This window comes from Rhizobium sp. AN5 (assembly GCF_900215255.1).
Classification (GTDB): domain Bacteria; phylum Pseudomonadota; class Alphaproteobacteria; order Rhizobiales; family Rhizobiaceae; genus Agrobacterium; species Agrobacterium tumefaciens.
Genome location: NZ_OCMJ01000004.1, coordinates 2712501 through 2770171 on the forward strand (window position 1 = coordinate 2712501; position 57671 = coordinate 2770171).

Consider the following 57671-nt stretch of genomic DNA (forward strand, 5'->3'; position numbering starts at 1 on the left):
TGAAGGCGGACCCGTGAGGGCTGCTGGAGATATCGGAAGTGCGAATGTTGACATGAGTAACGATAAAGGGAGTGAGAGACTCCCTCGCCGAAAGACCAAGGGTTCCTGCTTAAAGTTAATCTGAGCAGGGTTAGCCGGCCCCTAAGACGAGGCGGACACGCGTAGTCGATGGGAACCACGTTAATATTCGTGGGCCTGGTGGTAGTGACGGATCTCGTGTGTTGTACATTCTTACTGGATTGAATGTGCGGCGAAGAGGTTCCAGGAAATAGCTCCACCGTATAGACCGTACCCGAAACCGACACAGGTGGTCAGGTAGAGTATACCAAGGCGCTTGAGAGAACTATGTTGAAGGAACTCGGCAAATTGCACGCGTAACTTCGGAAGAAGCGTGACCCCATTTTACGCAAGTATGATGGGGTGGCACAGACCAGGGGGTAGCGACTGTTTATCAAAAACACAGGGCTCTGCGAAGTAGCAATACGACGTATAGGGTCTGACGCCTGCCCGGTGCTGGAAGGTTAAAGGGAGGGGTGCAAGCTCTGAACTGAAGCCCCAGTAAACGGCGGCCGTAACTATAACGGTCCTAAGGTAGCGAAATTCCTTGTCGGGTAAGTTCCGACCTGCACGAATGGCGTAACGACTTCCCCGCTGTCTCCAACATAGACTCAGTGAAATTGAATTCCCCGTGAAGATGCGGGGTTCCTGCGGTCAGACGGAAAGACCCCGTGCACCTTTACTATAGCTTTACACTGGCATTCGCCAAGGCATGTGTAGGATAGGTGGTAGGCTTTGAAGCAGGGACGCCAGTTCTTGTGGAGCCATCCTTGAAATACCACCCTTATCTTCGTGGATGTCTAACCGCGGTCCGTTATCCGGATCCGGGACAGTGTATGGTGGGTAGTTTGACTGGGGCGGTCGCCTCCGAAAGAGTAACGGAGGCGCGCGATGGTGGGCTCAGACCGGTCGGAAATCGGTCGTCGAGTGCAATGGCATAAGCCCGCCTGACTGCGAGACTGACAAGTCGAGCAGAGACGAAAGTCGGTCATAGTGATCCGGTGGTCCCGTGTGGAAGGGCCATCGCTCAACGGATAAAAGGTACGCCGGGGATAACAGGCTGATGACCCCCAAGAGTCCATATCGACGGGGTTGTTTGGCACCTCGATGTCGACTCATCGCATCCTGGGGCTGGAGCAGGTCCCAAGGGTATGGCTGTTCGCCATTTAAAGCGGTACGTGAGTTGGGTTCAGAACGTCGTGAGACAGTTCGGTCCCTATCTGCCGTGGGTGTAGGAATATTGACAGGATCTGTCCCTAGTACGAGAGGACCGGGATGGACGTATCTCTGGTGGATCTGTTGTCCTGCCAAGGGCATAGCAGAGTAGCTATATACGGAATGGATAACCGCTGAAGGCATCTAAGCGGGAAACCAACCTGAAAACGAGTGTTCCCTATCAGAGCCGTGGAAGACGACCACGTTGATAGGACGGGTGTGGAAGCATGGCAACATGTGAAGCTTACCGTTACTAATAGCTCGATCGACTTCTTCGTTCCCATTGTTCATGCTCATCAAAGATGAGCATCATCTCTTCTGTCTTCACGCTGTCGCGGCCAAGGCCGCTTCGCTGCAGACGGCGCGCCGTCAGGGTATTTTGCCAAGGCAAAAACCCGAGGCGACGGACTAGCGTCCTGTATGGCTGCCAAACTCAACCTTGAGCAAGGCAGGCAAACGGACCAGTCAAAGAAAGACGTGTTAAATTAAATGAAGCGCAAGCTTCCCAGCTTCTCGAAACAACACTCATGTGAAAACATGAACTGTGTTGCGTTTTGCCGACCTGGTGGTTATCGCGGGGCGGCTGCACCCGTTCCCATTCCGAACACGGCCGTGAAACGCCCCAGCGCCAATGGTACTCCGTCTCAAGACGCGGGAGAGTAGGTCGCTGCCAGGTCTGCAAAACGCAACGAATATCTTCTCAACCACACTCTTCGGCCCAGCCGACACAAAGGGCCGCTATCAAAGCGGCCTTTATGCATTGCGGACCATAAAAATATAAGGAAAACGCCTTGTGCGTCCCCTAAAGGAGACAAATCGCCTTCGGCAATTTGCTCCGAAACAGATCCGTCTTCGCTAAAGCAAAGACGGAAGCGCGACATTCGGCAGAGCCGAATGCGATGGTAACGCGGGGTGGAGCAGCCCGGTAGCTCGTCAGGCTCATAACCTGAAGGCCGCAGGTTCAAATCCTGCCCCCGCAACCAATATTCCAAAAATCCCTGGCATCAGCCGCATGGGTTTCCTTTTGGAAATACCTCAAATAACCTCCAAAGCAATATAAGTCTGCATTGTCCACAATTGGCGCTCTTTTTTCTGCGACTGATTCTGCCTTTCTGCGTTGCGATAGCCCCTGATTTGGCCATGATGCGCAAACCGTCCAGCTCATAAGAAAGCCAACGTGATCACCGACCCCTTGCAGATTCTCAAGACCGTCTATGGCTACGATACGTTTCGTGGACAGCAGGCCGAAATCATCCGGCATGTGATGGCTGGCAACAATGCTTTTGTGTTGATGCCAACAGGGGGCGGGAAGTCGCTTTGTTACCAGATTCCGGCGCTTGCCCGTAAGGGAATGGGGCTGGTTGTTTCGCCCTTGATCGCGCTGATGGTCGATCAGGTCGCCGCCCTGCGTCAGGCAGGTGTGCGGGCAGAAGCTCTCAACTCCGATCTTTCCCCAGAAGAGCGGCGGGAACTCTGGCAGGATATGCGGGCTGGCAAGGTCGATATTCTCTATGCCGCGCCCGAGACCCTTCTCAAGCCGGATGTTCTGGATGCGCTTCAACCTATCAGCCTGTCGCTGATCGCCATCGACGAAGCTCATTGCCTGTCGCAGTGGGGGCACGATTTCCGTCCCCCTTACCGCCAGCTAGACACGTTGATCGAGCGCTTTCCGGATACGCCACGCATGGCGCTGACGGCGACTGCGGACGAGCCAACCCGCGCCGAAATTCTGGGTCATCTGGGGATCAACGGAAGCGACGCCTTCATAGCCGGATTCGACCGGCCAAATATCCGCTATTTAATCAGGGAAAAGGATAATCCACGTACGCAGCTGAAGCGCTTCCTGACGGGTCGCGAGGACGAAAACGGCATCGTCTATTGCCTTTCCAAGCGCAAGGTCGATGAGACGGCGGCCTGGCTGCGTGAGGAGGGGCGCGATGCGCTGCCCTATCACGCCGGCATGGACAAGGCCGCCCGGGAGGCGAACCAGACCCACTTCCAGCATGGTGAAGCGGTCATCATGGTTGCAACCGTGGCTTTCGGCATGGGCATCGACAAACCGGATGTGCGCTTCGTCGTGCATATCGATCTGCCCAGCAGCATCGAAGCCTATTATCAGGAAACCGGCCGTGCCGGCCGTGATGGTCTGCCGTCCGACGTGCTTATGCTTTACGGTTATGAAGACATCGCATTGCGCAACCGCTTTATCGAAGAGTCGGATGCGGGCGACCAGCGCAAAAACATGGAGCGTCGGAAGCTCGATGCGTTGCTTGGCCTCGCGGAAACGGCCGGTTGCCGCCGGCGGGTGCTTTTGTCTTACTTCGGCGACCATTGCGAGCCCTGCGGCAATTGCGACACCTGTGCGGAACCGCCGGACCTGTTTGACGGGGCGATTGCCGCACAGAAATTGCTGTCCTGCATTTACCGCACCGGAGAACGTTTCGGCCAAGCCTATGTCATCCGCGTATTGCTGGGCATGGAAGATGAACGGATATCGAGCTTCGGTCACGATCGGATCACGACCTACGGCATCGGCAAAGAGCACGACAATCGCACCTGGCGGGCCATCCTGCGCCAGATGGTTGCGTTACGCCTGATCGAGGTTGATCTGGCCGGTCACGGGGGATTGTCCATTTCCGAAGAGGGGAGGCGGTTCCTACGCGAAAAGCCGTCCCTGATGTTGAGGATACCGTCCGCTCCCCGTTCGGCGCGACAACAGACGACTCGCAAGCCCGCCGCCACTGTTTTACCAGAGGCCGATCGCAGTCTCTTTGAGGCGCTGCGTGCGAAGCGCATGGAAATTGCCCGCGCACAGAACGTTCCGCCCTATGTGATTTTTCATGACAAGACACTCATTGAGCTTGCGGCAGCAAGACCGGCCTCTGCGGGAGAAATGGCGCAGATACCCGGAGTGGGAGACACAAAGCTGGAACGATACGGCCCTGCTTTTCTGGCGGCGATCATGGAACATGCCGCCAGCGAGTGACCATTTGAATCCGGCAAAGAGTCCCGCCAGGAAATTTCGGTAGGGCCTGAAACCTCAGCCTGTCGTGTCCTTGAACAGAACGTTCTGGTCAATGAGATAACGGGAAAACAGGGGCAGGCTCGCTCCCCCGATGGCCCGGGCCTGGCTGCCGACCGCTCCCTCGATGATCTCCGGCAGCGTAACACCCTGAAGATCGTGATGTTTGAGGGCAAGCCGGGTAGCGGAGACTATTCTTGCTCTGACCCAATCCGGAAAACCGCCATCGATGATAACGCTGGAAAAATCGATGATGGAGGCTGCAGCGATGACGGCTTGCGCAAGGGCCGCGGCCGTTTTTCCGATCCAGCTTTCCAGCGGCTCGCCGAAATCGATCCACTCGTCCGGCGAGAACCACAGGGGACGTGAATCGATGCCGCGTTCGCGCAGCATGTTTTCCAGAACGAAGATGGAGGCGATTTTCAGAAGCTGGACCGTGTTGCCGTCCTGCCCCTGAACCGGCAAAGGGCCGATTGCACCGGCGGTGCCCGTCTTTCCGGAAAACAGTGCGGAATTTAAAACGACACCGCCACCGATGAAGGATCCGATGAAGATATAGAGAAAATCGGGGTAGTTCTGGCCTGCACCAAAGACCAGTTCTGCACCGCAGGCACTGGTCGCATCGTTCTGCAGGAAAACCGGATAGCTGACGCCATCCGCAATTTCGGAACGGATATCGACGTCGCGCCAGCGCTCCATCTCATTCTGCGGCGCGCCCACCTCCTGCGCCCAGTTCCACAATTCGAACGGCGCGGCAATGCCGACACCGGCAATTTTTTGCCGTTCGGTCGGAGAGAGCTCGGATTCGAGTTCCGTGATACCCTCGATGACGAATGGCAAAATCCATTCCGGCATAGGATAGGGGTAAGTTCTGCGGAGCTTCAGCTTGATCCGGCCGACGAAATCCATCAGTACCAGATCGACGCTGCGCCGGCCGATTTTCACGCCAAACGAGAAGACGGCATCGGGATTGAGGCGCATCGGCGTCGAAGGCTGCCCGACTTTGCCGCGCAGTCTTTCGCCACGAATAAGAAGACCGTCACTTTCGAGCGAGCGCATGATGACCGAGACGGTCTGCGCCGAGAGACCGCAAAGCCTGGATATTTCGGCTTTCGACAAGCCGCCGTGGCGGCGAACCAGCGACAGCACAAGCCGCTCGTTATAGGCACGCACCCCGATCTGGTTGGCGCCGCCGCTCATATCCATGTTGGTGGACGGCGCGGGCGGCGCCGTCTCGACAGATTGTCTCATAGTATCATCCTCCCGCCCGCCATATCCGCCGCGACCGATACATGCAGGCTTTATGGCAATCTTGCTATCGCAACGTTAAACGACGCGGCGATATTCCTCCCTGCCGCTTGTTAGAATGCCATACGGAATTAATAATTCAATCGGATTTATTTATTGACAGCCGTTTCCTTTGGTGGTTCCATCTGTGTCAACGGTCGCTGTTCTCGGAGGAGACGAGATCGTCGGGTAACCGTCACGGTACTCAAACATTCAATGGGAGGATTACAATGAAGACGACTGTTTTCGCTCTTCTGGGCGCGCTTGCGCTCGGCGTTTCTTTCGCGTCCGTCGCGTCCGCCGCCGATACTTCGGTTTGCCTGATTACCAAAACCGACACCAATCCCTTTTTCGTCAAGATGAAGGAAGGCGCCACCGCAAAGGCTAAAGAACTTGGCGTGACGCTGAAGTCCTATGCCGGCAAGATCGATGGCGATTCCGAAAGCCAGGTTGCCGCGATCGAAACATGCATTGCCGATGGCTCCAAGGGTATCCTGATTACCGCATCGGACACCAAGGGCATCGTTCCGGCCGTGCAGAAGGCGCGAGATGCCGGTCTTCTGGTCATCGCCCTCGATACGCCTCTCGAACCCGTTGATGCCGCTGACTCCACTTTCGCTACCGACAATCTTCTGGCCGGCGAGCTGATCGGCAAATGGGCTGCTGGCACACTCGGCGACAAGGCCAAGGATGCGAAAATTGCCTTCCTCAACCTCACGCCTTCCCAGCCAACCGTTGACGTTTTGCGCAACCAGGGCTTCATGAAGGGCTTCGGCATCGACGTGAAGGACATCAACAAGATTGGTGATGAAGACGACAAGCGTATCGTTGGTCATGATGTTACCAACGGTAACGAAGAAGGCGGCCGCTCTGCGATGGAAAATCTGCTGCAGAAGGATCCGACCATCAACGTCGTTCACACCATCAACGAACCTGCAGCTGCCGGTGCTTACGAAGCGCTGAAAGCCGTCGGCCGCGAAAAGGATGTTCTGATCGTTTCCGTCGATGGCGGTTGCCCTGGCGTCAAGAACGTCGCGGAAGGCGTGATCGGCGCAACGTCTCAGCAATACCCGCTGCTGATGGCGGCACTCGGCGTCGAAGCCGTCAAGAAGTTTGCCGATACCGGTGAAAAGCCGAAGCCAACGGCAGGCAAGAACTTCTTCGACACCGGCGTAACGCTGGTAACCGACAAGCCGGTCAAGGGTCTCGATTCGATCGATACCAAGGAAGGCCTGAAGAAGTGCTGGGGCTGATACTTCACCGTTGAAATCGGCTGGGGGCAATTTGCCCCCGCCCTTGAACCGGAATGGTTAAAAAGAACGATCTGGGTGATCGGACAGGAACAAACGAGCGCGCCCGGCGTCCGTGGACGTAACTGAGGCACGCTTCTCAACAGTTTGAATCTACGCATTGTCCCCTCTGGAGAATAATCCCGGGTTCGGGGCTGATGTGATGGAGCGATCGGGAGGAAAATCCATGAGCGATCAGCCAGTGCGGGCTCAACCGCATAATGAATTTGAAAAAGTGCTGTCGGGAAGTTCGACCCAGGTCGCTGCTTTCGATACGCACAACAAGAGTTTGCTTGAAAAATTCCAGCACTTTCTGCATTCCAGCCCGGCAGCCGTACCGCTGATCGTTCTGGTGTTGTCGCTGGCTGTCTTCGGCATGACCCTGGGCGGCAAGTTTTTCTCGGCCTTTTCGCTGACCCTTATCCTTCAGCAGGTGGCAATCGTCGGCATCGTCGGCGCGGCACAGTCGCTAGTCATTCTGACAGCAGGTATCGATCTTTCGGTCGGTGCGATCATGGTTCTGTCCTCCGTCGTCATGGGACAGTTTACGTTCCGCTATGGTTTGCCTGCCGAACTCTCGATTATCTGCGGTCTCGCAGTCGGCGCATTTTGTGGCTTTATCAATGGCGTGCTGGTTTCGCGCATGCGGCTGCCGCCCTTCATCGTCACACTCGGCATGTGGCAGATCGTATTGGCCACCAATTTCCTCTATTCGGCCAACGAAACGATCCGCTCACAGGATATCGTCCAACAGGCGCCCATTCTCCAGTTTTTTGGCAACAATATCCGCATCGGCAGCGCCGTCTTCACCTATGGCGTCATTGCCATGGTTCTGCTCGTTGCCCTGCTCTGGTATGTGCTGAATCGCACCGCCTGGGGTCGACATCTCTATGCAGTTGGCGATGATCCTGACGCAGCCGAACTTGCCGGCGTTAACGTCAAGCGCATGCTGACGACCGTCTACACACTTTCCGGGCTTATCTGCGCCTTCGCGGGCTGGGCTCTCATCGGCCGCATCGGCTCGGTATCGCCGACCGCCGGTCAGTTCGCCAACATCGAATCCATCACCGCAGTGGTCATCGGCGGCATATCGCTGTTTGGCGGACGCGGCTCGATCATGGGCATGATCTTCGGCGCGCTGATCGTCGGTGTCTTCTCTCTCGGCTTGCGACTTATCGGAACAGACCCACAATGGACCTATCTGTTGATCGGCGTCCTTATCATCTTGGCTGTCGCAATCGACCAGTGGATCAGAAAGGTAGCAGGCTGATGACAAAAGAACCTATCCTCACAGCACGCAATCTCGTTAAACGCTACGGTCGTGTGACTGCGCTCGACAATGCCGATTTTGACCTTTATCCGGGCGAAATCCTCGCCGTCATCGGTGATAACGGCGCTGGAAAATCCTCTCTCATCAAGGCGATTTCCGGTGCGGTAACACCTGACGAAGGGGAGATCAGGCTGGAAGGCAAGCCGGTACAGTTCCGCTCGCCGATCGAGGCGCGCAAGGCTGGTATCGAAACCGTTTATCAGAACCTTGCGCTGTCTCCCGCATTGTCCATAGCCGACAATATGTTTCTCGGCCGTGAAATCCGTAAACCCGGTATTCAGGGAAGCCTGTTCAGGGCACTGGACCGTCCGGCGATGGAAAAGTTTGCCCGTGAGAAACTCTCTGAACTCGGCCTGATGACGATCCAGAACATCAATCAGGCGGTGGAAACCCTCTCCGGCGGCCAGCGCCAGGGTGTTGCGGTGGCGCGTGCAGCAGCCTTCGGCTCCAAGGTCGTCATCCTTGACGAACCGACGGCGGCGCTCGGCGTCAAGGAAAGCCGCCGCGTTCTCGAACTCATTCTGGATGTGCGCTCGCGAGGGCTACCGATCGTTCTCATCTCGCATAACATGCCGCATGTTTTCGAGGTTGCTGACCGGATTCATATTCATCGGCTGGGCAAGCGTTTATGCGTCATCAATCCGAAGGACTATACCATGTCCGACGCTGTCGCCTTCATGACGGGCGCCAAGGAAGCGCCAAAGGAAACGCTGGCCGCATGACGCTGAAGCTTGAAACGATCGTCGAAGACGTTCTTCGGCGGGCAGAGGATAAATCTCGTTTTATCATTGCCATTGCCGGTCCCCCTGGGGCCGGCAAATCCACGCTGGCGGATGCCCTGTGCGGTGCCCTGGTGGCGGGCGGCGAGGCTGCGGCTGTCCTGCCCATGGACGGCTTCCATATGGATAACGGTATTCTCGATGAACGGGGGCTCTTGCCGCGAAAAGGCGCACCGGAAACCTTCGACGTGCGCGGCTTTCTTGATGTCGTCTCCGCAGTTCGTCAGGGCGGGCAGGAAGTTCTTGTCCCGGTTTTTGACCGCTCCCGCGAAATAGCCATTGCCTCCGCTCGCGCCATCGCGCCCGAGACACGCTTCATCCTTGCCGAAGGCAACTATCTGCTGTTGAACGAGGCGCCGTGGACGAAGCTTTCCGGCAGCTTCGATCTTACCATCTTCGTAGGCCCATCCGTTGCGGTGCTCGAGGAACGCCTGCGGGATAGATGGCAGGGCTATGGTCTCGACGCGACTGAGATTCACGCCAAACTTTTCGAAAACGATCTTCCCAACGGAAAGCGGATAATCGAGAACTCCCGCCCCGCCGATATTCGCATCGATATCTGGGAATAAACCCGCCGCTTCCGTCCGTAGGCGGCATCGAACATTTACCGTTAAGCCTTTGTTGACCATGTGTTGAATCTTTTTGATCCACAGGGTGGGGCTTTGGCATGTCTAATTATTGACGAAAAAAATTCCTCATATACTATATGTGGTGTTCAAGGTTCTTTCGATTCGCAAGCGTCGGGAGCTAAGACGGGAATTCGGTGCGCAACACCATTATGGTGAAGCAATGCCGAAACTGCCCCCGCAACTGTAAGCGGTGAGCATCGTTCCGATTTGAGCCACTGGAGCTAAAAGCTCCGGGAAGGTGGGAATGGATGTTTTGACCCGCAAGTCAGGAGACCTGCCTTGAGCGAAAACGTCCACGGGCGGGGTGTCCGGAAGGAAGGTGTATGACGCAAATGAATTGCGTGCGCCCTTTTCTGCCCCCTCCAGAACAAGCTTCGGGGTGAAGTCATGCCAGTGCATTTTTATGAGTTTCTACGCTCGTCGGCGTAGACAGCGATCTTACGCGGCCTAAGCCGCGCGCCTCGCCAGAATGACAGAACCATCGCCACCCGCTTTCGATTGCAGGCGGGCAATGTTGAGCCGTGCGTAAAGGCGGCTTCGAAAGAGGAAACAATGACCGTCACCGTTTACAGCAAACCCGCCTGCGTCCAGTGCACTGCCACCTATCGTGCGCTTGACCGCATCGGCGTCAGCTACGAGATCGTCGATATCTCCGAAGATGCGGATGCCCTCGATCGCGTTCGCGGCCTCGGTTACATGCAGGTTCCCGTGGTTGTTGCCGGCGAACGCCATTGGGCGGGTTTCCGTCCGGACATGATTGGCTCGATCAGCTGAGGAGGCGGTGCGATGGGGCTGATCGTCTATTATTCCAGCCGGTCTGAGAACACTCATCGCTTCCTTCAGAAACTGGGGCGACGATTGCTTCGCCTGCCGCTCGGCGCCGAGGAAGACGTTCCTCACGTGTCGGAGCCCTATGTTCTCGTCACCCCCACCTATGGGGGCGGCGGCATGAAAGGAGCGGTACCGAAACCGGTTATCCGGTTTTTGAACGAGCCCTCAAACCGAAATCTCATTCGCGGCGTCATCGCGGCGGGAAATACGAATTTTGGCGCAGCTTTCGCATCCGCCGGAGATATCGTGTCGCGTAAATGCGCGGTGCCGTTTCTCTACCGCTTCGAGCTTCTCGGCACGGAGGAAGATGTCGCCAACGTCAATCATGGATTGGAACGATTTTGGACACGCTGACCTCGAGCGCGGTGCGCAACACGGATGCCAAACAACAAGTAACCGCCGCGCAGAAACACCTGGACGCGGGACTGGACTATCACGCGCTGAACGCGATGCTGAACCTTTACGATGAAAACGGGAAGATCCAGCTCGACAAGGACCGCCTTGCGGCACGGCAATATTTCCTCCAGCACGTCAACCAGAACACGGTGTTTTTCCATAATCTCAGGGAAAAGCTCGATTATCTCGTGACCGAGGGATATTACGAACAGGAGGTGCTGGACCAGTATTCCTTCAATTTCGTCCGTGACCTCTACGACGAGGCCTATGCCAGAAAGTTCCGTTTTCCGACATTTCTCGGCGCCTTCAAATATTATACGTCCTATACGCTGAAGACCTTCGACGGGAAGCGTTACCTGGAGCGTTATGAGGACCGCGTCTGCATGGTGGCGCTGGCTCTGGCGCGTGGCGACGAACAGCTTGCCCGCGATCTGATGGATGAAATCATTTCCGGCCGCTTCCAGCCGGCAACCCCGACCTTTCTCAACGCCGGCAAGAAAAGCCGCGGTGAACTGGTTTCGTGTTTTCTGCTGCGTGTGGAAGACAATATGGAAAGCATCGGCCGGTCCATCAATTCAGCATTGCAGCTTTCCAAGCGTGGCGGTGGCGTAGCACTGTCCTTGACCAATATTCGCGAAGCCGGCGCGCCGATAAAACAGATCGAAAACCAGTCCTCCGGCGTCATTCCCGTCATGAAGCTGCTGGAAGATTCGTTCTCCTACGCCAACCAGCTTGGCGCGCGCCAGGGCGCTGGCGCGGTTTATCTGCATGCCCACCACCCGGACATCATGCGTTTCCTCGATACGAAACGTGAAAACGCCGACGAAAAAATCCGCATCAAGACCCTTTCGCTCGGCGTGGTGATCCCTGATATTACCTTCGAACTCGCGAGAAACAACGAGGATATGTACCTGTTCTCGCCCTATGATGTTGAGCGTGTTTATGGCGTACCGTTTACCGAGATTTCCGTCAGCGAAAAATATCAGGAAATGGTCGCCGACAGCCGCATCCGCAAGAAGAAGATCAAGGCCCGCGAGTTCTTCCAGGTCATCGCAGAAATCCAGTGCGAAAGCGGTTACCCCTACATCATGTTCGAGGATACGGTTAACCGCGCCAATCCGATCGCCGGCCGCATCAGCATGAGCAATCTCTGCTCGGAAATCCTGCAGGTCAGCGAGGCGAGCGAGTTCAACGACGATCTCTCTTACAGCCATATGGGCAAGGATATTTCCTGCAATCTCGGCTCGCTCAACATTGCTTCAGCAATGGATTCGGCTGATTTCGGCAAGACGATCGAAACCTCCATCCGGGCGCTGACGGCTGTTTCTGACATGAGCCACATCTCATCTGTCCCTTCCGTCGAAAAGGGCAATGATGCGAGCCACGCCATCGGGCTTGGTCAGATGAACCTGCATGGCTATCTGGCGCGCGAGCGCATCTTCTACGGCTCGGAAGAAGGCATCGATTTCACCAATATCTATTTCTACACGGTGACCTATCACGCCATCCGCGCCAGCAATCGCCTTGCCGCGGAAAGGGGCCAGAGCTTCAAGGGCTTTGAAAACTCCAAATATGCCTCGGGCGATTACTTCGATAAATATACCGACCGGGAATGGCTGCCCGCGACGGAAAAGGTCAGCGATCTCTTTGAGAAAGCCGGCATTTCCATTCCGACACAGGAGGACTGGAAAGCGTTGAAGCAGGCCGTCATGGAGACCGGCCTCTATAACCAGAACCTTCAGGCCGTGCCGCCCACTGGCTCGATCTCCTACATCAACCACTCGACGTCCTCGATCCATCCCATCGTCTCGAAGATTGAAATTCGCAAGGAAGGCAAGATCGGCCGCGTTTATTACCCGGCTTCTTATCTTTCGAACGATAATCTCGAATATTATCAGGATGCCTACGAAATCGGTCCGGAAAAGATCATCGACACCTATGCAGCGGCCACCCAGCACGTCGATCAGGGTCTGTCGCTGACGCTGTTCTTCCGCGATACGGCGACGACGCGCGATATCAACCGGGCGCAGATCTACGCCTGGAAAAAAGGCATCAAGACCATCTATTACATCCGTTTGCGCCAGATGGCGCTGGAAGGCACGCAGGTTCAGGGCTGCGTATCCTGCACGCTCTGACTTGAGGGACAAGACAATGAACATTGCCGTAAAACCCGCGTCCCGTATTCGCGCGGTCAACTGGAACCGCATCGAGGATGACAAGGATCTCGAAGTCTGGAATCGCCTGACATCGAATTTCTGGCTACCGGAAAAGGTGCCACTCTCCAACGATATCCCGTCCTGGGGAACGCTGAAGCCGGAAGAGCAGACCCTGACGATCCGCGTCTTCACCGGGCTGACATTGCTGGACACGATCCAGAACGGCGTCGGCGCCGTGCGCCTGATGGCGGATTCGGCGACGCCGCATGAGGAGGCGGTGCTTTCCAACATCTCCTTCATGGAGGCGGTCCACGCCCGCTCCTATTCCTCGATCTTCTCGACGCTCTGCTCCACGCCTGACGTCGATGACGCCTATCGCTGGTCGGAGGAGAACGAATTCCTGCAACGCAAATCCGCGCTCATCATGCGCGAATATGATAGCGGAAATCCGTTGAAAATGAAGGTCGCCAGCGTGTTTCTGGAGAGCTTCCTGTTCTATTCCGGCTTCTACCTGCCGATGTTCTGGTCAAGCCGCGCCAAGCTTACCAACACGGCCGATTTGATCCGTCTCATCATTCGCGATGAGGCCGTGCATGGCTATTACATCGGCTACAAGTTCCAGCGCGCGCTCGAACGTCTGGGCGAAGCGGAAAAACAGGAGATCAAGGATTTCGCCTTCGATCTTTTGCTCGAACTTTACGACAACGAGGCGAAATATACCCAAGACCTCTATGACGGCGTTGGCCTGACGGAGGACGTCAAGCAGTTCCTGCATTACAACGCCAACAAGGCCTTGATGAATCTGGGTTACGAGGCGCTGTTTCCGCCCGAGGCCTGCCGGGTCAATCCGGCGATCCTCTCGGCGCTGTCTCCTAATGCCGACGAGAACCACGACTTCTTCTCCGGCTCCGGCTCTTCCTATGTCATCGGCAAGGCGGTCGCCACCGAAGACGAAGACTGGGATTTCTGAACCGGTTGTCGCCAAGAACCCGCAAAAGTTATTGCGGGTTCACGACCTGGCTCGCAAGCCGGAAGGGGCTGGATACTGTTGCTCCGATAGCATCGAACACAAAGGCACCCGCGCGGCCTATGCCGTTTTCGCCGTTGCCGTTCCGGCTCGCCTCCAGTTGTGGCACCAGCGACGCGAGTGCCGCATAGCGGTCGTGGTTGAGCGGATCCGACGCCTTGAGGTTGGAGATGTCAACGAACTGAACGCCCTCTTTCAGGGCGGCTTCCTGCACTTGAGGATCGGTCACATCCAGCGCACCGATGCGGGTTACGTCGGCCCCGAGGATGGAGGAAGCCTTCAGGGCGCGGTCGTCCTTGGAGACGAGAACGGTAAGCGGCGGATTGAGCCTTCCCACCACCTCGATCTGCTTGCGGAAAACATCGGCGTCGATATCCGGCGCGGCCAGCACCACCTGTAGTTTGGAAAGCACATCGTTCCTGCCTTCGAAGCGCAATTGTCGCAGCGCTTCCATGACCAGCCAGCCGCCCATGCTGTGACCGAACACGACAATGCTTTTTCGCGGTGTCTGCCTGGTAAGGTCGGACAGCACCATGGCCAGCGCGTCTCGCGAATAGGTCGCTGATTCCTTGTCGGCCACGTAACCGGTGACGCTCGCCTGAGACGGCCAGGAAAAGACCAGCGGCACACCATCCATATTGGCATCGGCTGCCATTTGCGCCGCACGGAACAAGGCTTCCTGATAGCTGTAATTATAGCCATGCACAAAAAGGGCGATCTGCTTGCCAGAGCGGGTGACGTCGCCAAGATCGGAATTGAAACGCGTTTTCGTCAGCATATCGGCTTTGGTGACGACAAAATCCTTGCTCGGGTTCGGCTTACCTTTGGACCATTCGATATTTCCGCTTTTATGGCTGGGAGGAATGGAAATGTCGAAGCGCGCATAATTCAGCTCAGCCGCCCGCCCAGCGCTAAAGCCCTTTTTGGCCTCGTTGTTTTTCTCCCGCGTGCTCGCCACATAGGCTGTCACGATTTTCGTATCGGTGGTCTTGGTGTTTATGGCCTGCAACACATCCGCCCCCGGTCTGCCCGCGCAGGATGAAAGAAGGCTGAAAGCGAGGAGGAGCGAAAAAATCAGGCGCATGGATGGGGTTACCGATAATGAGGGACCACGCATAAATAACCGGCCGCTTAAAAAGTTGCTACTGGAGACTGGATTGCGGTCTGGTGGCATTGTGTTCAATGCGAACGACGCATTCCCCACCTTGCTATCCAGCTATGTTCGTTTTAGGCCGTACAGATGACGAATAAGGTGTCGCTTTTACGGCTAAAACTCACGGACTTCCGCAACTATGCGGCGGCGTCGCTTGCGCTGGATGACCGCCACGTGGTGCTGACGGGCGACAACGGTTCCGGCAAGACCAATCTCCTGGAGGCCGTTTCGTTTCTTTCGCCCGGAAGGGGCCTGCGCCGCGCCACCCTGTCCGATGTGACGCGAGTGGGGGCGGAGGCCGCCGGTTTTTCGATTTTTGCGGATGTCGACGGCATGGACGGCGAGGTCGCAATTGGAACCGGGATCGAGGGTGACGGCGATGTGGTGTCGCGCCGCCTGAGGCTGAACGGAACATCGGTGAAGTCGGTCGATGAATTGACGGATCATCTGCGGGTGCTGTGGCTAACGCCTGCCATGGATGGGCTTTTTACCGGTTCATCCTCGGATCGCCGGCGTTTTCTCGATCGGTTGGTGCTCTCGCTCGATCCCGCCCATGGACGGCGGGCAAGCGACTTCGAAAAGGCCATGCGCGGCCGCAACCGTCTGCTTTCGGAAGGCCGTTTCGATCCGGTCTGGCTGGACGGTATCGAGAAGCAGATGGCGGAACTCGGTATTTCCATGGCGCTCGCGCGCTATGAAATGTTGGGTCTTTTGAAGAGCCTCATCGAAGGCCGTTTCGGCAATGCTGCCTTCCCCTCGGCGGCGCTGGCGCTCTCGGGTTTCATGGACGACACGCTCAACCGGCCGGCTGTCGATCTGGAAGACGAGTATAGGCTTATGCTGCGCGAAGGCCGGTATCGAGACGCGGCGGCAGGCCGCACGCTTGATGGGCCACACCGTGTCGATCTGTTCGTGCGCCATGCGGAAAAGAACATGGAGGCAGAGCGTTGCTCGACCGGAGAACAGAAGGCGCTGCTGGTGGGATTGGTGCTTGCGCATGCCCAGCTCACCGCCAATATGACCGGCCATGCGCCGGTTCTGCTGCTCGACGAAATTGCCGCGCACTTGGATGAGGGCAGGCGGGCGGCTCTGTTCGATCTCATTCACGCGCTCGGTGGTCAGAGTTTCATGACCGGAACGGATGCGGCAATGTTCTCCGCTCTTGGCGACAGGGCGCAATTCTTCAATGTTTCCCACGGGGGCATCACGGCATGACGGCGAAAAAATGGAGTGCGACATGGACCCGCTGAGCCCGGACGAAATCGAACGCTACAAGCGCCATATTCTTCTGCCGGAAATCGGCGGTGCCGGGCAGCAGCGTCTGAAGGCGGCGAGGGTGCTGGTGATCGGGGCTGGTGGCCTTGGCGCGCCTGTCCTTCATTATCTTGCTGCAGCCGGTGTCGGCACGCTTGGCCTGATCGATGACGACGTGGTCTCCCTGTCCAATCTCCAGCGGCAGGTGATCCACGATACCGGCACGATCGGTGAGCTGAAAACGGCAAGCGCCCGCGCAGCCATCGCCCGGCTCAACCCGCATGTGCGTACCCTTGTTTTTGAGGAGCGTTTTTCGCAGGTCTGGGCGCACACCCATCTGCCATCATTCGATCTCCTTATCGACGGCTCTGATAATTTCGACACACGTTATGCCGCTGCCGATGCCGCAGAGGCTGCTAAAAGGCCACTGGTAACGGGCGCTGTCGGTCGTTTCGATGGTTCGGTAACGGTGCTGAAACCCTATGAGGCGGGTGCCGATGGTAATCTGCTGCCGGGGTATCGCGATCTGTTTCCGGAGCCACCGCCGCAGGGGCTTATTCCCAATTGCGCGGAAACGGGCATCGTCGGTGCTTTGACCGGCGTGATCGGCACGATCATGGCCATGGAGGCCATCAAGGTGATCACCGCTGCCGGCGAGCCATTGGTCGGCCGCCTGCTTCTCTATGACGCCCTGTCGGCCCGCTTCGAAACCGTGCGTTACAAGCGCCGCCCTGCTGGAAAAAAAACATGACCGAGATCACAAGGATTGGCGAAGAATTCAAGCGCTGGCAGGAGCTGCTTGCGCTTATCATGTCGTCCTTCGCCTATATGGACGGCGTCATCGACCCACCATCGTCGGCTCACCGTCTGACGCTCGAAAATCTCGCAGAGAAGGCGAGGGCGGAGACCGCTTTCGTGGCGCTGGATGGTGATGAGATTGTTGGCTGCCTGTTTTGCCGGCCGGAACCACCGTCCTGCCTTTACGTCGGCAAGCTGTGCGTATCCCTGAAAGCGCAGGGCAAAGGCATCGGCAAAATGCTTCTGGAACGGGCCGAAGCATTGGCCCGCGAATTGGCGTTACCGGCGCTGCGGCTGGAAACGCGCATTGAGCTTGTCGGCAATCAAGCGAAATTCGCCGCCTGGGGTTTCATCAAAACCGCTGAAAACGCCCATGCGGGTTACGACCGCACGACCTCGGTTGAAATGACGAAATTCCTCGGCTGAGACGGCTCACTTTTTGATCCGCTTAAAAGCCTGCTTTTCCCTCCCATCTGACGATCAGACACGGCTTGTCTGAACCGGTTCAGTTCCGCCCCGGCAGCACCCGGTTCGGCGGTCGGTGTCCGTCGAAAAGCGTGCGGATGTTGATGATGACCTTGTCACCCATCTCGATGCGTCCCTCGATCGTTGCCGAGCCCATATGGGGAAGCAGCACGACCTTGCCTTCTCTCGCGAGCTTGATGAGCTTGGGATTGATTGCGGGCTCGTTCTCGTAGACATCAAGACCGGCGCCGGCGATCTTTCCATCGCGCAGGCACTGGATCATTGCCGCCTCATCGATGATATCGCCGCGCGCCGTATTGACGATGTAGCTTGTCGGCTGCATCAGCGCGAGCCGTCGTGCCGAGATCAGGTGATAGGTCGCAGGTGTGGAGGGGCAATTGACGGAAACGATATCCACCCGCGCCAGCATCTGGTCGAGGCTATCCCAATAGGTCGCCTCAAGCTCCGCTTCCGTCGCCGGGTTGACGCGTTTGCGGTTGTGATAGTGAATGGAGAGGCCGAAAGCCTTGGCGCGCCGCGCAACTGCCGTACCGATGCGGCCCATGCCGACAATGCCGATGCGTTTGCCGGAAATGCGCCGTCCCAGCATCCAGGTCGGCGACCAGCCCAGCCATTCGTCGGCGCCATTGGCAAGCACGCGCGTGCCTTCGATCAGGCGGCGCGGCACGGCCAGCACCAGCGCCATGGTGATATCGGCGCTGTCTTCGGTCAGCACATTGGGCGTGTTGGTCACGGTGATGCCCTTTCGGGCGGCCGCGTCCACATCCACATGGTCTATGCCGTTGGAGAAGCTGGCGATCAGTTTCAGTTGCGGCCCCGCTTTCTCGATCATGGCGGCGGTGATGCGGTCCGTGACTGTTGGCACCAGAACGTCGACCCGCTGCATGGCGGCCACAAGCTCTTCCTCGCGGCGCTGCGTATCGTCGATATTCAGTTCGGCATCGAAGAGTTCCCGCATTCTGGTTTCGACGACGTCAGGCAATTTGCGGGTGATATAGACTGTCGGTCTCTTCTTGTGGGTCATCGTTTGCCGCTGCCTTGTTCAGAAGTCATTAACCAGAAAGAGCGATAATTTCTTTCAATCAGGGCGTTTCTACCAGACCCACCGGCGAAGACAAATAAAACTCGCCGAAGCTTGAGGCGTGTGGAAACGAGCCTCCTCGAATTTAATCCGGTTTGCAGAAGGCAGGAAACGGAAATGGGCATGCGCAGTGTGGTTTCTATGGTTTGCATTGCATTGTCTCTGGGCCTCTTTGGTGTGGCGAACGAGGCCATGGCGCAAGGCGCTGCCAAAGGCGCAAGCGGCCTGCCTTTGCCCCGTTTTGTCAGCCTGAAATCCAAGCGCGTCAACATGCGCATCGGACCCAGCACGGATTATGCCGTTTCCTGGATGTATATGAAATCGGGAATGCCGGTTGAAATCATTCAGGAATATGAGAACTGGCGGCGCATCCGCGATGCCGATGGCACGGAAGGCTGGGTTAACCAGGCGCTGCTCTCCGGTGAGCGCACGGCAGTCGCCGCGCCCTGGATGCGCGGCAAGGGCAAGGATGTCTACGTGAACATGCGCCGCGACGCACAGTCGGGCGCCTCCGTCATCGCCCGGCTGGAGCCGGGTGTCGTCTTCAGGATCGGTGAATGCAACGGCGACTGGTGCCGCGCCGAGGCCGGTCAGGCCTCAGGCTGGGTGTCGCAGGGTGAAATCTGGGGTGCTTATCCCGGCGAGGCCTTTAAATAAGGCCGTTTTTCTCGCCCAGCGCCTTGAGCGATGACATCGGGCGCGGCCCGACCTGCTGAATGACGGCGGCAGCAGCAAGGCAGCCGAGTTTGCCGCAATCTTCCAGAGACCGATCCTGCGTGTAACCGAACAGGAAGCCGGCGGCGAAAAGATCGCCGGCACCCGTTGTGTCGACCACGTCATATACCGGATAGGCTTCTACCTTCACGCGTTCCGTGCCGCGCAGGATAACGGCGCCTTCTTCGCTCATCGTTACCGCTGCGATCTTGCAATCGGCAGCGATTTTCGTCAGCGCCAGCTCGAAATCGTCGGTTTCATAGAGCGAGAGAGCTTCCTGCTTGTTGGCGAAAACGATGTCCACGGTGCCGGAACGCATCAGGTCGAGAAATTCTTCGCGGTAGCGGCCAACGCAGAAACTGTCGGAAAGCGTCATGGAGACTTCACGGCCGTTCTCATGCGCAATGCGGGCGCAATCGCGAATGGCATCCTTGGCGCGCGGCGGATCCCACAGGTAACCTTCGAAATAGGTGACCTTCGTGTTCGCTACGACGTCTTCTTCTACATCTTCCGGACCGAGATCGACGCAGGCGCCGAGATAGGTGTTCATCGAGCGCTCACCGTCTTCCGTGACGAAGATCATCGAGCGGGCAGTCGGCGGAAACGTGCCTTCCGGCTTCGTTTCGAAATAGACGCCCTGCGCGCGGATATCGTGCTGGAAGATTTCGCCGAGCTGATCTTCGGCCACCTTGCCGAAATAAGCCGCCCTGCCACCGAAATTCGCCACGCCCGCCGCCGTGTTGCCCGCACTTCCGCCGGAGGCCTCGAGAGCGGGTCCCATCAGCGAATAGAGCAGTTCGGCCCGCTCCGCGTCGATGAGGTTCATCGCGCCCTTGGTGATGGCGTTATCATTGAGGAAGCGATCATCACAACGGGAAATGATGTCGACGATGGCATTGCCGACAGTCAGTACGTCGAATTTCGTCATAGGCCCTATCCGGTTTGCAGGGTGCACATTTTTGAACGGTCTTAAACAATTCTGGCGGCAAGAAAAGCCCAAAGGGAAAATATGCGGTTCTCCACCAGAGACAGAAACGCGTCATGTGCCTGTAATGTGGTTAAGCTATCACTCCGATCAGAGCAAACGGTGCGTGAATACGTGCCAGAATAGAAGACATGACGTCTTCTGGCTCACCCGTTATCTCCGTCACGGATGTACTGACGGCGTATAACGGATATGACAAAAGGCGGGGGAAACCCCGCTTTTTCTTTTGGTCCACCTTTGCTGCGCCCCTTTCTAGAGTGCAAGAAGCGGGTTTTCATTATAGACGGTACTCGAAAAACCGACCGCAGCGCCACTTGATCCAGTGACCGGTTTTGAGGAGCTTTCTGCAAAAATACCTGACGGAGCTACCTCGCGTATTGAATGAAACATCGGGGTGCAGCGTTTTCGCGATTCCATTCCCGTGGAAAAGGCTCTAAAGCGGAGTATCTCCCGCAAAAGCCGCGAAAGCTCTCCCTCCATGTCTGCCGTTGCCGCGAACGTCGCTCCGATTTTCATTCTTATCCTGATCGGCTGGCTCACGGTCAAGGCCGGCTTGTTCAGAGCCGATGCCGGTGAGATTCTCAGCGATTTCGTGTTCAAGATCGCCGTGCCGACTTTGATCTTCCGCACTCTTGCGGAGGCGAATTTTCATGGCGCATCGCCCTTCCGGCTGTGGCTGACCTATTTCGCCGGCGTGGCCGTAACCTGGACGGTTGGGCATATCGTCACGCGGTACATCTTCAAGCAGGATAGTCGCATCGCCGTCATAGCCGGCATATCCTCGGCCTTTGCCAACAATATCTTCATCGGCCTGCCGCTCGTCGGGCGTTCCATCGGGGATGAGGGGCTGGTCGCCCTATCCATTCTGCTGGCCATCCATCTGCCGGTCATGATGATTGCCGGTACCATCCTGATGGAGAACGCCACGCACAAGGCGGTGGGCGGCGAAAAGCGCAGCATGGCTTCTGTCTTCAGGCAGGTCGGCCGCAACCTCATCACAAATCCGCTGGTGAGCGGACTTTTCATCGGGCTTTCGACCAATGTTTCAGGCGTGACACTCACGCCCATCCTCAAGACCGTGGTTGACCAGATCGCGTCCATGGCGGGACCGGCAGCGCTCATCTCGCTCGGTATGGCGCTGACGAAATACACCATTCGCGGTAATCTTGGGATTGCCGTCACCATGACGGTTTTCAAACTGCTGCTTCTGCCTGCCTGCGTGTGGGCCATGGGCCACGCTCTCGGCCTCAGCCGGGAATGGACAGCTGCCCTCGTGCTCACCTCGTCGGTGCCGACAGGGGTGAATGCATGGCTGATCGCCAACCGCTTCGGTATCGGCCACAGCGTTGCGGCCTCCACCATCAGCATTTCCACAGCGACCGGTGTTCTTTCCGTGTCGCTGTGGGCATGGCTGTTGAGCTGATGATGCTCGAATTGCTTACTTCTGGGCGCTCAGGATCTTGAAGCGCGCGTTGCGGCATACCTCGGCGCTGGTGCGGAATTCCGCCGCCAGAACCGGCTCATAGGGCATGCCGCGATTGGCGACCATCAGCAGCTTTCCACCGCTGCGAAGCGCGCCGGCCGCCGTCTTGATAAAGGCCTGACCGAGCGCGGGTTCTGCCGCCTGTCCTGCCGCGTGGAAAGGCGGGTTCATGATGATGAGGTCGTATTTTTCTTTCGGCGGCTCGTTTGCAAGGTCCTGCCAGAAGAAGCGTGCCGTCAGGCGCGGATTGTTTTCAAGAAGATTGGTCTTGGCGAATTCGAGCGCGTTCCAGTCCGCTTCGAAAAGATCGATACGCGCCGTGCGCGGCGATTTTTCCGCCAGCATGACCGAGAGATAACCCCAGCCTGCGCCGAAATCGGCGGCGTTGCCGTCGAAGTCCGTCGGCAGGCGCGACGCGAGCAGCTCCGAGCCATCGTCCACGCGGTCATGCGAGAACATGCCGGGCATGGCGGTAAAGCGGCCAGCAACCGTAACGGAATGTTGCGCGAGTTTCGACACGGCAGATGCAACGTCTTCCGGCCGTTTGAACCAGAGGGCTACACCGTGGTATTTCGGTGTCGATTCCGCCTCGATACCAAGCTTTGCCAGTGTCTTGCGCAGCGTCAGGATACCGTCTTCCTTCGATCCTGCCGCAACGATCAACCCACCCGCCTTGACGCGCGAGAGCGCTTCAGCGACGCGGTTTTCGTTCTCGCCGCGGTGTTTGCCGCAAAGCAGCAGTGCCGCATCGTAGTCCTCGCCGGAAATATCCGGTGTGACTTCTGCGTTCTGGGCCTGAAGAGCCCGGTAAAGCGGTCGAAAATTCTGAACCGAGACGATGTCAGCGTTAAAACCGTCTAGCCGCGGGCCGGCTTCCGCTCCCAGAAACAGAACGCGCTCGCCCTCTTTCGGCAAGTCGAGCATCTCTGCGGCAAAGGGATGGAAAAGGGTTTTAACAGCGTCACGGCTCATTGGAGCGTCCTCAAGATGGAATAGAAAAAAGGCGCGGGCAAAACCCGCGCCTCGATAGGGTCTGGCGAGGCTGCCTTATTCGGCAGCGGCTTCGCCATCTTCCTTCTTCTTGTCTGCGGCAACTTCCTTGCCGGTTGCCTGGTCGACAACCTTCATGGACAGGCGAACCTTGCCACGCTCGTCGAAGCCCATCAGCTTGACCCAGACCTTGTCGCCTTCCTTGACGACGTCGGAGGTCTTGGCGACACGCTCGGAAGCGAGCTGCGAGATGTGAACGAGGCCGTCGCGGGCGCCGAAGAAGTTGACGAAAGCGCCGAAGTCAGCGGTCTTGACGACCGTACCTTCGTAGATCTGGCCGACTTCCGGTTCTGCAACGATCGAATGGATCCACTTGCGGGCCGCTTCGATTTCCTTGCCGGAAGCAGAAGCGATCTTGACGGTGCCGTCGTCTTCGATGTTGATCTTGGCGCCTGTCTTTTCGACGATTTCGCGGATGACCTTGCCGCCCGAACCGATGACTTCACGGATCTTGTCGACCGGAATGTTCATCACTTCGATGCGCGGTGCGAATTCACCGAGCTGGCCGCGGCTCTCGGTGATGGCATTCGCCATTTCGCCGAGGATGTGCTTGCGGCCACCCTGTGCCTGCTCCAGAGCGATCTTCATGATCTCTTCGGTGATGCCGGCGATCTTGATGTCCATCTGCAGCGAGGTGATGCCGTCGGCAGTACCTGCAACCTTGAAGTCCATGTCGCCGAGGTGATCTTCGTCACCCAGGATGTCGGAGAGAACCGCAAAGCGCTCGCCTTCAAGGATAAGGCCCATGGCGATACCGGCAACTGGCTTGGCCAGCGGTACGCCAGCGTCCATCAGTGCAAGCGAGGTGCCGCAAACCGTTGCCATCGACGAAGAGCCGTTGGACTCGGTGATTTCGGAAACGACGCGCAGCGTGTAGGGGAACTGTTCCGCGGTCGGCAGCATCGGACGGATAGCGCGCCATGCGAGCTTGCCGTGACCGATTTCGCGACGGCCCGGGGAGCCCATACGGCCCGTTTCACCGACCGAGTAGGGCGGGAAGTTGTAATGCAGAAGGAAACGTTCCTTGTACATGCCGGTCAGGCTGTCGACATACTGTTCATCTTCGCCGGTGCCGAGCGTTGCAACAACGATCGCCTGGGTTTCACCACGGGTGAACAGCGCCGAGCCGTGCGTACGCGGCAGGATGCCAACTTCCGAAACGATCGGACGAACGGTCGACAGGTCGCGGCCATCGATACGGCTCTTGGTGTCGAGAACGTTCCAGCGAACGATCTTCGCCTGAAGGTGCTTGAAGACAGCGCCGATTTCTTCCGGGCTATACTTCGCTTCGCCTTCTTCCGGCAGGAAGTGAGCCTTGACCTTCGCCTTTACGGCGTCGACGGCGGCGTAACGGGCAGCCTTTTCGGTGATCTTGTAGGCGGTGCGCAGTTCGGTTTCGGCAAGGCCGAGCATTTCGTTTTCGAGCGCGGAGAAATCTTCCGGTTCGAATTCGCGCGGTTCCTTGGCGGCAACTTCAGCGAGCTTGATGATCGCGTCGATAACCGGCTGGAAGCCGCGATGGCCGAACATGACGGCGCCGAGCATGACGTCTTCGTTGAGTTCCTTGGCTTCCGACTCCACCATCAGGACGGCGTCCTGGGTGCCGGCAACAACCAGATCCAGAACCGATTCATCCATCTCATCAAGATGCGGGTTCAGAACATATTCGCCGTTGATGTAGCCCACGCGCGCGCCGCCGACCGGGCCCATGAAAGGAATGCCAGACAGTGTGAGCGCAGCGGATGCGGCAACCATCGACAGAACGTCCGGGTCATTTTCGAGGTCGTGCTGAATGACCGTTACGACAACCTGCGTGTCGTTCTTGTAGCCTTCAGGAAACAGCGGGCGGATCGGACGGTCGATCAGGCGGGAAACCAGCGTTTCCTTTTCCGACGGACGGCCTTCGCGCTTGAAATAGCCGCCGGGGATCTTGCCGGCTGCGTAGGTCTTTTCCTGGTAGTTCACGGTGAGCGGGAAGAAGTCCTGTCCCGGCTTCGGAGACTTTGCGGAAACCACCGTCGCAAGAACCATCGTCTCGCCGTAGGTTGCGATGACGGCGCCGTCAGCCTGACGGGCAACCTTGCCTGTCTCGAGCTTCAGCGGGCGGCCAGCCCATTCGATTTCCACGGAGTGTTTATTGAACATATCTTGTCCTTGTTTGTGTATGCCCGCCTTGCGAGGGGGCAACGAACGACGCAATCACGGGCAAGACAGCCGGAGGCTTTCAAGGTGCAAGCATCCGGCAATCCTGCCCCATGACAGGTCTGCGGTTGAAAAGGCTGCACCGGCCCATCCGGGGCTGCCTTATCGTCCGGGGGCCATATCTATGGCGAACGCCCGGAAATTGAAGATGACCTTCAAAAGGCCAGATATAAAAACCGGCGGGTATCGTTGCGAAACCCGCCGGATAAGGTTTTAGCGGCGAATGCCGAGAGCACCGATCAGCTTGCTGTAACGGGCTTCGTCCTTCTTCTTCAGATAGTCGAGAAGCGAACGGCGGCTCGAAACCAGCGTCAGAAGGCCACGACGGGAGTGGTTGTCCTTCTTGTGGTCCTTGAAGTGACCGGTCAGGTTGTTGATCCGCTCGGTCAGAATAGCGACCTGAACTTCCGGAGAACCGGTGTCGCCTTCGTTCGTTGCATATTCCTTGATGAGGGCGGCTTTGCGCTCTGCAGTAATCGACATCGGACGATCCTTTCTATTTTAAGGAAAAATGGGACGCCTAGAGCCGGGATGTCGTCCAGCTCTGGCCATTCGGCAGCATAGGCAAAGCCCAAGCTGGCGCTGCCTATAAACTATTCCGGGTACAATTGAAAGAGGCGATTGACGACGCCCCTCAAGGCTCGTCTCAACCGAAAACGCGCTTCGGCCGGAATTCGCCCTCGCCGATCTCGCCGATGGCAATGAGCTTGCCATGCGCAGTGGCATAGGCCTCCGGGTGATTGGCCGGCGCATCACGCCCGCGCAGCAGGATCGGATTGCCCATCTTCAGCCGGTGTGCCTGATCATCATTGATGATGAGGTGGGGAAGGGATGAAAGCGCTTCCGCCGTGTTGATCAGAAAAGCATCGAGCGCTTCAAGCCGCTCGTCGCGGTCTTCGATGGCTTCGAGCGCCGTCAAGGTTTCGAGCGGTACCATCATGTCCTCGCCGAATGGCGCGACCATGGTACGGCGCAATTGCGAAATATGACCGAAACAGCCGAGATCCCGGCCCATGTCGCGCGCAAGTGCCCGCACATAGGTACCCTTGCCGCATTCCACTTCGAAATGCGCTGTGCTGGCGTCGGGGCAGGCGAGCAGCGTCAGGCGGTGAATTTCCACCTCGCGCGCGGGAATCTCCACCGTTTCGCCTTCACGCGCCAGATCATAGGCCCGCTCACCGGCAATCTTGATGGCGGAAAACTGCGGCGGCGTCTGCATGATCACGCCGGTATAATTGGGTAGAATATCGCGGATCGCCTGTTCGTCCGGGCGCTGGTCGGAGGAGTTGACTACCTCGCCTTCCAGATCGTCGGTTGCGCGTTCTTCACCCCAGGTGACGGTAAACTCGTAGATTTTCCGGCCGTCCATGACGTAAGGAACGGTCTTGGTGGCGTCACCGAGTGCAATCGGCAACATGCCGGACGCCAAGGGGTCGAGCGTTCCGGCGTGACCTGCCTTCTGGGCGTTGAACAGCCATTTGATCTTGGAAACGGCTTCGGTTGAGCCGAAATCGAGCGGCTTGTCGAGAATGAGCCAGCCCGAAATCGGGCGGCCCTTGGGTTTGCGGTTCTGCTGTTTGCGTGGTTTGGACATGCTTCAGTTCTGTTCGTCGTCTTTTTCGTTCGAAGGTCCCAGATCGCGCTGCACCTCCGGTGACCGCAGGAGTGCGTCGATCTTCTGGTAGTTGTCGAAACTCGTATCGTCGCGGAAACGCAGTTCCGGCATGTACTTCATCTGCCGCAATTGCGGACCGAGGCGGCCGCGCATGAACTTTGCGTGGCGGTTCAGGGCGTTGATGATGTCGGTATGATCCGCAACGCCAAGCGGCGTCACGTAAGCGGTCGCGATCTTGAGATCGGGTGACATGCGCACTTCCGAGATGGAAATGACGGTGCCTTCGATCAGATCGTCGCGGACTTCGCCGCGCTGGAGAATTTGGGTCAGTGCGGCGCGCACCTGTTCGCCAACACGCAGCATGCGTTGCGAAGGGGCCGATGATGTTGCTTTTGCCATGGGTAATGCCTCAAACGGAGCGAGCGCCGGTGAAGCCGGCGCCCGACAGAAAAGTCCTGTTTTGCGGCGAGACGCTTAGAGCGTTCTCGTGATGTGTTCGACGCGGAAGCACTCGATGGTGTCGCCGGCGCGAATGTCTTCGTAATTCTCGAAGGCCATACCGCACTCCTGACCAACAGGCACTTCGTTGACTTCGTCCTTGAAGCGCTTGAGGGTCTTGAGCTTGCCTTCGTGGATAACGACGTTGTCGCGCACCAGACGCACACCCGCACCACGTTCCACCTTGCCCTCGACGACGCGGCAACCCGCGACCTTACCGACCTTGGTGATGTTGAACACCTCGAGGATTTCGGCATTGCCGAGGAAGGTCTCGCGACGTTCCGGCGAAAGCAGACCCGACATCGCCGCCTTCACGTCATCCACCAGATCGTAGATGATGTTGTAGTAGCGGATTTCGATACCGGCGCGTTCGGACGCCGTACGTGCCTGTGCGTTGGCGCGAACGTTGAAGCCGATGATCGCGGCGTTCGATGCCTCGGCAAGCGAGATATCCGATTCCGTGATGGCACCAGCACCAGAGTGAACGACACGAGCGCGGACTTCGTCTGTGCCGAGCTTGTCGAGCGAAGCGATAATGGCTTCGACCGAACCTTGCACGTCCGCCTTGATGACCAGCGGGAATTCCTTCAATCCCGAAGTCTGCAACTGGCTCATCATCTGTTCCAGCGAGCCGCGCTGACCGGTCTGACGGGCAACAGCCTTGTCGCGTGCCAGACGCTGGCGGTATTCGGAGATCTCGCGAGCACGACCTTCGTTTTCGACAACCGCAAAACGGTCACCGGCCGACGGCGTACCGGAAAGGCCGAGGATTTCGACCGGCATGGCCGGACCGGCTTCCTTGACGTGGTCGCCCTTGTCGTTGACGAGCGCGCGCACACGACCCCACTGGTCACCGGCAACGATGATCTGGCCGGGCTTCAGTGTACCCTTCTGCACGAGAACGGTCGCGACGGCACCACGTCCACGGTCCAGCTCGGCTTCGATGACCGTGCCTTCCGCAGTGCGGCTTGGATCCGCCTTGAGATCGAGGATTTCCGCCTGAAGCAGGATCGCTTCGAGCAGCTTGTCGAGGTTGAGCTTGTTCTTGGCCGACACTTCGACATCAAGAACTTCACCACCCATCGATTCCACGAAAACTTCGTGCTGCAGCAGCTGCTGGCGAACCTTTTCAGGGTTTGCCTCGTGCTTGTCGATCTTGTTGATCGCAACGACGATCGGAACACCGGCCGCCTTCGCATGGTTGATTGACTCGATCGTCTGCGGCATCACGCTGTCGTCGGCTGCAACAACCAGCACGGCGATGTCGGTTGCCTGCGCACCACGGGCACGCATTGCCGTAAAGGCGGCGTGGCCGGGGGTGTCGATGAAGGTGATCTTCTGACCGTTCTTTTCGACCTGATAGGCGCCGATATGCTGGGTGATGCCACCGGCCTCGCCAGCAACGACATTCGCCTGACGAATGGCGTCGAGCAGCGAGGTCTTGCCGTGGTCGACGTGGCCCATGATGGTCACGACCGGCGGACGGGAAACCATCTCGCCTTCATCGTCAGCCTTGTTGAAGAGACCTTCTTCAACGTCGGATTCGGAAACGCGCTTGACCGTATGGCCGAATTCGACCGCGATCAGTTCCGCCAGATCGGCGTCGATCACGTCGCCCGGCTTCAGCATCTGGCCTTCCTTCATCAGGAACTTGATGACGTCAACGGCGCGCTCGGACATGCGCTGCGACAGTTCCTGAATGGTGATGGTTTCCGGCAGGATGACTTCGCGCAGAACCTTTTCGCGGGTTTCCTGCATCTGGCTGCGACGGAATTTCTCCTGGCGGCGGCGCATGGATGCCATGGAGCGGCCACGCGGCGTACCATCTTCTTCCAGATTGGCGGCGGTCACGGTCAGCTTGCCACGACGGCGCTCTTCTTCGGTCTTCAGGCGGGCTGCAGGCTTGGCCGGAACCGGAGCCACGACCTTGCCGCGAGCCGGAAGGCTGCTGCCACGACGGACTGCGCCGCGATCGTCCTCGTCGTCGCCACCGGTGCGGCGTCCGCGGGGAGCGGCGGCATCGGGCGTGGCGGGAGCGGAACGGGGAGCCGCGGGCTGGGGACGGGCGTCAGCGCGTGGCGCCGGCGCAGCGGCCGCAGCCGGCTTTTCGCCGGACAGATCGGATTTCGCTTCCGTAACAGGCTGGCTCGCAGCGATCTTTGCCGCCGCAGCCTCTTCGGCAGCGCGGTTTTCGGCTTCGATCTTTTCAGCGGCGATGCGGTGTTCTTCTTCCACCTTGCGGCGGGCTTCGTCTTCGGCGCGCTGCTTGGCTTCGATAACATCGCGAGCCTGCGCTTCTATCAGCGCACGGCGGCGGGCTTCCATCTCGCCTGCGGACAGGTCGTGCAGAACGTTGCCGCGCGGACGGTCAGGCTGGCGCTGCTGCGGTGCGGACGAGCCGGGGCGCTGCTGCGAATGGGAAGAACCCGGACGCTGCTGTTGGTTGCTCGGCTGTTGAATGCGTTGCTGTGGGGCCTGCGGACGCGGTGCCGAAGGGGCAGGCGCTGCCGGCTTCGGCGCCGGTGCTGCTGCCACGACAGGCTGAACCGGCTTCTCGTCTTCGGGACGCAGGGGGCGGCGCTTGCGTGTTTCCACGACAACCGCGTTGGTGCGACCTCGACCCATGTCCTGCCGCACGGTGCCCTGATTCATCCCGCCCGGTTTCAGGGTAAGAGTCTTCTTGGCCGGCGCATTGAGTGTCTTGTCGTCGTTGTTGTCGGTCATTCCGTTCCCGTTCCTACGGACGAGAACCGGATGACATCCATCAGGTCTCGTCGTTCAATTGCTGCATCGGAACGCGGCGGCCGTTCATGTTTGGCAACCGCGTCATTGTACTGTCCGGGCAGCGTCGCGTTCCGCCTCAGGCTGACCGCCAAGGCGGTACTGCTTAAGCATCTTTGCGCGCTTCACTACACCCTCACCCGCCTGCCCCGCAAGCGCGCAAGCATGGATAAAAGCATTCTGGCCCATCAACTCGTCCATTTCGGCTTCGCTAAAGAGCCGGAAGGACGGAATTTCATTACCGGCATCGCTGCCGAGTTCCCAGGCCTTGCGGGCCTGGTCCAGTTTTCGCACGCCGTCTGCCGCGGCATCGGTTGCGTGGAACACGGCAATCGCATTCCCCGAACGGACGGCGGCATCGACCTTCGTCGCGCCGCTGATGAACTGACCCGCCTTGCGCGCCATGTTCATCATTCCGGCAAGCTGCTGCGACATCAGCCGGTCCAGAAGAGCGAGAAGCTCCGGCCCGGCCTTGACGTCGCGTTTGAGTGCCCGTGCGAAGATCTTCTTCGCTATGGCTTTCTCTATCAGGGCGCGCTCCGGCTTTACCCAGCATCCGCGCCCCGGCAATTGGCGTTTCAGGTCCGGAACGACGTTGCCGTCCGGCCCTGCGACGAAGCGGATCAACTCGTCTGGAGATCCGCTCTGCCTTGTCACAATGCACATACGTCCATTGACGTTGCCTTCCAGCCGCCCGTCCTCATCGGTTTCGGGCAGCTCGTCCGGCTCATGCACCTGCGATGTCATTCCTGTTCGGCGGTATCCGCCTCCTCAGTAGCTTCCGCATCGACTTCCTCTTCGGAAGCCAGATCCTCGGCCGTGATCCAGCCTGCCAGAAGACGGGCCTGCACAACCATGTTCTCAGCTTCGACGCGCGATACGTCGAGCTTGGAGAAGATGCCTTCGAACTTCTTCGTCTCGCCGTCCTTGCGTTCGCTCCAGCCGACCAGATCGTCTGCGGCGCAACCGGCAAAGTCCTCGATGGTCTTGATACCGTCTTCACCAAGGGCGACCATCATCTGCGAGGTCAGGCCTTCGATCTGGCGCAGCTCGTCGGCAACGCCGAGTTCCTTGCGCTTGGCGTCCATTTCGGCTTCCAGGCGTTCCAGATATTCGCGGGCGCGGGTCTGGATTTCGTCAGCGGTGTCGTCGTCGAAGCCGTCGATCGAGGAAATTTCGCCGAGATCGACATAGGCAAGTTCTTCAACCTGCGCGAAGCCTTCGGAAGCCAGAACCTGACCGACCATCTCGTCAACGTCGAGGGCGTCCATGAAGAGTGCCGTGCGCTCGTTGAATTCCTTCTGGCGACGCTCGGATTCTTCCTGCTCGGTCATGATGTCGATATCCCAGCCGGTCAGCTGCGATGCCAGACGTACGTTCTGGCCGCGACGGCCGATGGCGAGCGAAAGCTGCTCGTCGGGAACCACAACTTCGATGCGCTCGGATTCTTCGTCCAGAACGACCTTGGCCACTTCAGCGGGCTGCAGGGCGTTGACGATGAAGGATGCCGGCTCCTGGCTCCACGGAATGATATCGATCTTTTCGCCCTGCAATTCGCCGACAACGGCCTGAACGCGCGAACCGCGCATACCGACGCAGGCACCGACCGGATCGATCGACGAGTCGTTCGAGATGACGGCGATCTTGGCGCGCGAACCGGGGTCACGGGCAACCGACTTGATCTGGATGATGCCGTCGTAGATTTCAGGAACTTCCATGGTGAATAGCTTCACCATGAACTGCGGATGGGTACGCGACAGGAAAATCTGCGGGCCACGCTGCTCGCGGCGAACGTCGTAGACGTAAGCGCGTACACGGTCGCCATAACGCATGTTTTCCCGCGGAATCATCTCGTCGCGACGGATGATGCCTTCGCCACGGCCCAGATCGACGATGACATTGCCGTATTCGACGCGCTTGACGGTGCCGTTGACGATTTCGCCGATGCGATCCTTGAACTCGTCATACTGACGGTCGCGTTCTGCTTCGCGCACCTTCTGAACGATGACCTGCTTGGCGGACTGTGCGGCGATACGGCCGAAATCCATCGGCGGCAGCGGATCGGCGATGAAATCGCCGAGCTTGGCGTCCGGGTTGCGGTCGCGGGCAAGTTCGAGCGGGATCTGGGTCGAATAGTCTTCGGCCGTCTCTACCACTTCCAGAAGACGCTGCAGGCGGATTTCGCCGGTCTTGGAGTTGATGTCGGCGCGAATGTTGGTTTCCGAACCATAGCGCGAGCGGGCGGCTTTCTGGATAGCGTCGGCCATTGCGGCAAGCACGATTTCGCGGTCGATGACCTTTTCGCGCGCCACAGCATCGGCGATCTGCAGAAGCTCAAGCCGGTTAGCACTCACTGCCATTTTTTTGTCTCCGTAAGTCGCATAATTGCGGGGATCACCCGTTTTCCGGGCTTTTACGTTGGAATTAGTCTACGTCTGCTTCGTTTTCGTCGTTCTGGTTTGCGGCGGCGGCCTTTGCCGCCTTGTCTGCCCGCAGCGCATCACGAATAAGGTCGTCCGTCAGAATGAGCTTCGCATCGGAAAGCGCGCTGAACGGAATGGTGACTGTCGGTTCGTCGCCATAGGCGATCTGGTCGCGTTCCAGCTTGAAGCCGTCCGCATCCACCTCGACGATCTTGCCGCGAAACCGCTTGCGGTTTTCGACCAGAATGGAGGTTTCGGCCTTCACCAGATGGCCCTGCCAACGGGTGAAATCCGACTTGCGAACCATCGGCCGGTCGATGCCGGGCGAGGAAACTTCGAGATGATACGCCTTATCGACCGGATCTTCCACATCAAGAACCGGTGAAATCGCCATTGATACCGCTTCGCAGCCCTCGACGGTCATGGTGCCGTCTTCCCGCTCGGCCATCACCTGCAGGGTCATGCCGTTCTGGTTGGAGAGCCGCACGCGCACCAGAAGATATCCCATGCCCGTCAAAACAGGCTCGATGATTTCGGCGATGCGCTGGTCGATGCCCGTTTCGGTTATCAGTCGCGGTTCATGTACGGTGTCTGCCATCTGGCCTTCCGGTCTTTAGATTTTCACCGGGCGCTCAGCCCGTGGTTTCCGGTTCGCTTAACGAAAAAGAGCGGAGCCTTGCGGCCCCACTCTTCATCAAGCGATCAAGAATTTCAAAGGTCATATAGACCCATCAGGGCAGGATTGCAAGGTTTTCGCGGGCAGGGCGCTTCAGTCACGGCTTCGGCCACATTTTCACCGTCACCGTGTCGGAAAGGGTGGCATGATTTCCGGCACTGTCTATAGTTGCCGTTTGACAAATCGCAGTTGCATCAAGTGGACTGATCGTGCCTGACCGTAAATCGCCACTCGCGCCTTTAAGGCATTTGACTTACAGACGAATCTGGATCGCGAGCCTTGCCTCGAATTTCGGCGGTCTGATCCAGGCGGTTGGCGCCGCGTGGATGATGACCTCGCTGTCGAGTTCCGAAAACATGATCGCGCTGGTGCAGGCCTCCACCTCGCTGCCGATCATGATGTTTTCGCTGATTTCAGGCGCACTGGCCGATAGTTTCGACCGCCGCCGCATCATGATTTCCGCCCAGATCCTGATGCTGACGGCTTCCGTGCTGCTGACGGTTTTTGCCTGGTCCGGCTGGCTCACGCCGTGGCTGCTGCTCTTCTTCACCTTCATGATCGGCTGCGGCACGGCGCTCAACAATCCGTCCTGGCAGGCGTCCGTCGGCGAAATGGTGCCGCGTGAGGATCTGCCCGCCGCCGTGACACTGAACAGCGTGGGCTTTAACATCACCCGCAGCGTCGGTCCTGCCATCGGCGGCATCATCGTCGCCGCCGCCGGCGCCGCGGCTGCGTTTTTCGTGAACGCGCTCAGCTATTTCGCCCTGATCTACGCACTGGTTCGCTGGCAGCCGCCCAAATATGCCTCGACCTTGCCGCGCGAGCAGCTTCTTGCCGCCATATCGGCCGGGATGCGTTATGTGGCGATGTCGCCGAATATCGGCAAGGTTCTGGTGCGTGGCTTTCTCTTCGGCCTTTCCGCCAGCGCCATCCTGGCGCTGATGCCGATCGTTGCCCGCGATCTGGTCGAGGGTGGCCCGCTGACCTACGGCGTCATGCTGGGTGCGTTCGGCGTCGGCGCCATCGGCGGCGCGCTCGTCAGCGCCAGACTTCGCGAGGTTCTGTCCAGCGAATGGATCGTGCGTGTCGCCTTTTTGGGCTTCGCCTTCAGTTCCGGCGTGACGGCGGTCAGCACGAACGCGATCGTAACCTCGCTTGTTTTGACTATTGCCGGTGCCTGCTGGGTTCTGGCGCTTTCCCTGTTCAATACCATCGTCCAGCTTTCTGCCCCGCGCTGGGTGGTGGGCCGGGCGCTGTCGCTTTACCAGACGCTGACCTTCGGCGGCATCGCCGTCGGCAGTTGGCTGTGGGGCGAGCTGGCGGAAGATTACGGTATTTCCTATTCGCTTCTCGGTTCGTGCGTGCTGATGCTGCTGGGCGTCGTCGTCGGCCTCAAACTCGCCATGCCCGCTTTCGCTTCACTCAATCTCGATCCGCTCAACCGTTTCGTCGAACCGCCGCTAAGGCTCGATATCAAGCCGCGCAGCGGGCCGATTGCCATTCTCATAGACTATGAAATTCATGACGAGGATCTCGGCGAATTCCTGCCGTTGATGGCCGAGCGCCGCCGCATCCGTCTGCGCGATGGCGCGCGCAACTGGAACCTGATGCGTGATCTGGAAAATCCTGATATCTGGACGGAAAGCTACCATGTACTGACATGGGTGGAATATGTCCGCCACAACCACCGTCGCACCCAGGCGGATGCGGAAGCCTGGGACCGGCTGCTGGCCCTTCATCGCGGCAAGACACGGCCCCGCGTGCACCGGATGATCGAGCGGCAGACCATTCCGCCGACCGATGACATCTTCCACAAGCCGCATACGGACCAGCATTGAGAGACGATCGGGCTAAGTAGTGGCGATGTCATGCTCGGGACAAGCCCGAGCATGATGGAGGAGAGGTTTTCACACGTCGCCAGTAAGCTGCTATTTCAGCTTCGCTTTCAGCGTAGCATCGGGAAAACATGTCGGAGCCAGGCCGTTTTTCGCCTGCCAGTCGCCCAGTGACCGGCGCGTCTTGAAGCCGGCCAGCCCGTCCGCCTTGCCGACATCATAGCCCTTGGCGACCAGTGCCTTCTGCATGGCAAGAACGTCGGAGCGCAACATCGATCCGACATTGCCCCATTCGCCCTTGAACGGCCCCGCCCCATGGGAGATGCGGTCGGCGAGATTGCCGATGAACAGCGCGTAGAGATCGGAATTATTGTATTCCTTGATGACGTAGAAATTCGGCGTCACCACGAATTCTGGCCCGTGCCGCCCGGCCGGCACAAGCATCATGCCGTCGGCGGAGAGGTCATTGGATGGAAAGGCCTTTCCGGAAATGCGGGTGATCCCCATCTTCGCCCACGCACTCACCGGCCGGGCAAGATCCGGGCCTTCCTGGGCGCAGGAGACGTTGCCGGGTATAGACACTTCGAAGCCCCAGTCGCGATCCCTTTGCCAGCCTCTCTGCGAAAGATAGTTCGCTATGGATGCCAATGCGTCCGGCACGGAGTTCCAGATATCCCGGTGGCCGTCGCCATCGAAATCAACGGCATATTTGAGATAGCTCGACGGCATGAATTGCGGCTGACCGAGCGCGCCTGCCCAGGACCCCATCATGCGCGAGGCCGCAATATCGCCGCTTTCGACGATCTTCAGCGCATCGATCAGCTCGGTGCGGAACATCTCCTTGCGGGTCGACATATAGGCTTTCGTCGCCAGCACATCGACAACCGAATGCGGCAGTTTCGCGCGGCCGAAACCGGATTCGCGGCCCCAGATCGCCACGACGACATGGCCGGGCACGCCGTATTTGGCTTCGATCCGGCGAAGGGTGGCGGCATGCGTGGCGGCCAGAGAGCGGCCGGTGGCGGCAAGCCCCTGCAATCGTTTTTCGGAGAAATAAGCGCCGGGCGATGAAAATTCCGCCTGGCTCTGGCTCTGCTCCTTCGGCGGCTTCTGGCCGGGGATGACGAGATCAGGCAGGCTCCAGTTGATGGAAAGGCCGCTGAGCGCAGCCTCCAGCGTCTTTTGTGAAATACCCGCATTGCGCGCTTCCGGCCAGATTTCCTTTTTCAGCCATGCATTGAAATCGGCATCGTACCGGGCAGCAGCGGCACCTGTCGGCGCGGATTGCGCCAAAGCGGCCGTTGCTGAAAAAACGGAAAGGATGGCGGCCAGTGCCTTGAGGCTTTTCCAGGAAAAGTGGAGGCCGGTTTTCCGTCTGGAAATGCGCCAAAACAAAGAATCAAATCGGTTTCGCATTCGGTCTCCTCTTCGAGTGACGGACAGGGAAAGAAGGCGTCAGATCGTTGTGCGGGCGCGCAGCGCCGCCGTCAATGTGCCCTCGTCGAGATAGTCCAGCTCGCCGCCAACAGGCACGCCATGCGCAAGCCGGGTGATCTTGATTCCGAGATCGGCCAGCCGGTCGGTGATGTAATGGGCTGTTGCCTGTCCCTCCACCGTCGCATTGACGGCGATGATAAGCTCGCGAATACCGCCGGCGCTGACGCGATCGATCAGTCCCTTGATGTTCAGATCTTCCGGCCCGACGCCATCGAGCGGCGACAGCGTGCCACCAAGCACATGATAGGCGGTATTCATGGCGCCTGCTCGCTCCAGCGCCCACAGATCCGACACGTCTTCGACCACGATGATGACCGACTGGTCACGTCTATCATCGGCGCAGACCGTGCAGGGATCGATGGTATCGACATTGCCGCAGCACGAGCAAATCTTCACCTTGTCATAGGCTTCACCCATCGCGTGGCCCAGCGGTCCAAGAAGCTGTTCCTTCTTCTTGATGAGATGCAGCGCCGCCCGCCGCGCCGAGCGGGGCCCAAGCCCCGGCACTTTTGCAAGCAGCTGGATCAGTTTTTCGATTTCGGGACCGGTGACTCGTTTTGCCATGAGCGCTTTCTACTGCATAAATCGGGAAACGGGAATCATGAAGCGCGAAGGGCAGTCCATGAAAATACGGGCAGTGTGCCGGGGCGAGGCGAAGGCCCTGCCGGGAAAGACGGCGAAGACGGGTATTTTCAAACATGCCGTGCAGGGCGCGGTGATGGTGGATGCGCAAGGCATCGTCAGCGATGCTGTCTGCAATCGTAAACATCACGGCGGGCCGGATCAGGCGATCTACGCCATGGGCTCCGCCGATCTCGATTTCTGGTCGCGTACGCTGGGTTTTGCGGTTGAGCCCGGATTTTTCGGAGAAAATCTGGTTCTCGAGGGTGTCGACAGCGCAAAACTGCATGTCGGCGACAGGTTCTCAGCCGAGGAAGTGGTGCTGGAAGTGACCGCCGCCCGCATTCCCTGCGCCACCCTGTCAGCCCGGCTCGGCGATCCCGGCTTCGCGCCGCGTTTTCGGCAGGCGGGTCAGCCGGGCTTTTATTGCCGGGTTCTGAAAGGTGGAATGCTCAGCGCCGGTGAAGGCATCGCTTTCGAACCCCATCAGGGAACGAAACTGCCCATACCGGTCATTCTCCAGCGCTTCCGCCCCATGCAGCTTACCAGGGACGAACGTGCCGCATATCTCGGCACCCCGCTTGCGAGCCGGTTCCGCGCCATGCTGGAAGTCTGAATTCGTAAGAATATCAGAACGGCAGCTTCATGCCGGGCGGGATCGGCAGGCCAGCCGTGATTTCCTTGGTCTTTTCAGCGGTGATGGCCTCGGCGCGCTCCTTGGCATCATTGTGAGCGGCGACGATCAGGTCTTCGAGAATTTCGACGTCGTCTTCCTTGAAGAGAGACGGATCGATCTTCAGGCCCAGCAGGCTGCCCTTGCCATTCAGCTTCACGGTGACGAGACCGCCGCCGGACTTGCCTTCGACTTCAAGCGCGGCGATATCCGCCTGCATCTTTTCCATCTTGGCCTGCATTTCCTTGACCTTGCCCATCATGCCCATGATGTCGCGCATGTGCCAAACTCCTGTTTTTGTTATGTATTAAAATTCGATATCGTCGCCGGGAAGGATGTCGCCCTCGCTCGATTCGGCAACCGAAGGCGGCGGGGCGATCTCGTCCGGCTCGTCCTGCTGGGTGACGCGAATGCGCACGTCGGTGATTTTTGCACCTGGAAACTGTTGAAGAATGGCTGCAACGTCAGGGTCCTGCCTCGCATCCACGAGGCGGGCGTCGCGCGCACTGCCCTCGGCTTCAACCAGCGTCGGCTGACCCTGTTCCTTGCTAAGGCTGACGATCCAGTGGATACCGGTCCACTCTTTCAGCTTCACACCAAGCTCGCCGGGGAGCGATCCGGGTGCGCCATCACCGAGGCGCATGTCGAGCCGGCCCGGCTCCAGCCGCACCAGCCGTACGAAGTTGCGAACCTTCGCCCGCATGACGGGATCGCGATTTTTCTGACACAGGTCGGCAATGTCCTGAAGAGAGTTGACGGGAACCTTCGGCTCCGGCCGTTCTTCGGTTTTCGGTGCCGCGACCTGCATTTCCTGCGGGCGGCTGTCAGGCACGGCGCGCAGCATGGTCGAAGGCTGCGAACTTGCCGGCCTCTGGGCGGGAAGCTCCGCAGGTCTTCCTGCGGCCACTGTCTGTCCTGAGGAATAGGCGCGCGCACCGCCGCCATTGCCGCCACCCGAAGGCGCGCCATTGGAATAGCCGCCATCGCTGTTGGAAAGTTCGAGCAGGCGTCGCGCCGCGTCTTCCGGTGCCGGAAGATTGGCGGCATGCGAAAGGCGGATCAACACCATTTCGGCCGCACCCGCAGGACGTGAGGCATTTTCAGTTTCCGGAATACCCTTGAGCAGCATCTGCCAGATACGCGACAGCGCAGTCACGGCGATCGTCTCGGCAAATTCGGCACCACGTACGCGTTCGATCTCGGAAAGCGAGGGATCTTCCGCCGCATCCGGCACATATTTCATGCGGGTGACGAGGTGAGTGAAATCGGCAAGGTCGTTCAGCACGACGACGGGGTTGGCGCCTGCCTCGTATTGACCGTTGAATTCCGAAAGTGCCGCCGCGACATCGCCTTTGATGATGTGCTGGAAAAGATCGACGATGCGCGCCCGGTCGGCAAGACCCAGCATGCCGCGCACCGCCTCGGCTTCCACCCGTCCGCCGCCATGGGCGATCGCCTGATCGAGCAGGGAAAGGCCGTCACGGGCGGAACCCTCAGCCGCGCGGGCAATCATTGAGAGCGCCTGCGGTTCGGCCTCGAAACCTTCCTTGCCGGCAATGGCAGTGAACAGGCCGACGAGATCGGCGGCGCTGATGCGGCGCAGGTCGAAGCGCTGGCACCGCGACAGCACGGTAATCGGAACCTTGCGGATTTCAGTGGTTGCGAAGATGAATTTCACATGCTCCGGCGGCTCTTCCAACGTCTTCAGAAGACCGTTGAAAGCCTGCGTCGAGAGCATGTGCACTTCGTCGATGATATAGACTTTATAGCGCGCCGAAACCGGACGATAACGCACCTGCTCGATGATCTCGCGAATGTCGTCAATACCGGTATGGGAGGCGGCGTCCATCTCGATCACGTCGACATGACGGCCTTCCATGATCGCCTGACAATGTTCGCCGGGGATACGCAGGTCGATGGTCGGTTTGTCGATGGTGTCGGTCTTGTAATTCAGCGCACGGGCAAGAATACGCGCGGTGGTCGTCTTGCCCACACCGCGAACGCCGGTCAGCATATAGGCCTGTGCGATGCGGCCGGTCTCGAACGCATTGGTCAGCGTGCGGACCATCGGCTCCTGGCCGACCATCAGATCGGAAAAATCCTTCGGACGATATTTGCGTGCCAGTACCCGGTAGCCGGTCCCGCCCTGGGATTCGCTTGATGTGGTGGGTAAGGTGTCGCTCATCGCCTCGCCAGTTTATTTTGCCAGTTTGTCCTAGAGCGCCGTGCGTCCCATTGGACGCATCAGGCACGCTCTATTCCTCTAAAGTCTGCACATCATGCCGATACGCAGGGGCCGCTTTCAGGCTGAACCGGCCCGGCGAAAGCTGAGCGGAATTTAAAAAGGGTGGGAGGCTGGCACGGCGACCCGTGCCTGGCTCGTTAGGGCTGCTTCCTTCCGGACCTGACCCGGTTGGCGAGTGGCTCGTCCACCACCAACCTCCCGGGGCCACATATCGGCAATATCGAAAGCAAATGCAAGCCAAGCCTTCAAAAAACTGCTATCACGATGAAAACAAACATGGAGGACGCCTTGGAGACATTCCGGCTGGACGACAGGCTGGCGCGCGACAGTGCGCTTGTAATGCGTTTGGGACTATGCGAGCTGCGTTTGCAGAACGACAGCCGCTGGCCCTGGCTGGTGCTGGTGCCACAGAGAGGCGGTGCCAGCGAGCTGTTCGATCTTACTCCGCTCGATCAGGCCGTGCTGACGTTCGAGACCAATCTCGTCGCCTCCGCGCTGAAGGACGTTACCGGGGCCACCAAGATCAATGTCGGCGCGTTGGGCAATATCGTCCGGCAACTTCACGTCCATATTATCGCCCGCAACGAAGGCGACACCTGCTGGCCCGGCCCTATCTGGGGTCACGGGACGCCAGTGCCCTATGGCCCGGGCGAAAAGGAATCCTTGATGAAAAAAATATCCGGCGCGCTCTGATGATATCAATGACTATTTTCGAAACCACTGCTCCCCATCCCGAAGCAAGCCTGCTGACAGCCTTTTCCAAGAACGCCCTCAACCGGTTCGCCGAAAAGCGGACGGAAGACTGCGTTGCCGATGCGTTGAAAGTCGATGGCACCCATATTTTTGCCTTCTCCGGCAGCCGGCTTGTCCTGAAACATGACGAACAGGTCATAGATCCCCTGTTTTCCGCCTATGAGCTGGCGGAATTGCAGCCGGATTTCGACAATGCCGTTCTGCTTGGATACCGCGAAACCGGCGAACCCAGGATTGCGGTGCCGGTCGCCGTCACGGAAGACACGCTGGCGAGCCACTACAAGCTGGCCGATGCCCGCACCCTTTATCGCGATCATCTTCTCGATGAGGAATTGCTGAGCGAGGTTGCGCAGGCTGTCAGCCTTACGCACTGGAATGCCGATAACCGCTTCTGCGGACGGTGCGGCGGCACGATGGAATTACGCATCGGCGGTTACAAGCGCATCTGCGCCGCCTGCAATCACACTATTTTTCCCCGAACCGATCCCGTCGTCATCATGATGACGATCGATATCGAGCGCGATCTTTGCCTGCTCGGACGCGGCGCACATTTTGCGCCGGGCATGTATTCCTGCCTCGCCGGTTTCGTGGAGCCGGGCGAAACGATCGAGCAGGCCGTGCGCCGCGAGACGCATGAAGAATCCGGCGTTGAAATCGGCCGCGTGCGCTATCACGCTTCCCAGCCCTGGCCGATGCCGCACACGCTGATGATCGGCTGTTATGCCGAGGCTCTCTCGTTCGATATTTCCCGCGATGAGATCGAGCTGGAGGATTGCCGCTGGTTCACGCGGGCGGAGGTGGCCGCGATGCTGGAGGCTGCTGCGGGCGAGGGCTTTTCCGCGCCTCCCGGCGGCGCCATCGCGCACCGGCTGATGCGCGACTGGGTGGAATGGACGAAATGAAGATTTGCGGCAGGCTCAGCTCTGGTTGAGCTTGCCGCGCATCGCATGACCCTTGTAGACGCCGAGAATTCGGACCTTCTCGGAAAAGAAGCGCAGCTCGTCCAGCGCGTGCCGCACCGGCTCGTCATCCGGATGGCCTTCGATATCGGCATAGAACTGCGTTGCCACGAACTTTCCGCCGAGCTGGTAGCTTTCCAGCTTCGTCATGTTGATGCCATTCGTCGCGAAACCACCCATTGCCTTATAAAGCGCGGCCGGAATGTTGCGGACGTTGAACACGAAGGTCGTGACGATGGTTTCATCGGGTGCTTCGCCTTGGGACTGGCGTTTGGCCCAGTTCTCATCGCGCGAGAGAATTACGAAACGGGTGATGTTGTTTTCTGAATCCTCGACATTTTCAGCCATGATATCAAGGCCGTAGAGACCGGCGGCAAGACGCGGTGCAAGCGCTGCCATGCTGCGATCACCCTTTTCAGAAACCAGTCTCGCCGCTCCGGCCGTATCGCCGGCAACCACTGGCTTCCAGCCGTTGGAACGGATGATCTTGCGGCACTGGCCAAGCGCGTGGATGTGGCTGTGAACGGTGCGGATCTCGTCTTTCGTCACCCCCGGTATAACCATCAGCTGGAAGCGGATCGGCATGAAATATTCACCGATGATGTGAAGGCGTGATTCCGGCAGCAGATGATGGATATCGGCAACGCGACCGGCCAGCGTGTTCTCGATCGGGATCATGCCGAGATCGGCTTCGCCGTTTTCGACGGCATTAAAAGCATCCTCGAATGTCGGGCACGGCAAAGGCTCCATATCCGGGAACATGTCGCGGCATGCCATGTCGGAATTCGCGCCAAATTCGCCCTGAAAGGCAATGCGGTTTGTGCTCAAGGTCATGGAATTATCCATTAGAGGGTTCGGTTTGCGAGAATAGTGCGGGCTTTTTCGAGATCGTGCGGCGTATCAACGCCAAGCGGCACGGAGTGAACGATTTCGGCATCAATACGCATGCCCGCCTCCAGTGCGCGCAATTGTTCCAGCCTTTCGCGCTTCTCGAGTGGCGAAGGCTGAAGCCTCACGAACGTTTCGAGGGCGGCGCGGCGATAGGTATAAAGGCCGATGTGATGATAAAGCGGTCCGTCGCCATAGGGCGCAGTCGCGCGGGTAAAATAAAGCGCGCGCAATCGCGTCTCGGAAAGTGGGCTGCCAACCACTTTCACCACGTTCGGATTGGTCTTTTCTTCCTCGTCGGTGATCTCTACCGTCAGTGTGGCAATGTCGACGGCGGCATTTTCCAACGGGCGCAACGAGGCGCGGATCGTTTCCGCTTCGATGGTCGGAAGGTCGCCTTGAACATTGATAACATATTCGGCGTTGCCATAGGGGTCGGCCTTCTGCAGCGCCTCGAAAATGCGGTCCGAACCGGATTGGTGATCATCGCGCGTCATCATGACGTCAAAACCGGCATTTTTTACGGCTGAAAATACCTGTTCGTCATCGACTGCAACGACGATGCGCGTCGCGCCAGCTTCACGCGCCCTGAGTGCCACCTGCACAATCATCGGTTTGCCGCCAATATCCGCGAGAGGCTTGCCCGGAAGCCGTGTCGATGCCATCCGCGCCGGTATAAGGACGACAGCTTTCTCGAAATCCCGATTCTTCATCCGACACCCTTCAAATCCCAACCGAAAAGTGTCAAAACGTCACGGAGTGGGGAATATTATTCAAGTTGCGCAGGCTGTGCAAAAGCCATAGCTTTTGAATAATTTCAAGATGCCCGGTTATATGGAGCGGATGCGAGGGAGCGCATATAGATGAATTCTTATGTAAATATGGGCGTTGGGGCGTTGCTGGGCACGGTTTTCGTTCTGATGTCGGTGTCAATTGCGTCTGAGGGCATTTTTCATGCGCCCACCCCGGAAAAGGAAGGTTACGCCATCGTCGCGGAAGCGAGCGGCGGCGAGGCTGCAGGCGAACCCGCTGCAGCGGCAACCCCGATCGCGAAATTGCTCGCCAGCGCGGATGCGGCCAAGGGTGAGGCGGTCTTCAAGAAGTGTACGAGCTGTCATACCGGAGAGAGTGGTGGTGCAAACAAGGTCGGCCCCAATCTCTTCGATATCGTCAACCGGCCGATCGCCAGCCATGCGGGTTTCAGCTACTCCGCAGCAATGAAGGATTTCTCCAAGGGCGGTTCCGTGCATTGGGATTACGATCATCTCAGCTACTTCATCGAAGCTCCCAAGAAACACGTTCCCGGCACGGCCATGGGCTTTGCGGGTGTGAAGAAGGAGACGGAACGCGCCGATCTCATCGCTTATCTGCGCACGCTGTCGGCAAACCCGGCGCCGCTGCCGGATCCGGCTGCGGCTCCCGTGCCGATAAACTGACGGAATATGGTGATTCAGAAGAAAAGCCCGGCATAGCTGCCGGGCTTTTTTGATTCTATGTGTCTGATTTCTGAAAGATCAGAAACCCTTGCCGCCGCGCAATTCGGAAATGACCGTTCCGATCATGATCTTGATATCCAGCCAGACGGAAAAATTGTCGACGTAATAAAGATCGGACACGATGCGGGCACGCGCCTTGTCGCTGCGATCCGTCGGGCCGCGTAACCCCCGCATCTGGGCAAGACCGGTAATGCCTGGTCGCATCCGGTGCCGCAGGTGGTAGTGGGGAACAAGTTCCTCATAAAGACGGCCGGCGGCCAGCATGCCGATGGCATGGCAGCGTGGACCCACCAGCGACATGTCGCCTTTCAAGACGTTGATGAGCTGTGGCAGCTCGTCGACATTTGTGCGGCGAAGCACGGCGCCGATCCGGGTTATCCTCGGATCGTTCTTTACCGTTTGCGCCACGCCGGTGGCATCGCCCAGTTCGGTCCGCATCGAACGAAATTTATAGACCCTGATCTTTCGCCCGTTCATGCCCCAACGGACTTGTGAGAACAGGACCGGCCCTTTGCTGTCGAGTTTGACCAGCGCCGCAACGGTCAACAATACGGGCGCGAGTGCGACAAGGGCGATGGACGCCCCTGCAATGTCGATCGTTCTTTTGAGCACAAACTGGCTGCGCAGGAACACCGATGTGTTGGTTTCTGAAATGGAAGGTTGCGTTTCCGCCGCGTCGAAAGTGACAGCCGCAGGATAAGGGGCGCCGTAAAACACGGCATGCGATGAGCTTTTAGTACCCAGCATAATATGAAGCCCTGAAAAGTTATTTTGAAACAAGAAAATTAATTTATATGATCGATTAATAATTCATTTACCGTAAAAAGTCATCCGAAATGTAATCGTTTTTGCGCAAATAGCAATCTACGGTTAACGTGGGCGCACGCATATGTTGCAAACACAAGCGCGGTCTCCGCTCTTGGCTGCGTTGGCTGCCCATTCGGTGTAATCAAGTCTTTGGAAAATTAGGTATTTGCGGGAAAGGCGACAGGATCGTTGCCGGCCCATCGCTTGCCGGGTAACCGGCGAACCGGTTACCCAAAAGGCAATTAATTTCCCATCAGAATATCAAGAAGGGTCGTCTGCTTCGGCCCGGAAGTTGCCGGCGCCCGGCCGCCGATATCGGCTGGCGGCACAGGCCCATTGTCGGCTGAATAGCCGGGTTCGATATCGCGGGAAGGGATGTTTCCAGGCGGCATGGGGACGCCCGGCTGACCAGCGTTTGGCGAGACGGGCGCTTCGGGATAGGCTCGGGTGTTTGTCGTTCCGCCGCCGCCGAGAGCATTGGAAATGATGTCGCCGATGGAGGAAGGCGCGCTCTCGGGCGCCGGTTGCTGTATTTCCCCAAGCGGCGGCACGCTGCCTGCGCCGAGACCGAAGAGCGGCGAGGGCGAGAGCCCCGAATGGGCGGCGGTCATGAAATCTTTCCAGGCCTTCGCAGGCAAGCCGCCGCCGGTGACCTTTTTCATCGATGTGCCGTCGTCGTTGCCGAACCAGACGCCCGTTGTCAGGTTGCTTGTGTAGCCGACAAAAAGCGCGTCGCGGAAAGACTGTGTCGTGCCGGATTTTCCCGCTGCCTGCCAACCCTGGAGGCGGGCGGCTTTCCCTGTTCCTTCGGTGATGACGCGCGATAACATGCCGTTCATCGTCGCGGCGATCTCCTCGCTCAGCACGCGCGGCGGGTTGTCGTATCTGTTTTCATAAAGCACCTTGCCGTCAGCATCGGAGATGCGTTTGACGATATGCGGCGTCGCCTTGTAGCCGCCATTCATGAAGGGAGCGTAGGAGGCGGTCAGCTCCATCAGCGACACTTCCGAGGTGCCGAGTGCGATGGAGGCGTTGTTCTGCAGCTCCGATTCGATGCCCATGCGATGCGCCACCTGCGTCACCCGCTCAGGACCGACTTCCATCACCAGCTGCGCGGCGATCGTGTTCAGAGAATTGGCAAGCGCAGTGGCAAGCGTCACTTCGCCACGATATTTCTTCTCGTAATTTTCCGGTGTCCAGTTTCCGATACGGACCGGCCCGTCGTTGCGAATGGTACTGGGGGTCAGACCCGATTCCAGCGCGGCAACATATACGAAGGGTTTGAACGCCGATCCGGGTTGCCGTTTCGCCTTGGCGGCCCGGTTGAACTGGCTTTCGGCATAATCCGCTCCGCCGACCACGGCCCGGATTGCGCCTGTGCCATCGATGGAAACGAGGGCCGCCTGCGAGGCGCCCTGCTTTTTACCGTCACCCTGCAGAACATGGGTCAGTGCTTTTTCGGCGTCGCGTTCAAGATTGGGGTCGATGGTCGTATCGACGACGATGTCCTGCTTGACGTCGCCAATCAGGCCACGGACTTCCTCCATCACCATATCGGCAGCGTAATGTTCGGCACCGGACCAGAAACGTTTGGCCTTGGTCGGCGGCTGCGACATCGCGGTCTTGATCTCGTCATCGGTGATGAAGCCGACATCGCGCATGGATCTCAGAACGACCTGCGCCCGCTCCTCCGCCGCCTGCGGGTCGCGCGCCGGTGAAAGGCGCGAGGGGGCCTTGAGAAGTCCGGCAAGCGTTGCCGCCTCGCCAAGATTGACGTCGCGCGCGGATTTGTTGAAGTAGCGTCTGGAAGCGGCTTCGACGCCAAAGGCGTTGGAACCGAAATAAACGCGGTTGAGATACATCGCGAGGATCTGGTCCTTGGTGTATTTATGCTCCAGCCAGAAGGCCAGCAGCACTTCCTGCACCTTGCGCTCCAGCGTCCGATCCTGTGAGAGGAACAGGTTTTTTGCCAGCTGCTGCGTCAGCGTCGAGCCGCCCTGCACGGTTCGGCCCGTCATCACATTGGTCACGATGGCGCGGGCCAGGCCGAGCGGGTCCACTCCGAAATGCGAATAGAATCGCCGGTCTTCGATCGCCATGACCGCTTGTGGAAGGTAGGGCGACATGTCTTCAAGCGCGAGAGCCTCGCCACCCGTGGTGCCGCGATTGGCAAGCACGCTGCCGTTCACCGAAACGATCTTCACATTCGGGGGTCGTTCGGGAATGGTCCAGCTGCTGGCGCTCGGCATGCGCGCGCCATAATAAAGGACAAGACCGGCAACGCCGATACCGCCCCAGATGCCGAGCACGATGCACCAGTAAATGACGGACCGGATAAAGCCTGTTGCGCCACCGCCGGAACTGCGTGTGCGCTTTTCCTTTTTTTGCGGTTTGGCGCGGCCGGATGTGGACTTCGGTTTTCTGGCGGGCTGCTTTGCGGTTCCGCCAATGCGCTCGCTGGCATCAAGACGCAGATCGTCACCGGATTCGTGGAAATCCCCGAAGGAAGGTTCTACCCGATCGCGTGATTTACCCTTGCCTGCCATCCAGCCGAAGTCGCTCCTTATATTCGCGAAACCGTTCGCATTTCAGGCTTCTATGCCTGCGCGATCCTTAATCCAGGATGAAGAGTTTAAATGCGGCAATTTAAGGCGGGGTTAAGTCCCTGCCGGATCAAATCGGCGTCATTGGCAGACGTCGACCCATTCCGCTCCCGTCAGTCGTGCCATCGTGTCAGGCGAAATCCTTACCGCCGCATTGGTGGCTCCCGCTGCCGGAACCACCTCGGGATAGTTTTTTAGGGATATGTCGCAAAACACCGGAAGGGGCGAAGGCAATCCGAAAGGGCACACCCCGCCGACGGGATGGCTGGTCACCGCAACGACTTCTTCCGCCCCCAGCATGCGCGGCTTGGCACCGAAATGATCGCGGAATTTACGATTGTCGAGCCGTTTCGTGCCGGCGGCAACGACGAGAAGAATTGTGTCGCCCGACTTCAGGCAGATCGTTTTGGCAATCTGGTCGGGATCGACGCCGTGCGCTTCGGCAGCCAAAGCGACTGTCGCCGAACTTGTTTCCGTTTCGATAACGGTCACTTCGGGGGAGTTCTCGGTAAAAAAGGCTCTGACGGATTCGATGGTCATGCGTATTTATTAGGCGGTATGCCAAGAGGCTTCAAGGTGTCGCGAAATAGCTATGCATTTTATGCAATGCTGCGCTGCGATGAAACGTCTGTTTTTTGAGCGGAGATCCTGTATCTTCAAATCATCGAAGCGACGCACTCCTCCTCCCAGCGTCGCCCGATTGGACTGACAATACTCCTCCTCCCAATTGTCAGTCAGTTTCAAGAACCCGGCGCACCTCCTCCCGCGCCGGGTTTTTGCTGTTTAAAGCCTTATTTCCCGCGACTTTTATTTGTCGACGCTTCACAAAAATCGGCGGGCTTTTTCAAAGAAACTTGACTTTCGGCCCCTTCCAACCTAGGTGTTCGCGCATCGATATTTGTTTGACGACCAGAGCTTCGGCGCCTTTTTTAGGTGCACACGACGATCTTTCCTTCAAATTCGACCCAAGACCGCACTGCGCGCAGTGCAAATACAATTTGCCAACGGAAGGAAATCGTTATGGCGACTGGTACAGTAAAGTGGTTCAACGCAACCAAGGGCTACGGCTTCATTCAGCCTGACGACGGTTCGCAGGACGTATTCGTTCACATCTCCGCCGTTGAGCGCGCTGGTATGACCTCCCTCAACGACGGTCAGAAGCTCTCCTACGAGCTGACGCAGGACCGCCGCTCGGGCAAGATGTCTGCAGGCGAGCTCGTCGCTTCCTGATAAGCGGCCTGGCCTGAACGGGTCATTCGCATGAATATGAAAGGCCGGATTTTTCCGGCCTTTTTCTTTTGGAAGGTGCACCAGGTCCGGCCGCTCTTGAAAAAGCTGGAGTGCATACCAATATAGGGTTCAACAGTGCTCCGCACGGAATTGTCAGGCTGGTGCTTTTAAAGTGCCGCTGTTGTTGCGTTAACCAAAGATTAACCAAAGCAGCCGATCCTGATCGTGAAAAGCAGCGTCGATTTTGTTGGCGCGCTCTGGAGCATCGGACCGTTTGAACGCTTTGACCACGGATGTACTGGCACTGACGAAAAACGGATGGAAAGGTCGGGCTTGCCCGGCCTTTTTGTTTTGAACCACCAAAATATAAGAGAACGAGGAGGTATCGGGTAACCGGCGCCTCCTTTCTTTTTGACTACTTCGCGGCCAGGGCGTCGAGAATGCGGATCCAGGAGCGGATGCCCTTGTGGAACGACTGGAGGTCATATTTTTCATTCGGCGAATGAATGCGGTCATCGGTAAGGCCGAAACCGACGAGCAGCGAATCCATGCCCAGCATCTTCTGGAAATCGCCGACGATGGGGATCGAGCCCCCCATGCCGATCACGACGGCAGGTTTGGGCCACTCTTCCGAAAGCGCGTTTTTCGCCTTCGTCAGCACTGGAGAATCATAGGAAAGCTGGATAGCCGGCGATGCACCATGCTCGTGAAATTCCACCGAGCAATCGGCTGGAATTTTGGAGCGGACATAGTTCCGGAAGCTCTCGCGGACCGCTTGCGGGTCTTGCTCTCCGACGAGACGGAAGGACACTTTAGCAGAGGCCTTTGCGGCGATAACCGTCTTGAAGCCGTCGCCGGTATAGCCGCCGATGATGCCGTTGACTTCCGCCGTTGGCCGCGCCCAGGTCTGCTCCAGCACGGAGCGGCCCTTTTCGCCCGAGGGAACCGAGAGGCCGACTTCGCCGAGGAAGGCCTCGGCGGTGCGGCCCAGCGTTTCCCAGGAAGCCTTGATGTTGGCGGGAGTTTCTTCCACGCCATCGTAAAAGCCGGCAAGGGTCACGCGGCCGGTCTCGTCATGCAGGCCGGCGAGAATATCAGTCAGGATGTGAATGGGATTTGCGGCCGCACCACCGAAAAGGCCCGAATGCAGGTCGCGGTCGGCCGCGGTGATTGTGATTTCTTCGCCGACCAGGCCGCGAAGGGCGGCGGCGATGGCGGGCGTATCGCGGTCCCACATGCTGGTATCGCATACCAGTGCATAATCGGCCTTCAGCTCATCGGCATTGGCGTCGAGGAACGGCTTCAGCGAGGGCGAACCGGATTCTTCCTCGCCCTCGAAAAGAATGGTGACGCGCACCGGCAGACTGCCATTGACTGCCTTATAGGCCCGGCAGGCTTCCACGAAGGTCATCAGCTGACCCTTGTCATCAGCCGTTCCACGCCCGGTGATCACCTGCCGGCCGCCGCCGATATCTTTCACGGCCGGTTCGAACGGATCGTTTTCCCAAAGATTGAGCGGATCGACCGGCTGCACGTCGTAATGGCCGTAGAAAAGCACATGCGGCGCGTCTTTTGTCGCGGCGTCGTGATGCGCCACCACCATTGGATGACCGGCGGTATCGCGAACGGAAGCCGCAAAGCCCAGTGATTCAAGCGTTCTGACCAGCCATTCCGCCGCCTTGCGGCACTCCGCCTTGTAGGCGGGGTCCGTGGAAATGGACGGGATGCGCACCAGTTCGAACAATCGCTCGAGGCTGGAGGTGAGGTTATCGTCGGCCGTGGATAGAATGGGGGAAACGTCTGTCATCGCTGATCCTGTCATGTCTGTCGTAACCTGGCGATGGACGAAACATTCTGGTATCGCGCATCGCGTAGGAACAAGGGGCTGACGTGTCGTTGAATCGGCAAGCGCGCAGCCGCCGGAACGATAGAGCAGTTCAGGAAAAGTGCGAAGTGGTTTTCCGTCCTAAACTGCGCGGAAACAAAACCTTGGAGGCTGCAGGCGATAGAAGGCCAGGAGCAAAGAAAGCGTTCGAGTTGTAAATGCTATTTCGCTTTTTTGGCGCGGTCGATCGCCCGGCGCATATATTCCAGCAGAAGCTGCTTTTCGAAACGGCGGAAATCCGCCAGCAGCGTATCTTCCGTGGCTTCGGAAGCGGCAATGGCGTTGGCCTCGAGATCCCTGCCGCGCTGGGTCAGTTCGATGATCTGCGCGCGGCGGTCGCTTGGGTGGGATTTGCGCACGATCAGCCCGTCGCGCTCCATGCGGGACAGCGTATTGGCAAGCGTCGCCTGCTCCACGTCAATTCTATCCAGCAATTGCCGTTGCGTCAGTCCCTCCTCATGCCACAGTTCGATGAGGATGGGGAATTGTCCAGGAGAAAACCCCAGCGCGGCGGCTCTCTTCTGGAGCGCCATGGTGAATTCCCTCGCCATTTTTGCGGCGAGATAGATCGCCGATTCGTCCCGGGAAAAACCCATTCATCAATCCGTCTGGCATCTGGTCGGCGCAATCGCGCAATTTCGATAGTGGGATATATATCGCATGGTATGTTTATGCCAGTCAGAAACCCGGCACAAATAAAAACCGCCATGGCCGGGAGGGGACGGCCATGGCGGTCATATAAGAGGACAAAGGCCCGGAGAGGGGGGAAAGGCCTTTGTCCGGTCTGATGCGGCGGGGGACGAGCCTACAATCAGACTACGGCGTGATCAGGCGCCGTCCTCTAAGAAATGTGTGTGCAAATGCGGCTTTTCAAGGGAAAATCTATTACAAATTCGTAAGGTTCACGCGAATTTTGCCGGTGCGTCCAGCGGCTTAGGCACATGCGCTTTGCGGTGCGTTGTTTGAACTTTCTATGGACGTCAAAACGGCCCCGCGCTATCCATATCGCCATGAAAAAAGGCGATCATCTCTTCCTCGTTGACGGCTCCGGTTTCATTTTCCGGGCGTTCCATGCCATTCCCCCGCTGAACCGCAAGTCGGATGGGCTGCCGGTCAACGCCGTTTCCGGCTTCTGCAACATGTTGTGGAAGCTCTTGAAGGATGCGCGCAATACCGATGTCGGTGTCACGCCCACGCATTTTGCCGTGATTTTCGACTATTCCTCGAAAACCTTCCGCAACGAGCTGTACGATCTATACAAGGCCAACCGCTCCGCGCCGCCGGAAGATCTGGTGCCGCAGTTTGGCCTGATCCGTGAGGCGACACGGGCCTTCAATCTTCCCTGCATCGAGACGGAAGGCTTCGAGGCGGATGACATCATCGCCACTTACGCCCGTCAGGCGGAGGCGATTGGCGCCGATGTCACCATCATTTCTTCCGACAAGGATCTGATGCAGCTCGTCACGGCCAATGTGCATATGTACGACGCCATGAAGGACAAGCAGATCGGCGTTCCCGATGTCGTCGAAAAATGGGGTGTAGCCCCGGAAAAGATGATCGACCTTCAGGCGATGACCGGTGATTCAACCGATAATGTTCCGGGTATTCCTGGTATCGGGCCGAAAACGGCCGCGCAATTGCTGGAAGAATACGGCGATCTCGACACGCTGCTGGCGCGGGCAGGAGAAATCAAGCAGCAGAAACGCCGCGAAAACATCATCGCCAATGCGGAGCTTGCCCGCCTTTCCAGACAGCTCGTGGCGCTCAGAACCGATGTGCCGCTGGAGCAGTCTCTGGAAGAACTGGTGCTCGAACCGCAGAACGGCCCGAAACTCATCGCTTTCCTGAAGGCGATGGAGTTCACGACGCTGACGCGCCGGGTAGCTGAAGCCACCGATAGCGATGCCTCTGCCATCGAAGCCGCCAATGTGCCGGTGCAATGGGGCGCTGATGCCCATGGACCAGACCTCGACGCCGCGCCTGCAGTTGCCGCAGCTGATGACAAGACCGCTGCGCCAGCGTCAACCACCGCTCCGGCACGGAAGGTGACAGGGGAGGGCAGTGCGCCCACCGATCTCGCCACGGCACGGCAGACGGTTTTCTCCGCCGCCAAGATCGACACGACCGCCTATACCACGATCAGGGATCTGGCGGAGCTGGATCGTTGGGTTGCCGCTGCCCGCGAAACGGGTGTCGTCGCCTTCGACACGGAAACGACCTCGCTCGACCCCATGCAGGCGGAACTCGTCGGTTTCTCGCTGGCGATTGCCGATAATGGCAAGGATGCCTCGGGCACCGATATCCGCGCTGCCTATGTGCCCTTGACGCACAAGACTGGCTCCGGTGGCGATCTTTTCAGCGATGGCATCAGGCTTGCTGAAGGACAGGTGCCGTTTGCCGAGGCGCTAGCACGTTTGAAGGATCTTCTTGAGGATGAAGCCGTTCTGAAAATCGCGCAGAACCTCAAATATGACTACCTGCTGATGAAGCGCCATGGCGTCGTCATGCAGAGTTTCGACGATACCATGCTGATTTCCTACGTTCTTGAAGCGGGAAAGACCACGCATGGCATGGATACGCTGTCCGAACGCTGGCTGGGCCACACGCCGATCGCCTACAAGGACGTGGCGGGATCGGGCAAGTCGAGCATAACCTTCGATTTCGTCGATATTGATAAGGCAACCGCTTACGCCGCGGAGGATGCGGATGTCACCCTGCGGCTGTGGATGGTGCTGAAGCCCCGGCTTGCCGCAGAGCGGCTGACCAGTGTGTATGAGCTGCTGGAGCGCCCTCTGGTGCCTGTACTGGCGCATATGGAGGAGCGTGGCATCACCGTGGACCGACAGATCCTGTCACGTCTCTCCGGTGAACTCGCCCAGAAGGCGGCTGCTTTCGAAGAGGAAGTCTACCAACTGGCAGGCGAGCGTTTCAACATCGGATCGCCAAAGCAGCTCGGCGACATTCTGTTCGGCAGGATGGGCCTGCCTGGCGGCTCCAAGACCAAGACGGGCCAATGGTCCACATCGGCGCAGGTTCTTGAAGATCTGGCGGCAGAAGGTGCCGAATTGCCGCGCAAGATTGTCGACTGGCGGCAGCTGACCAAGCTGAAATCGACCTATACGGATGCGCTTCCCGGATATGTTCATCCGCAGACGAAACGGGTTCACACGTCCTATGCGCTGGCCTCCACCACCACGGGGCGCCTGTCATCCTCGGAGCCGAACCTTCAGAACATTCCGGTGCGCACGGCGGAAGGCCGCAAGATCCGCACGGCTTTCATCTCCACGCCCGGCCACAAGCTTCTTTCCGCCGATTACAGCCAGATCGAGCTACGTGTGCTTGCCCATGTCGCCGACATTCCGCAGCTTCGCAGCGCATTCGAAAACGGCATCGACATTCATGCGATGACCGCATCGGAAATGTTCGGAGTGCCGGTGGAAGGCATGCCGTCTGAAGTGCGCCGACGTGCCAAGGCCATCAACTTCGGCATCATCTACGGTATTTCCGCTTTCGGCCTTGCCAACCAGCTCAGCATCGCCCGCTCCGAAGCGGGGGAGTATATCAAGAAATATTTCGAGCGTTTTCCTGGCATTCGCGATTACATGGAAGCGACCAAGGCTTTCGCCCGCGAGAACGGCTATGTCGAGACGATTTTCGGCCGCCGCGCCCATTATCCGGAAATCCGCTCCTCCAACCCTTCCATGAAGGCCTTCAACGAGCGTGCGGCCATCAACGCACCGATCCAGGGGTCTGCAGCCGATATCATCCGCCGTGCGATGGTCCGTATCGAGCCGGTGCTGGAGGCGGAAAAGCTTTCCGCCCGCATGCTGCTGCAGGTACATGACGAACTCATCTTCGAAGTCGAGGAAGGGGAAATTGAAAAGACCCTGCCCATCGTCGTCTCGGTCATGGAAAATGCAGCTATGCCCGCGATTTCCATGAGGGTTCCGCTCAAAGTGGATGCCCGCGCGGCCGATAACTGGGACGAGGCGCATTGACGGGAATTGACCGGCCATTGACCGATTAATGTCATTGGTTTGTTGCGTGCGCAGATTAGGGGAAACCTCTCAAAAGGAGTTCCCCCATGCACGCCCCGCTCGTTTCAAAAGATCTGGAATCTTTTTCCGCTGCCAGTCACGATCAGCCGCCGCGCCATCTCGGTAGCCGCTATAACGCCGATGGTGAATTCCTGCCCGAGCCGGGCAATACCGTGGTCTGCCATCTCGCTGAAGGGTCGAAAACTGAAAGCGCGATCATCGGGACACGCCAGCGTTTTCTGGATATGCCCGAGGCACCGCAGCTGGCCTTCACGCCGGTTTCCAGCCTGCATATGACGGTATTTCAGGGCATTATCGAATATCGCCGTGCATTTCCCTACTGGCCGGAAGACATGCCACTCGATACGCCCATTGACACGATGACTGAGTATTATTGCGATCGTCTGGCGGATTTTCCGGCCCTGCCTGGTTTCAATATGCAGGTGACTGGTCTCAAACCGACGGGGCTGGTGCTGATGGGTGCCACCGCCGAAGACGATCGTACCATTGCGCTGTGGCGTGATACATTTGCCGAAGCTTTCGGTTATCGGCATCCCGATCACGACACCTATCAGTTCCATATTACGCTGGCTTATGTCACGCGCTGGTTCGATCCGGAGTGCCTGCCGCGATGGCAGGCGATGCTGGATGAAGAGCTGGAAAAACTGCGTGCGGCAGCGCCGATAATCGAGATGCGCGCGCCAGCTTTCTGTGAATTCAGGGACATGAACCACTTTAGGGAACTCGTGGTTTTTGATAGGAAGTGAAGCATGATTTGCAAAGGCCTGCCGCCTGCCCGTCGCAGCAATCCGGCTTAATCGGAAAAAATGCGCGTCAGGGCTGGTCAAAGCCCGTTTGGGCATGTATAAGCGCGCCAAATTTCCGATATCGAGACACCCGACATTCGGCCTTTGGTTATGGCCGGTTACGTTGTTTCGCCGCTAAAGTGGAGTAACAAAAATGGCTGTACCAAAAAGAAAAACAAGCCCGTCCAAGCGCGGCATGCGCCGCTCGGCTGACGGTCTCAAGGCTTCGACCTACGTTGAAGACAAGAACTCCGGCGAACTGCGCCGTCCGCACCATATCGATCTGAAGACCGGTATGTATCGCGGTCGTCAGGTTCTGACGCCGAAGGAAAGCGCATAAGCTTTCTGAAATAATCTTTACGGAAAACCGGCCCTCGTGGCCGGTTTTTTGTTTTCGGGCCGTTTAGCTGCTTTTTTCGGTTACTTGGAAAATCCGATCACTCCTCCTACACTCTGTTCGGGAGAGCAGGTCTGGTGCCTGCAACGGGGAGGGGAGCTTCGGTGAAATATCGCTGGATTTTATTGACGCTGCTCAGCCTCGGCCTCGGTTATGGCGCCGTGACCAAGGGCAGCGGCATCATTGCGGAAAGCTATTTCGGCGAAGTCTCCGATCAGGGCCGCACCACCCTCAGACTGGCTGTCTCGGCTCTCGGTGGGCTTTTGAGCCGTTTCGAGCCGCTACCCGCCCTGATCGCCGATCACGACGACATTGAGGAGCTTGTCGCGCATCCGCAGGATGAGGCGATGCGCCAGCGCGCCAATATCTATCTCAAATCCATCAACACCCTGCTGGAATCCTCCGACATCTACATCATCACGCTGGACGGAGTGACTATCGCCGCCAGCAACTATGATGGACCCACGAGCTTCGTCGGGGAGAATTTCAGCTACCGCCCCTATTTTCAGGATGCCGCCAAGGGCTTCCCGTCGCGTTTCTTCGCGCTAGGCACCACCTCCCACAAGCGCGGTTATTATTTTTCCGCGCCTATTCTCTTCAACGAGGAGATCAAGGGCGTCATCGTCTTCAAGGTCGATATTGAAGGCATAGAGGCGTCGTTCGGCGATGGTGAAAACCGCATTCTCGTATCCGACCCGGAAGGCATCATCTTTATGACCGGAACGCCGCAGTGGCTTTATTCCGGCCTGATGCCGCTGACACCGGAAAGGCTTGCGCGCACGGCGGCATCCCGGCGTTACGCCAATGCCGACCTGAAAGAACTGCCGCTGAAAAACGGCAATTTCGGCTCTCATCAGTTGATGACGATCAGCCAGAACGACGGTGACAGGGAATATCTCGTCCTGTCGCAGCCGATGCCCGACGCGGGCTGGACCGTCAGCGTGCTGATGGATACCGGCTCACTCAGGACGCAGGTCAAGACGGCGATGATCGCGATCATCCTCTGCCTGTGTCTTGCCGCTGCCGTGGTCGCCGCCATGCTGCAAAGACGGCGGCGCCTGCGTGAACGCCTGACCCACCAGGCCGAGGCTCAGGCGGAGCTGGAGCGGCGTGTGGAGGAGCGCACAGCCGATCTCGCGCGAGTGAACCGTGAGATCGAACACGAAATCGCCGAGCGCCGCCAGACGGAAAAACAATTGCGCAAGATGCAAAATGACCTGGTTCAGGCGGGCAAGCTTGCGGCACTCGGACAAATGTCGGCGGCACTTTCGCACGAGTTCAACCAGCCGCTCGCAGCCGCCAAGAATTATGCGGAAAACGCCTCTCTTCTCGTGGAACGTGGACGTCTGGAAGAGGTGACGGAAAACCTCAGGCGTATTTCGGGCCTTATCGATCGCATGGCTTCCATCAGCAGGCATCTGAGAAATTTTGCCCGCAAACCCAATGAGAAAATGGCTGCGGTCGCGCTGGATGCCGTCCTTCGCGATACGCTGGAAATTGTTGGAGCACGGCTGAAGGCCGCCAATGCGGTGCTGGATGTTGATCTTGGTCCGGTCCCGCTTGCGGTGAAGGCCGGGCCGGTGCGGCTGCAGCAGGTGCTGGTCAACATCATCTCCAATGCCGCCGATGCGGTGGAAGGGCGCGAGGATCGTCGCATCGCTCTGAAGGCCGTGCTGCACGGTCAGACGGTGTCGATTTTCATTCGTGATCGTGGTCCCGGCG

General features: G+C 58.4%; 48 protein-coding genes, 1 tRNA gene, 2 rRNA genes, 1 other RNA gene and 1 riboswitch (2 of these 53 cut by a window edge). Of the genes, 27 read left to right on the forward strand and 25 right to left on the reverse strand.

The annotated features are described in order from the left end of the window. The 4 genes from CRP02_RS25840 to recQ all read left to right on the forward strand — a co-directional run. A 23S ribosomal RNA gene (locus tag CRP02_RS25840) occupies positions 1 to 1550 on the forward strand; it begins 1257 nt to the left of the window's first position. A 283-nt stretch (positions 1551 to 1833) separates the two neighbouring features. Continuing rightward, positions 1834 to 1948 (forward strand): 5S ribosomal RNA (gene rrf / locus CRP02_RS25845). 230 nt (positions 1949 to 2178) lie between these two features. Continuing rightward, positions 2179 to 2255 (forward strand) — tRNA-Met (locus tag CRP02_RS25850). Positions 2256 to 2449: 194 nt separating this feature from the next. Then, positions 2450 to 4258 (forward strand): DNA helicase RecQ, encoded by a 1809-nt coding sequence (gene recQ / locus CRP02_RS25855; protein ID WP_097172666.1) that lies wholly within the window; start codon positions 2450 to 2452, stop codon positions 4256 to 4258. Between the two features lie 54 nt (positions 4259 to 4312). Here the strand turns inward: recQ and CRP02_RS25860 are convergent, their stop codons facing one another. After that, complete coding sequence (locus tag CRP02_RS25860) at positions 4313 to 5545, reverse strand: ROK family transcriptional regulator (protein ID WP_097172667.1); 1233 nt, start codon at positions 5543 to 5545, stop codon at positions 4313 to 4315. A gap of 266 nt (positions 5546 to 5811) precedes the next feature. Between CRP02_RS25860 and CRP02_RS25865 the strand changes: the two genes are divergently transcribed. The 8 genes from CRP02_RS25865 (at position 5812) to nrdF (ending at position 13961) form a co-directional block, all read left to right on the forward strand. Beyond that, the gene (locus CRP02_RS25865; protein WP_097172668.1) at positions 5812 to 6834 is read left to right on the forward strand and encodes a sugar ABC transporter substrate-binding protein; all 1023 of its coding nucleotides are present in this window, start codon (positions 5812 to 5814) and stop codon (positions 6832 to 6834) included. A 223-nt stretch (positions 6835 to 7057) separates the two neighbouring features. Next, positions 7058 to 8140: an ABC transporter permease gene (locus CRP02_RS25870; protein ID WP_038489298.1), complete on the forward strand. Its 1083-nt coding sequence runs from the start codon at positions 7058 to 7060 to the stop codon at positions 8138 to 8140. Then, positions 8140 to 8922, forward strand: a complete 783-nt coding sequence (locus tag CRP02_RS25875) for an ATP-binding cassette domain-containing protein (RefSeq protein WP_097172669.1) — start codon at positions 8140 to 8142, stop codon at positions 8920 to 8922. The genes CRP02_RS25870 and CRP02_RS25875 overlap by 1 nt, the downstream gene beginning before the upstream one ends. Then, on the forward strand, positions 8919 to 9548 hold the full coding sequence (locus CRP02_RS25880) for a nucleoside triphosphate hydrolase (protein ID WP_097172670.1): 630 nt from the start codon (positions 8919 to 8921) through the stop codon (positions 9546 to 9548). The genes CRP02_RS25875 and CRP02_RS25880 overlap by 4 nt, the downstream gene beginning before the upstream one ends. A gap of 132 nt (positions 9549 to 9680) precedes the next feature. Further along, a riboswitch (cobalamin riboswitch) is annotated at positions 9681 to 9905 on the forward strand. Positions 9906 to 10160: 255 nt separating this feature from the next. Then, the gene (gene nrdH / locus CRP02_RS25885) at positions 10161 to 10382 is read left to right on the forward strand and encodes a glutaredoxin-like protein NrdH (protein WP_013635213.1); all 222 of its coding nucleotides are present in this window, start codon (positions 10161 to 10163) and stop codon (positions 10380 to 10382) included. Positions 10383 to 10394: 12 nt separating this feature from the next. Continuing rightward, positions 10395 to 10793 carry a class Ib ribonucleoside-diphosphate reductase assembly flavoprotein NrdI gene (gene nrdI / locus CRP02_RS25890; protein ID WP_003514252.1) on the forward strand — a complete coding sequence of 133 codons (399 nt, stop codon included), beginning with the start codon at positions 10395 to 10397 and terminating at the stop codon, positions 10791 to 10793. Then, positions 10781 to 12970, forward strand: a complete 2190-nt coding sequence (gene nrdE, locus CRP02_RS25895; RefSeq protein WP_097172671.1) for a class 1b ribonucleoside-diphosphate reductase subunit alpha — start codon at positions 10781 to 10783, stop codon at positions 12968 to 12970. The genes nrdI and nrdE overlap by 13 nt, the downstream gene beginning before the upstream one ends. Positions 12971 to 12986: 16 nt before the next feature. Continuing rightward, on the forward strand, positions 12987 to 13961 hold the full coding sequence (gene nrdF / locus CRP02_RS25900) for a class 1b ribonucleoside-diphosphate reductase subunit beta (protein ID WP_097172672.1): 975 nt from the start codon (positions 12987 to 12989) through the stop codon (positions 13959 to 13961). Between the two features lie 28 nt (positions 13962 to 13989). On the opposite strand, the gene CRP02_RS25905 is transcribed toward nrdF, so the two are convergent. After that, positions 13990 to 15102: an alpha/beta hydrolase gene (locus CRP02_RS25905; protein WP_097172673.1), complete on the reverse strand. Its 1113-nt coding sequence runs from the start codon at positions 15100 to 15102 to the stop codon at positions 13990 to 13992. A 156-nt stretch (positions 15103 to 15258) separates the two neighbouring features. Between CRP02_RS25905 and recF the strand changes: the two genes are divergently transcribed. Genes recF through CRP02_RS25920 form a run of 3 tightly spaced genes read left to right on the forward strand, consistent with a single transcriptional unit; the run spans position 15259 to position 17649 of the window. Further along, entirely contained in the window at positions 15259 to 16386 is a 1128-nt protein-coding gene (gene recF, locus CRP02_RS25910) for a DNA replication/repair protein RecF (RefSeq protein ID WP_097172674.1), read from the forward strand. A gap of 22 nt (positions 16387 to 16408) precedes the next feature. Beyond that, the gene (locus CRP02_RS25915; RefSeq protein ID WP_019564570.1) at positions 16409 to 17176 is read left to right on the forward strand and encodes a molybdopterin-synthase adenylyltransferase MoeB; all 768 of its coding nucleotides are present in this window, start codon (positions 16409 to 16411) and stop codon (positions 17174 to 17176) included. Further along, positions 17173 to 17649: a GNAT family N-acetyltransferase gene (locus CRP02_RS25920; protein ID WP_097172675.1), complete on the forward strand. Its 477-nt coding sequence runs from the start codon at positions 17173 to 17175 to the stop codon at positions 17647 to 17649. Before CRP02_RS25915 ends, CRP02_RS25920 begins: the two co-directional genes overlap by 4 nt. Positions 17650 to 17728: 79 nt before the next feature. Here the strand turns inward: CRP02_RS25920 and CRP02_RS25925 are convergent, their stop codons facing one another. Then, a complete protein-coding gene (locus tag CRP02_RS25925; RefSeq protein ID WP_003514267.1) occupies positions 17729 to 18733 on the reverse strand; it encodes a 2-hydroxyacid dehydrogenase in 1005 nt (334 codons plus the stop codon). 180 nt (positions 18734 to 18913) lie between these two features. Here CRP02_RS25925 and CRP02_RS25930 point away from each other — a divergent pair, with 180 nt between their 5' ends. Next, positions 18914 to 19447 carry an SH3 domain-containing protein gene (locus CRP02_RS25930; protein WP_003514268.1) on the forward strand — a complete coding sequence of 178 codons (534 nt, stop codon included), beginning with the start codon at positions 18914 to 18916 and terminating at the stop codon, positions 19445 to 19447. Here the strand turns inward: CRP02_RS25930 and CRP02_RS25935 are convergent. Further along, on the reverse strand, positions 19440 to 20432 hold the full coding sequence (locus CRP02_RS25935; protein WP_003514270.1) for an adenosine kinase: 993 nt from the start codon (positions 20430 to 20432) through the stop codon (positions 19440 to 19442). The genes CRP02_RS25930 and CRP02_RS25935 overlap by 8 nt on opposite strands. A 535-nt stretch (positions 20433 to 20967) precedes the next feature. Between CRP02_RS25935 and CRP02_RS25940 the strand changes: the two genes are divergently transcribed. Further along, complete coding sequence (locus CRP02_RS25940; RefSeq protein ID WP_097172934.1) at positions 20968 to 21912, forward strand: AEC family transporter; 945 nt, start codon at positions 20968 to 20970, stop codon at positions 21910 to 21912. A gap of 15 nt (positions 21913 to 21927) precedes the next feature. Here CRP02_RS25940 and CRP02_RS25945 read toward each other — a convergent pair whose 3' ends face one another. The 9 genes from CRP02_RS25945 to rimP all read right to left on the reverse strand — a co-directional run bounded on the left by CRP02_RS25945 (position 21928) and on the right by rimP (position 33139). Next, positions 21928 to 22944, reverse strand: coding sequence for a class I SAM-dependent methyltransferase (locus CRP02_RS25945; protein ID WP_097172676.1), 1017 nt, complete (start codon positions 22942 to 22944; stop codon positions 21928 to 21930). Positions 22945 to 23019: 75 nt separating this feature from the next. Continuing rightward, positions 23020 to 25167 carry a polyribonucleotide nucleotidyltransferase gene (pnp, locus tag CRP02_RS25950; protein WP_003514278.1) on the reverse strand — a complete coding sequence of 716 codons (2148 nt, stop codon included), beginning with the start codon at positions 25165 to 25167 and terminating at the stop codon, positions 23020 to 23022. Between the two features lie 270 nt (positions 25168 to 25437). Beyond that, positions 25438 to 25707 carry a 30S ribosomal protein S15 gene (rpsO, locus tag CRP02_RS25955; protein ID WP_003514294.1) on the reverse strand — a complete coding sequence of 90 codons (270 nt, stop codon included), beginning with the start codon at positions 25705 to 25707 and terminating at the stop codon, positions 25438 to 25440. A 163-nt stretch (positions 25708 to 25870) separates the two neighbouring features. Next, positions 25871 to 26818 (reverse strand): tRNA pseudouridine(55) synthase TruB, encoded by a 948-nt coding sequence (gene truB, locus CRP02_RS25960; RefSeq protein ID WP_097101076.1) that lies wholly within the window; start codon positions 26816 to 26818, stop codon positions 25871 to 25873. Positions 26819 to 26821: 3 nt separating this feature from the next. After that, entirely contained in the window at positions 26822 to 27238 is a 417-nt protein-coding gene (gene rbfA, locus CRP02_RS25965) for a 30S ribosome-binding factor RbfA (RefSeq protein ID WP_097101077.1), read from the reverse strand. A 75-nt stretch (positions 27239 to 27313) separates the two neighbouring features. Continuing rightward, complete coding sequence (gene infB / locus CRP02_RS25970; RefSeq protein WP_097101078.1) at positions 27314 to 30061, reverse strand: translation initiation factor IF-2; 2748 nt, start codon at positions 30059 to 30061, stop codon at positions 27314 to 27316. 102 nt (positions 30062 to 30163) lie between these two features. After that, positions 30164 to 30865, reverse strand: coding sequence for an RNA-binding protein (locus CRP02_RS25975; RefSeq protein ID WP_003514297.1), 702 nt, complete (start codon positions 30863 to 30865; stop codon positions 30164 to 30166). Next, positions 30862 to 32478 (reverse strand): transcription termination factor NusA, encoded by a 1617-nt coding sequence (gene nusA, locus CRP02_RS25980; protein ID WP_003514298.1) that lies wholly within the window; start codon positions 32476 to 32478, stop codon positions 30862 to 30864. Before nusA ends, CRP02_RS25975 begins: the two co-directional genes overlap by 4 nt. Positions 32479 to 32542: 64 nt before the next feature. Beyond that, entirely contained in the window at positions 32543 to 33139 is a 597-nt protein-coding gene (gene rimP, locus CRP02_RS25985) for a ribosome maturation factor RimP (RefSeq protein ID WP_097172677.1), read from the reverse strand. 287 nt (positions 33140 to 33426) lie between these two features. On the opposite strand from rimP, the gene CRP02_RS25990 reads away from it, so the two are divergent. After that, complete coding sequence (locus tag CRP02_RS25990) at positions 33427 to 35055, forward strand: MFS transporter (protein WP_076843882.1); 1629 nt, start codon at positions 33427 to 33429, stop codon at positions 35053 to 35055. A gap of 90 nt (positions 35056 to 35145) precedes the next feature. Here the strand turns inward: CRP02_RS25990 and CRP02_RS25995 are convergent, their stop codons facing one another. Continuing rightward, the gene (locus CRP02_RS25995) at positions 35146 to 36384 is read right to left on the reverse strand and encodes a lytic murein transglycosylase (RefSeq protein WP_414896244.1); all 1239 of its coding nucleotides are present in this window, start codon (positions 36382 to 36384) and stop codon (positions 35146 to 35148) included. 123 nt (positions 36385 to 36507) lie between these two features. Then, positions 36508 to 37113: a recombination mediator RecR gene (gene recR, locus CRP02_RS26000; protein ID WP_003514308.1), complete on the reverse strand. Its 606-nt coding sequence runs from the start codon at positions 37111 to 37113 to the stop codon at positions 36508 to 36510. Positions 37114 to 37150: 37 nt separating this feature from the next. Between recR and CRP02_RS26005 the strand changes: the two genes are divergently transcribed. Continuing rightward, on the forward strand, positions 37151 to 37786 hold the full coding sequence (locus tag CRP02_RS26005) for an MOSC domain-containing protein (protein ID WP_179784135.1): 636 nt from the start codon (positions 37151 to 37153) through the stop codon (positions 37784 to 37786). Positions 37787 to 37799: 13 nt separating this feature from the next. Here CRP02_RS26005 and CRP02_RS26010 read toward each other — a convergent pair whose 3' ends face one another. The 3 genes from CRP02_RS26010 to ffs form a co-directional block, all read right to left on the reverse strand. Further along, entirely contained in the window at positions 37800 to 38123 is a 324-nt protein-coding gene (locus tag CRP02_RS26010; RefSeq protein ID WP_003514318.1) for a YbaB/EbfC family nucleoid-associated protein, read from the reverse strand. Positions 38124 to 38150: 27 nt separating this feature from the next. Next, positions 38151 to 40028 (reverse strand): DNA polymerase III subunit gamma/tau, encoded by a 1878-nt coding sequence (locus tag CRP02_RS26015; protein WP_097172678.1) that lies wholly within the window; start codon positions 40026 to 40028, stop codon positions 38151 to 38153. Positions 40029 to 40190: 162 nt separating this feature from the next. Continuing rightward, positions 40191 to 40287: signal recognition particle sRNA small type (gene ffs, locus CRP02_RS26020), an RNA gene on the reverse strand. A 65-nt stretch (positions 40288 to 40352) separates the two neighbouring features. Here ffs and CRP02_RS26025 point away from each other — a divergent pair. Both CRP02_RS26025 and nudC read left to right on the forward strand, forming a co-directional pair. Continuing rightward, positions 40353 to 40781 (forward strand): HIT domain-containing protein, encoded by a 429-nt coding sequence (locus tag CRP02_RS26025; RefSeq protein ID WP_161986907.1) that lies wholly within the window; start codon positions 40353 to 40355, stop codon positions 40779 to 40781. Further along, a complete protein-coding gene (gene nudC, locus CRP02_RS26030; protein ID WP_097172679.1) occupies positions 40781 to 41743 on the forward strand; it encodes an NAD(+) diphosphatase in 963 nt (320 codons plus the stop codon). Before CRP02_RS26025 ends, nudC begins: the two co-directional genes overlap by 1 nt. A gap of 15 nt (positions 41744 to 41758) precedes the next feature. Here nudC and CRP02_RS26035 read toward each other — a convergent pair whose 3' ends face one another. Both CRP02_RS26035 and CRP02_RS26040 read right to left on the reverse strand, forming a co-directional pair. Further along, entirely contained in the window at positions 41759 to 42634 is an 876-nt protein-coding gene (locus CRP02_RS26035) for a prephenate dehydratase (protein WP_097172937.1), read from the reverse strand. Positions 42635 to 42645: 11 nt separating this feature from the next. Then, positions 42646 to 43401: a 3-deoxy-manno-octulosonate cytidylyltransferase gene (locus CRP02_RS26040; RefSeq protein ID WP_065661519.1), complete on the reverse strand. Its 756-nt coding sequence runs from the start codon at positions 43399 to 43401 to the stop codon at positions 42646 to 42648. 150 nt (positions 43402 to 43551) lie between these two features. Here CRP02_RS26040 and CRP02_RS26045 point away from each other — a divergent pair, with 150 nt between their 5' ends. After that, on the forward strand, positions 43552 to 44124 hold the full coding sequence (locus tag CRP02_RS26045) for a c-type cytochrome (RefSeq protein WP_003514328.1): 573 nt from the start codon (positions 43552 to 43554) through the stop codon (positions 44122 to 44124). Positions 44125 to 44202: 78 nt separating this feature from the next. On the opposite strand, the gene CRP02_RS26050 is transcribed toward CRP02_RS26045, so the two are convergent. From CRP02_RS26050 to CRP02_RS26060, 3 genes are all read right to left on the reverse strand, one after another. Further along, a complete protein-coding gene (locus CRP02_RS26050) occupies positions 44203 to 44931 on the reverse strand; it encodes a sugar transferase (protein WP_003514330.1) in 729 nt (242 codons plus the stop codon). Between the two features lie 302 nt (positions 44932 to 45233). After that, complete coding sequence (locus CRP02_RS26055; protein WP_097172680.1) at positions 45234 to 47537, reverse strand: transglycosylase domain-containing protein; 2304 nt, start codon at positions 47535 to 47537, stop codon at positions 45234 to 45236. Between the two features lie 138 nt (positions 47538 to 47675). Next, entirely contained in the window at positions 47676 to 48134 is a 459-nt protein-coding gene (locus CRP02_RS26060; RefSeq protein WP_097172681.1) for a YbaK/EbsC family protein, read from the reverse strand. A gap of 480 nt (positions 48135 to 48614) precedes the next feature. On the opposite strand from CRP02_RS26060, the gene CRP02_RS26070 reads away from it, so the two are divergent. After that, positions 48615 to 48824, forward strand: a complete 210-nt coding sequence (locus CRP02_RS26070; protein ID WP_003514335.1) for a cold-shock protein — start codon at positions 48615 to 48617, stop codon at positions 48822 to 48824. A 415-nt stretch (positions 48825 to 49239) separates the two neighbouring features. On the opposite strand, the gene CRP02_RS26075 is transcribed toward CRP02_RS26070, so the two are convergent. Beyond that, positions 49240 to 50631, reverse strand: a complete 1392-nt coding sequence (locus tag CRP02_RS26075) for a dipeptidase (RefSeq protein ID WP_097172682.1) — start codon at positions 50629 to 50631, stop codon at positions 49240 to 49242. A 239-nt stretch (positions 50632 to 50870) separates the two neighbouring features. Beyond that, positions 50871 to 51305, reverse strand: coding sequence for a MarR family winged helix-turn-helix transcriptional regulator (locus CRP02_RS26080; protein ID WP_003514340.1), 435 nt, complete (start codon positions 51303 to 51305; stop codon positions 50871 to 50873). A gap of 414 nt (positions 51306 to 51719) precedes the next feature. On the opposite strand from CRP02_RS26080, the gene polA reads away from it, so the two are divergent. The 4 genes from polA to CRP02_RS26100 form a co-directional block, all read left to right on the forward strand. After that, positions 51720 to 54707, forward strand: coding sequence for a DNA polymerase I (polA, locus tag CRP02_RS26085; protein ID WP_097172683.1), 2988 nt, complete (start codon positions 51720 to 51722; stop codon positions 54705 to 54707). Between the two features lie 86 nt (positions 54708 to 54793). Next, a complete protein-coding gene (locus CRP02_RS26090; RefSeq protein WP_097101089.1) occupies positions 54794 to 55513 on the forward strand; it encodes a DUF1868 domain-containing protein in 720 nt (239 codons plus the stop codon). Between the two features lie 193 nt (positions 55514 to 55706). Next, positions 55707 to 55892 carry a 50S ribosomal protein L32 gene (gene rpmF, locus CRP02_RS26095; RefSeq protein WP_003514347.1) on the forward strand — a complete coding sequence of 62 codons (186 nt, stop codon included), beginning with the start codon at positions 55707 to 55709 and terminating at the stop codon, positions 55890 to 55892. Positions 55893 to 56053: 161 nt separating this feature from the next. Further along, positions 56054 to 57671, forward strand: partial view of a sensor histidine kinase gene (locus tag CRP02_RS26100; RefSeq protein WP_097172684.1) — the 5' portion only. 206 nt of this gene lie beyond the right edge of the window; the window shows 1618 of its 1824 coding nt (coding positions 1-1618); the start codon lies at positions 56054 to 56056; its stop codon lies beyond the right edge, outside the window.

What these genes read in the sequence shown, in the direction of transcription:
- CRP02_RS25860 (WP_097172667.1), bottom strand. Translation starts at nt 5,545, where the DNA reads ATGAGACAATCTGTCGAGACGGCGCCGCCCGCGCCGTCCACCAACATG.
- CRP02_RS25865 (WP_097172668.1), top strand. Translation starts at nt 5,812, where the DNA reads ATGAAGACGACTGTTTTCGCTCTTCTGGGCGCGCTTGCGCTCGGCGTT.
- CRP02_RS25870 (WP_038489298.1), top strand. Translation starts at nt 7,058, where the DNA reads ATGAGCGATCAGCCAGTGCGGGCTCAACCGCATAATGAATTTGAAAAA.
- CRP02_RS25875 (WP_097172669.1), top strand. Translation starts at nt 8,140, where the DNA reads ATGACAAAAGAACCTATCCTCACAGCACGCAATCTCGTTAAACGCTAC.
- CRP02_RS25880 (WP_097172670.1), top strand. Translation starts at nt 8,919, where the DNA reads ATGACGCTGAAGCTTGAAACGATCGTCGAAGACGTTCTTCGGCGGGCA.
- nrdH (WP_013635213.1), top strand. Translation starts at nt 10,161, where the DNA reads ATGACCGTCACCGTTTACAGCAAACCCGCCTGCGTCCAGTGCACTGCC.
- nrdI (WP_003514252.1), top strand. Translation starts at nt 10,395, where the DNA reads ATGGGGCTGATCGTCTATTATTCCAGCCGGTCTGAGAACACTCATCGC.
- nrdF (WP_097172672.1), top strand. Translation starts at nt 12,987, where the DNA reads ATGAACATTGCCGTAAAACCCGCGTCCCGTATTCGCGCGGTCAACTGG.
- CRP02_RS25905 (WP_097172673.1), bottom strand. Translation starts at nt 15,102, where the DNA reads ATGCGCCTGATTTTTTCGCTCCTCCTCGCTTTCAGCCTTCTTTCATCC.
- recF (WP_097172674.1), top strand. Translation starts at nt 15,259, where the DNA reads ATGACGAATAAGGTGTCGCTTTTACGGCTAAAACTCACGGACTTCCGC.
- CRP02_RS25915 (WP_019564570.1), top strand. Translation starts at nt 16,409, where the DNA reads ATGGACCCGCTGAGCCCGGACGAAATCGAACGCTACAAGCGCCATATT.
- CRP02_RS25920 (WP_097172675.1), top strand. Translation starts at nt 17,173, where the DNA reads ATGACCGAGATCACAAGGATTGGCGAAGAATTCAAGCGCTGGCAGGAG.
- CRP02_RS25925 (WP_003514267.1), bottom strand. Translation starts at nt 18,733, where the DNA reads ATGACCCACAAGAAGAGACCGACAGTCTATATCACCCGCAAATTGCCT.
- CRP02_RS25930 (WP_003514268.1), top strand. Translation starts at nt 18,914, where the DNA reads ATGCGCAGTGTGGTTTCTATGGTTTGCATTGCATTGTCTCTGGGCCTC.
- CRP02_RS25935 (WP_003514270.1), bottom strand. Translation starts at nt 20,432, where the DNA reads ATGACGAAATTCGACGTACTGACTGTCGGCAATGCCATCGTCGACATC.
- CRP02_RS25940 (WP_097172934.1), top strand. Translation starts at nt 20,968, where the DNA reads ATGTCTGCCGTTGCCGCGAACGTCGCTCCGATTTTCATTCTTATCCTG.
- CRP02_RS25945 (WP_097172676.1), bottom strand. Translation starts at nt 22,944, where the DNA reads ATGAGCCGTGACGCTGTTAAAACCCTTTTCCATCCCTTTGCCGCAGAG.
- pnp (WP_003514278.1), bottom strand. Translation starts at nt 25,167, where the DNA reads ATGTTCAATAAACACTCCGTGGAAATCGAATGGGCTGGCCGCCCGCTG.
- rpsO (WP_003514294.1), bottom strand. Translation starts at nt 25,707, where the DNA reads ATGTCGATTACTGCAGAGCGCAAAGCCGCCCTCATCAAGGAATATGCA.
- truB (WP_097101076.1), bottom strand. Translation starts at nt 26,818, where the DNA reads ATGTCCAAACCACGCAAACAGCAGAACCGCAAACCCAAGGGCCGCCCG.
- rbfA (WP_097101077.1), bottom strand. Translation starts at nt 27,238, where the DNA reads ATGGCAAAAGCAACATCATCGGCCCCTTCGCAACGCATGCTGCGTGTT.
- infB (WP_097101078.1), bottom strand. Translation starts at nt 30,061, where the DNA reads ATGACCGACAACAACGACGACAAGACACTCAATGCGCCGGCCAAGAAG.
- CRP02_RS25975 (WP_003514297.1), bottom strand. Translation starts at nt 30,865, where the DNA reads ATGACATCGCAGGTGCATGAGCCGGACGAGCTGCCCGAAACCGATGAG.
- nusA (WP_003514298.1), bottom strand. Translation starts at nt 32,478, where the DNA reads ATGGCAGTGAGTGCTAACCGGCTTGAGCTTCTGCAGATCGCCGATGCT.
- rimP (WP_097172677.1), bottom strand. Translation starts at nt 33,139, where the DNA reads ATGGCAGACACCGTACATGAACCGCGACTGATAACCGAAACGGGCATC.
- recR (WP_003514308.1), bottom strand. Translation starts at nt 37,113, where the DNA reads ATGGCAAAACGAGTCACCGGTCCCGAAATCGAAAAACTGATCCAGCTG.
- CRP02_RS26005 (WP_179784135.1), top strand. Translation starts at nt 37,151, where the DNA reads ATGAAGCGCGAAGGGCAGTCCATGAAAATACGGGCAGTGTGCCGGGGC.
- CRP02_RS26010 (WP_003514318.1), bottom strand. Translation starts at nt 38,123, where the DNA reads ATGCGCGACATCATGGGCATGATGGGCAAGGTCAAGGAAATGCAGGCC.
- CRP02_RS26015 (WP_097172678.1), bottom strand. Translation starts at nt 40,028, where the DNA reads ATGAGCGACACCTTACCCACCACATCAAGCGAATCCCAGGGCGGGACC.
- CRP02_RS26025 (WP_161986907.1), top strand. Translation starts at nt 40,353, where the DNA reads ATGAAAACAAACATGGAGGACGCCTTGGAGACATTCCGGCTGGACGAC.
- nudC (WP_097172679.1), top strand. Translation starts at nt 40,781, where the DNA reads ATGATATCAATGACTATTTTCGAAACCACTGCTCCCCATCCCGAAGCA.
- CRP02_RS26035 (WP_097172937.1), bottom strand. Translation starts at nt 42,634, where the DNA reads ATGACCTTGAGCACAAACCGCATTGCCTTTCAGGGCGAATTTGGCGCG.
- CRP02_RS26040 (WP_065661519.1), bottom strand. Translation starts at nt 43,401, where the DNA reads ATGAAGAATCGGGATTTCGAGAAAGCTGTCGTCCTTATACCGGCGCGG.
- CRP02_RS26045 (WP_003514328.1), top strand. Translation starts at nt 43,552, where the DNA reads ATGAATTCTTATGTAAATATGGGCGTTGGGGCGTTGCTGGGCACGGTT.
- CRP02_RS26050 (WP_003514330.1), bottom strand. Translation starts at nt 44,931, where the DNA reads ATGCTGGGTACTAAAAGCTCATCGCATGCCGTGTTTTACGGCGCCCCT.
- CRP02_RS26055 (WP_097172680.1), bottom strand. Translation starts at nt 47,537, where the DNA reads ATGGCAGGCAAGGGTAAATCACGCGATCGGGTAGAACCTTCCTTCGGG.
- CRP02_RS26060 (WP_097172681.1), bottom strand. Translation starts at nt 48,134, where the DNA reads ATGACCATCGAATCCGTCAGAGCCTTTTTTACCGAGAACTCCCCCGAA.
- CRP02_RS26070 (WP_003514335.1), top strand. Translation starts at nt 48,615, where the DNA reads ATGGCGACTGGTACAGTAAAGTGGTTCAACGCAACCAAGGGCTACGGC.
- CRP02_RS26075 (WP_097172682.1), bottom strand. Translation starts at nt 50,631, where the DNA reads ATGACAGACGTTTCCCCCATTCTATCCACGGCCGACGATAACCTCACC.
- CRP02_RS26080 (WP_003514340.1), bottom strand. Translation starts at nt 51,305, where the DNA reads ATGGGTTTTTCCCGGGACGAATCGGCGATCTATCTCGCCGCAAAAATG.
- polA (WP_097172683.1), top strand. Translation starts at nt 51,720, where the DNA reads ATGAAAAAAGGCGATCATCTCTTCCTCGTTGACGGCTCCGGTTTCATT.
- CRP02_RS26090 (WP_097101089.1), top strand. Translation starts at nt 54,794, where the DNA reads ATGCACGCCCCGCTCGTTTCAAAAGATCTGGAATCTTTTTCCGCTGCC.
- rpmF (WP_003514347.1), top strand. Translation starts at nt 55,707, where the DNA reads ATGGCTGTACCAAAAAGAAAAACAAGCCCGTCCAAGCGCGGCATGCGC.